Source organism: Colwellia sp. MB3u-45 (assembly GCF_014077005.1).
GTDB lineage: Bacteria > Pseudomonadota > Gammaproteobacteria > Enterobacterales > Alteromonadaceae > Cognaticolwellia.
In genome coordinates, this window is the sequence record NZ_JACGVC010000052.1 from 1 (window position 1) to 57,671 (window position 57,671).

Here is a 57,671-nt window from a genome sequence, read left to right on the forward strand (position 1 = left end):
CCCATTAGTTTCTTTTGCTATAAGAGATTTAAAATCAATGGATTCAAGTGTGATCATAACGACTGATATCAATGTATGAAAAATGAAACCAATTAGATCACAAATTTAATCAAAATGGTATAATAAGGGTCTAGATAGCTATTTAAAATAATTATTAAAGCTTTTGCGGTATGTTGAGCTGATAAACTTCATTTATATTTCAAAAAATTATTAGCTATATTTTAATCCTACCTTTACTAAAAATAATGAAATAGTTTTACAATTTATCGGGTCAAATTATGCAGTTCCTGTGATGTCGAATTAAAGCTGTAGAACCAATTAATTATTTTGGTGATGAACGTGTAATGTAAAATAAAATTAAACGTTACGCTTAAAAAAATAGGAATAAAGCATGGTTAAAGCAATGTTAGAAAAAAGTTATGACATATTAAATTCAACAAAAAAATTGGATTTTCTTGCGCCATTATTATTACGTTTGTATTTGGTGCCTATTTTTTGGATGGCGGGTACCACTAAAATAGAGGGTTTTGATAATATCGTGCAATGGTTTGGTAATGACGATTGGGGCTTAGGTTTACCCTTTCCTTATATTCTGGCCATTTTAGCCGTAGGTGCTGAAGTTATTGGCGCTATTGCCTTATTACTTGGCTTAGGCGTGCGCCTAATGGCTGTGCCTTTGATGTTTACTATGTTGATAGCCATGACATCTGTGCACGGACAATATGGCTGGCAAGCGATTGCAGATGCTAATGCACCATTTGCTAACGAGCGAGTAGAGGCAAGCGTTGAGAAAAAAGAAATGATTGTTGCTATTTTGCAAGAACACGGTAACTACGAGTGGCTTACCAGCAGCGGTAATATTAGTATTTTAAATAATGGCATTGAGTTCGCAGCGACTTATTTTATTATGCTATTGGCACTGTTTTTTATCGGTGGCGGGCGCTATGTCAGCCTTGATTACTGGTTTAAACGAAAAGTATTACCAAACGCATAAATATCTTACAAAGGTAACAATATAAAAATACAACAATAATCTGTTTATTATACAGGTGTAAAAATTATTTAATGAATAAGAGTAAAATAGCGAGAGCGAACTTTCACTATAATCTCTGTAGCAGTAAATGATGCAATTTAACCGATGACAAACCCGCGAGCTCAGTACGCTGTTGAGCTACCGCGGGTATTAGCCGTGAGGCCTGTTTAACCTATACAAAAATACCTATTAAATGCGCTTAAAAGAAACCATTGATAATGATCATCAAATACTGGGTATGTATTTAGGTGGTGACTTATTCGATAAATGGTCATTTGTTAGATTAAAGCTTAGCCATCAAACAACACTTGATTAGGATGTTTTCCGATTTATTACCGCAGTTTCTGGTTAATCAGGCCCCCTTTAAAATCACCCCTTGATTAGTGAATTAGCGTATTTTTAACGTTTGTTTATGATGGTATTTGACGCTAAAGATACTGAGCGTTTTACTCGAGGTAACTTATTAACTATAACTCTTTTTACAATTTAACAACAAAGTAAGTATTGCTACCATGCTCAAATAAGACTACTTTTACTTGCAACTAAAGTAGTTAATAACCTTCATAAACTCGTTCATATATAATGAGATAAATATATAGTGAGACAAATACCCGTAGTAAGTAAATGTTATGGAAATAAATTAACTCTTATGATCAATTTCCTCCCTAAGCGCATGGTTGTCAGTAGTGTTGTCAGCATTATTATCACAACTTTATCTGGTTGTGCATCATTTGAGCTCACTGATCTTTTTCAAGGCTATAACAGCCAAATGAAACCCGTGAAAGCGGCCCAACGCCAAGGTGAATTTGTTAAAGCGCAAAACCTACTAGGTGAACGTGCTCAAAGTAATAACAGTTACGTTTTAAATTTACTTGAAAGAGGGCGCTTAGAATTTTTAGCCGCCGATTGGCAAGCTAGCCAAAAAAGCTTTGCTCAAGCCTATGTTGAGATTGAAGCACAAGATAACAAGGCAAAAATTCAAATCAGTAAAGGTTTTGAAAATTTAAGCGCAGTTGTCAGTAACGACAATGCGACCTCTTATCAAGTGCCTTATTATGAACAAAGTATGCTGCACAGTTATCAGGCGCTAAATTACTTATTTCAACATGATTTAGTTGGCGCGTTAGTTGAAGTACGTCGTGCAAATTTAGTGCAAGAGAAGGCACTTAAAGCTTATAAAAACGAAGTCTATCAAGCGCAAAAGGAGCTTAACAACTCAGGCATGACCACAGATAGCCTATATAGTGGTTATCCAAGTATGGCAAGTGCGATTGGTAAAGTGAAAAATGGTTTTCAAAATGCCTTTACCTTTTATCTTTCTGGCATCTTGTATGAAGCCAGTGGCGAGCTAAATGACGCTTACATAGATTATAAGCGTGCAATAGAAATATACCCAGAGAACCCTTATTTGCAACAAGATGTTTTACGCTTAGCCGCTAAATTAGGTATGCAAGACGACTTAGCGAGCTTGCAACAACGCTTTGGAAAATATCAAGCACAAACGTCAAAAGAGCAAGGGCAAGTCGTTGTGTTTATTGAGCAAGACATTGTCAATAGTAAGCAAGATATTGGCTTAAATCTGCCAGTAGGTCGAAGCAACAGCGGCTTAAAGTTTTTCAGTTTTTCTTTACCTGTGTATGAAGGAACTTTACCAAAGCACAGTAAACTTACCTTTAAAAATCAAGAGCAAAGCTATTTATCAAATGAAATTGTGCGTATTCAATCGTTAGCCGCGAAAGACTTACAAGATCAATTACCCGCACTGCTGACCCGACAAGTCGTTCGCGTTGTCGCGAAAGAACAAATGCGACAAAAACTGAGTCGAGAGGCGGGTGATGTTGGTAATATTTTAGCCAGTATTTACAATATTGCCTCAGAAAGAGCCGATACTCGAAGTTGGTCAACCTTGCCCGATCAAGTGGATATTGTGCGGATGAATTTACCCGCTGGTAAGCAAGTATTACAAGTGCAGCTAAACGGACAACAAAAAAACATTGAAGTTGACGTGCAGCCAAATAGAATCACCTTAATTAATTTTTCTGCTATCGGTAGCTATACTGGTTATCAAGCGATAAATTTATGAATAACTAATGCATTAGGAGGGAGTATGTTCAATAGCAAAAATATGGCTAGCATGGGCCAAAATATCACCGGCTGTTTAGCAGTGATATTAGTGAGCGTTTTTATTACCGCCGGCTGTGTGAATAATAAGCCTCCTGTGACCTCTGGCACAGGCACCAGTGCCATGACCCAAGGTGATGACTTTAGTAAACACCTTGAAGTACAAAACGCTGATTTAGCGAAAAAACTCGTGATTAGCGACGTTAAATCGCGCAAAAATAATGGCTTATTACAAGTCAACTTAACCTTGACCAGCCGTTATGAAAAATCACAAAAATTACAATATCATTTCAATTGGTTTGACGAAGCAGGCTTTGTTATTGAAGCCGGAAAAACACCCTGGATACCATTGGAATTACACGGAAAACAATCCACCACTTTACCCGGATTAGCGCCGAATATTAATGTCAGTACATTTAATGTTTATGTGCGTGCAATCCCTGAAAAAGCATATAAATATTAATCGTTAAGGAATAGCATTATGAATAAATTAGCACTGGTAACAACACTCGGCTTAACCCTAGTATTCGCCGCGGGTTGTGCTAATAAAGCAGTGGTTCGCTATGGCGATGCCACCGCGGTAGAAACTACCGATATTAACTTTGGTTCAACCGACTTACAAAAGGTTGCTGCCCAAATGACCGACTCGTTATTATTGTCACCAGTAGTGGGCACATTAACGCAAAATACCCGTCCAGTAATGTTTGTTGAACGCTTAAAAAATAAAACCAGTGAGCATATTGATACCGAGTCAATCACCGACTCTATTTCTACTAAGCTTTTACGCTCTGGCAAATTCCGTTTTGTAGATATGGGTCGAGTAGAAGCGGCACGTGAGCAATTAAACTTTCAACATGACGGCGGCATGGTTGACCCAAACACAGCGTCACAGTTTGGCCGTCAAATTGGCGCGCAATACATGTTATACGGTAACTTATCGAGTATCGTTAAAAGCAACCAAGATAAGTCTGATGTTTACTATAAATTCACTTTACGTTTAATGGATCTTGAAAGTGGTTTAGTTGAATGGGCCGATGAAACCGAAATTCGTAAAACGAAAGCTAAAGAATCAGTGGGTTGGTAAGCGCTAAAGTGAGATAGTTTTAGAGACCTTGAGCGTGCTGCTTAAAAAATAGATAGTGTGGTAATAAGCAGCAGGTTCAAAGACGCTATACTTCAAGTGCTATTTATTACACGCTATTTATTACCTTATATTTAATAAATAAAGGAGAGCAAAATGAAAACAATCACTCTAGCGTTAATTTTCTGGTTGGCATTGATCCCTTTCGCTAATGCTGATTATGAGCGCAATAAAGCTGTGCCGGTTGAAAAAGTTTTATTTGGTCAGGTATTATCGGTACGAAATATTACCGAGCAGGAGTTGATTCAAGATAAAAACCAAGGCTGGAAAACTTTTGGTGGTGCGTTAATTGGTGGTGCAATAGGCAATCAATTTGGTAGCGGTAGTGGCCGCGGCGTAGCAACCATATTAGGCGCTATTATTGGTGGTTCAATCAGTCATGATAGAAACCCTAAATATCAAGAAAAAACCCTACTTTTAGTCGAGCTAATGATCAAAGTTAATAACGGTGATGAATACATGGTGATACAAGACCTAGACCATCGTATGCTATTTCAGCCAAAAGACGCGGTTCGCATGATTTATCTCGCTAATGGTACAGTACGTATTGATAAACAAATGTAAGCTGGCTGGTTAAGCGGGTACTAAGCTCTAAAATCAAGACCTAGATGTAATGATAAGCTTCGGCTTATTAGTGCGAATGTGAGGTAAATACTTACAGCACTACAACTGCTGTAAAGTAATCGAGATAAATACATTTATATATCAATAAGTGAGCTAGGAAAGGCTAGTTGACTTAATATCAGGGACTAAAATGAGTGAGGAATGAGCATTTGCCAGTAGCATTAATTTTTTAACTCATTTAGCTGCGCTTCAAACCCAGAGATCATTTTTAGCCGTAAGGTCACCACCCGTATCGCCGGTATTAACAATACCCTTGGGTTCCACAATCATAATTTTACACTCGCTGCTAGCAGAGGGTTTATGCTCTACACCTTTTGGAATGACAAACATTTCACCAGACTCTAGTGAAACTATACCATCACGAAATTCAATAGTAAGGCAGCCATCAATAACAATAAACACTTCGTCAGTTTCCGGGTGATCGTGCCAAACAAATTCACCTGCTACTTTAACTAATTTAAATTGGTATTCATTCATTTCAGCAATGACACGAGGTGACCAATGCTCAGAGAATTTTGTGAATTTTTCGTTGAAATTAATAGGTGAAAATTTCATATTGACTCCATGGTTGCTCTTGCAGCTAACCATATATTATGTTGTAAACGTTTGACTAACTTTTATTTATTTATTTATTTATTTGAATGGTTAACAACTGACCTGAAATTTATTTTATGCTACATCTTTCGTTTTTATATTTAATTTTTACCCGTACCACATTATTTCGACCTTATTAGAGCTGTCTCTTTGCATAAAGTAAACACTGCTAATATACACTTATGCCATATTTGAGACATTTGCTTTTAAAGACACTTAACACCTCGGGTTAGGTTTTGTATCGGTAACGCCGCAACATTCTTTGTTAAGTGATTTCAGTGCCCTGAACCTTCTGTAGTGATGCTGACGTATATATATCCATCATTTGGTGACTCTGCATTCCCTACAATTGTTGTTGCTCGCCACTGTGTAATCAGGAATATAAATACTGCCAAAGGCTTAAGGGATGGTAGCGGATTAATGTTTTTCTTAATCCATTCTCTCTGGTCGATATCAGGTTCTTGACCCGTGTATTTCTCAAACTGGCTTACAGCGTGAACAAGCTCTCTATTTTCCTCAATGTTTAACTCAAACAAAATATTTCCGTGCTTGAGAAATAAACTTTTATAATCGGCATTAACTACTTTGATGTCAGAGTGCTTTATTATCAGTGGATCGACCATATTATTTACTTAACGCCCAATTAACGTGCAATAAAATAGTTGGCTAAAATTAGCGACAAAGGAGCAAAACCCAACTGTTTTTTGTCCCTGTTGAATGGCTGTTAAGTGCACATTACACCAAACTCTTCTCGACTAATATCACCTATTGTAAAGTTAGGTTCAATATTTCTTGTACCCGGTATAGCACGCGTTTCAGGTGGGAAGTGCCAAATATTAAAGTGGTCGTTTGGATAAGTATCATATTGCAACTTATCCCACCCTAGAATTTTCGCCATCCTAGCAATTGTAATTTGCTTGGCTGTTTGAATTTTAGCGTTTTCATCAAAGAATAAATGATAACCACTATTGATGGCACCAGTTATCACATCGACTGGCTGTAAGCCCCAATGCAATTTTGAGTTTTCCATTGATACATGCTCGATTGTCGATGAAGTTGGAAGTTTAGCTAACATATGATTAGTTATAATTTGCATCACCTCATCTTGTTTACTGTATGAAGTACTTTTTTGATCTATGTAAACTTTAAATTTTGAATTTAATCCTTGGCTACTTTGACGTAGCAAGAAATCGTATGTTGTGAAAAAAGCGGCTTCTTCGCTAGAGTGCCATTTTCTATAAGGTTCTTTTGATACAGCAATAGAATGAAATGTGCATGGACTCTGAAGTAAAAATTTTAGAATAGAAGTGCAGAGATTAACTTGCCCTGAGCTTTTTCGAATTTTTTCCCATTTGATTTCGCCTTGGAGACCACTAGCATTATATATTTGTTCAATGGTTTGATTAAATACCGGCAAAAAATCTTCAGGTATATTGAGAATGCCAATTGTATAGCAAGGGCAACCTTTATGTGTTCCACTTTCATCGGCAAATGATGCGATAAACGTCATAACTACTCCATGTTTGACTGTGCATTTAACGCCTCGTTAAGAGGTAAATAATATGTTGGCTAAAATAAGCGACGTAGGAGCAAAAGCCAACTGTTATTTGTCCTGCTTTAACGACTTATAGTTTCGCTTTCATCTTCCAGAGGATAACGGGAAAAAAATATCATTTCTGCAATGACAAACCCGATAATGATAAAAGGAGTTGCGATCATATATATATACCATAGCTCGGCACCCTGTACCTTTACAAAATATTTCGGAATAAGTGATAACAATTAATGCCCCACTAGTTAGGAATATTACACAAATGCAGAATATACCAAAAGAATGAATAACCTTACTTACTTTGAATCGTTTTTTATAAACATATATCAGCTGAATGAACTGATGTCATTTTCCAATAAGGGCTCATAGCTTGCTCTTTAGAATAAGTCGCTATTTTTAAATATATTTTTAGAGCGCTTGCAATGGTCTTTAGTTTTATCGATTTCCCTCATGAAAAAGTAGATCACTTACTTAATCAAATGGGTATAAAAATAATTTTTGATATGTTTTATTAAAAAAGTGTAATTAATAAAAACTTAAATGGGTTTTCAAACGTATAATAGTTAACACCTCATTAAATAATAAGTTTTTATGTTTTCAATATTTAAGTCAGACCCATTAAAAAAATTAAACAAACGTTATGAAGCTAAACTTGAAGAAGCCATGCATTTACAGAGAAAAGGTGATATCAAAGGCTACTCAATGGTTACTGCTGAAGCTGAAAAAATAGCGGTTGAAATAAAAACGTTAGAAAGTGAAACAAAATCCTAACCAGACGGCAATGAAATGATATATTTTTTCTATGAGGAAAAATAGATAAATACCAGACATAAAATTTTGTCAGTCGTTATGCTACTTATAAACTCTATTCTGTTGGTGGCATTGTCAATTTGAAAGAAACACTTTAATTGACATAGGTAACGATTAATTGACTGATTACTGGCTTATTTACGGTTGTTTATTGCATGATGGTTATAAGGTTTTTTTTTACTGTAAAGGTATTATTTGTGTCAACAACGGTTCTTCTCTTCTTTTTTCATGAAAAACCTTTGTTGCTCGTGAATCATAATTTGTATTCATTACACCACCTAGCATTAGATGATGTAAACGAAGCTACAATTTGCCTATTTTTACCCGCTAAAATACAGAAAATGGCGATTTGCTAGCTACTTAAATACATCATTAATAAAGCTTATTTTCAGTGTTGTTAAAGCTAAATAGTACTATTGAAGTACTATTTTTCAACAAAAGCTCTTTCAACAACGTAGTCGCCTTGCACGCCTTTTTTACGACTTTCCTGAAAACCACTTTCATCTAACATGGCACAGGTGTCTTTTAGCATAGCAGGACTACCACATAGCATCACGCGGTCAAACTCAGGATCAAGGTCAGGTATGCCAATATCAAGACAGAGCTTGCCTGTTTTTATTAAATCAGTAATGCGTCCTTCATTTTTATAGCTCTCACGAGTCACACTGGGATAGTAGATTAGCTGTTCAGTAATCATCTCACCAAGATATTCATGATGAGGCAGACCTGTGGTTATTATTTTGTGGTAAGCCAATTCATTCACGTACCTTACGCCATGAAATAAAATCACTTTGTCAAAACGCTGATAAGTTTCTGGATCTTTGATAATACTTAAAAAGGGCGCCAAGCCCGTTCCTGTGCCTACCAATAGTAGGTTTCGACCATCTCGTAAATCATCTATAACCAACGTTCCGGTTGGTTTACTGCCAATAATGACTTCATCGCCAATAGCTAAATGTTGTAATTTGGAGGTAAAAGCGCCTCCTTCAACTTTAATGCTGAAAAATTCCAAATAATCTTCATGGTTTGCACTGGCGAGACTGTAGGCGCGTAAAATGGGTCGAGTATTTTCTTGTGCTAAGCCAATGATGATATATTCACCATTCCTAAAGCGGAGTCCTTGACTACGGGTGGTTTTAAAAGAAAAAAGACTATCGTTCCAATGAACAACATCGATGACTTTTTCGGGATTAAATTTTTTTTGCATGTTTATCCTGTAAGGAATTTTTGACTAAATAAAAAATAAGCTTTATTGACCAAGTATGAAAAAAAGATGATTGATAACAGTGCTATCTATGTTGACATCAATTAAAGACCCGCTAAATATCTGGATAAAACTTAGCGGGTCTTTGCTAAAGTCGCAGGCTTAACTTAAGGTTACATAGGCATAAAGTCTGTGAGTTTTTTTAAGGAAACAATGATTAAAGAAGCAATACGTTTGGATAATAAATCGACTTAGCATACCAAAATAACTTTTTTAGTGTGTCTAGTTGACATTTTATACGATATTTAAACCGTTACAGATCATTCGCTGCCACCAACATTCGTGTAAGGGTAGGCTGTTTTATTCAATAACTGTTTTAGCTTAATAGAACTATTTTACGCTATAAAATACCATCAAGCGTTTTAATCATCAGGTTAAAATAGTTGCTTACGTAGATGGGAATTATCTACTACTGAAAGAAAATATTAACTAAAAATACTGAGCCAGATAGTGATGTAGAGCGAGAGGTACTGAAGTCGTTAAGCTTTAAGCTTTGCTGGCTTTTCTAATGCTTGTATTTTTTTTCTAATGTTTAGCGCTTCTTCAGTAAACATCGAAAAATCATTAATGTTGCCATTTTTTTGCGCACAAATAGCGCTTTCAAGTTTGTCTTCATAACTTTTGTTTAACTTTTTAGTTGGGTCTTGCTTAAACAATGAAAACATAAAGTTCAACCTTGGTTAAGTTAGTTGTTTTTATATACGGATGTAAAAGGGTTTTGGTTTTGTCTATGCGAAATTAAAAGATAAAAAATTAGAGTTGGCCTGAGTAATACGCTATTTGTAACGTTACTTTTTACTATAAAATAATTTATCTTCAATGCGTTAGATAAAGGTGATTTAGAAAAATACACATTAAATTTGTTAAGTTCATTAGACGTTTTTTTTACCACTTAAATTTAAACATAATGCATCCTTGTTTTGTGTAGCTGATGTGTAGCGCAGTAAATTATGAGATAATTTCGTTAACGTCATAGTATTAAATCAATTCAGGTTAATCCAATGGGTATTAACCGACAAAGGAAGCGTTTGTGTTAGCTAACTCAATAGTTGTGCTCGATTTTGAAACCACGGGTTTATCGCCAGCTCAAGGAGAACGTGCCATTGAAATCGGCGCCGTTAAACTTGAAAGCGGCATAGTGACCGACCGGTTTCAAGCTTTGATGAATCCAGGTCGACGCATTAATAGTTTTATTGAAAACTATACCGGTATTAGTAATAGAATGCTGGCTGTTGCATCGCCTTGTGCAAAAGTGATGACTGATTTTGCTAGCTTTATCGGTGAGAGTAATTTATTAGCGCACAACGCCTCTTTTGATGCTCGCTTTCTTGAGGCTGAATTTGCTCGTTTGGGTCGTCAGGTTTTAGGCGAGTTTACTTGTTCGTTATTAATATCACGCCGTATTTATCAAGATGCGCCAAATCATAAATTGGGCACCTTAATTAATTATAAAAATATTGCCGCCGATGGTAGTTTTCACCGGGCGTTATTTGACGCAGAAATGACCGCAGAACTCTGGTTGATTATGTTAAATGATATTAGCGAACGCTACGGATTAGAAAATATTCCCTTTAGTTTAATCAAGCAATTAGCTAAAACGCCTAAAGCGCAAATCAACAAGTTACTGACTAATTACGCCAGTAAAATAACTAAAGCCGTTTAGGCTTAATATACCTAGCCATACTTACCGGTAAACAGCTTTAATCTTAATCGGTTTGGCCAAATAACGGTGTTAATCTCTATTACTAAGATTAAGGTTTGTTGTTTATCTTAGATAAATGTTGAAAATGACCCCGCTTAACGCGAACGCCAAAGTATAAATTAAGCTTATTTAGTATTAACTTATTCTAAGGTATGCTGTTTATATATTGAAATCATAATGTACATAATTTAACCATAAAAAAAATTAGGGATTTACTTTGGCTGAAAATATAATAAAAGCGGTAAAAGGTTTTGCTTTAGTACTGAGTGATGATGAAAAATTAACACCTTCACAAAGAATAACAGGCATTGAAAAAACACTACCAGCACTCAAACCTGGGCAAGTATTAGTTAAAATGTTGGCTACACCGGTTAATCCCTCTGATTTAATGTACTTATTGGGTAAATACGGTTTAACCGCGCAAGAGGGTGACTTTGTTGGCTTTGAAGGTTGTGGCATTGTAGAAGCCGCCAATGCCGGACTTTACGGTAAGTGGTTAACGGGCAGGCGCGTTGCTTTATCAGCACAACCCGGTATTGACGGCGTGTGGGCTGAATATGCCATTACACAAGCAAATTTATGTTTGCCGGTTCGAAAAGCATTAAGCGACGAGCAAGCGGCAACGATTATAGTTAACCCTTGTACTTCTGTTTGCCTAGTAGAGCGAGCTATAGCACTGGGCAGTAAAGCCATTGTGATTAATGCCGGGGCAAGCCAAGTGGGTAAGGGCGCTATTCGTTATGCAAAACTTAAGGGTATTAAAACCATAGCGACAGTGCGCAGTGCAGCGAATGTTGAGGTTTTGCAAGCGTTAGGGGCCGATTGCGTGTTATTAACGTCAGACGATAATTTTGATCAATCACTAAAGCATTGGGCGAAAAAACTCAAGGCAAAAGTATTGTTGGATTCTGTTGCCGACGATGATACCCCTAGAGTTTTACACGCCATGCCTAATAGTTCTACGGCCTTGGTTTATGGTCGACTAACCGAAACTCAAGATGTGCTGGGTGGCTTATTTAGTGTGGCTGATGTGATCTTTCGCGATATGCGAATAGAGGGTTTTTGGTTGGCAAAATACATTGGTGACGCTTCACCGTTACAGGTATTAGCCTTAAGTTCGAAAGTACAAAAATTGTTTGCTCAAGGGATTTTTAAGACTGATATTTATGCCCGAGTTGGTTTTGATGATTTTTCCCAAGCATTAGACCATTACGCAGAACATAAAAGTGATGGCAAGGTGATATTATTACCTAATAATTAAAAATTATATTTTTCTATCAGTTTTTGATAATCAACAGTCATTTTATATTTTTTCATGGCTTGATTAAATGCATGCACATCATCAGCATTTTTAAAGGCCATGCTATAAGAGTTTATTGGAAAAATATGGTGAACTTTAATATCACTTTCTCTTTCATTTATATTGAGTTTATTTAAGTAGTATAAAAATATTTTCAAATCCATTACGACTACTTCTACACGGCCTAAAAATAGTAACTCTAGCTGTTTTTCTTGATCTACCACTTGAATGAAAATTGGACTATCAGTAACCGCCTCAGCAAATTCTACTCCTAATATTTTGTGGGCTATTTGAAATGACGCAATCGAGTAATGGCTTATATCTGCAATGCGATTAAGTGACACGGCATTCTCTTTTAACGAAATGGCCACGTTTTGATAATCGATGTAGTTTTTACTTAAGGTCTCTATATTAGGGAATATGTGTTTATTCGCTGTCATTACCGCATCAATATCGGGTAACGCGAGCATTTTTTCTGAACGGCCATAGGGGATGAAAATAAACTCTGGTGCTTTGCCTATCATGGTTAATATTTGTTGAATTAACTCTAACTCGAAACCCGAATGATTTTCTTCAATAACATAAGGCGGCTTAGAAAGTCCAAGCACCACTTTAAAGGGTTGATTTGCCAAACAGTTAATAGAAATTAGGCTGAAAAAGATAAAGATAATAATATTTTTTGACATACAAAATTCTACCACGGGATTTTCTAAGCTTAAGCTTAAGCTTTATACTTCGCTAGTAATATCAGCGTAACTAGCTTGCAACGAGAGGATAATATTTTCTGGTGATAATTCTATCTCTAAACCACGCTTACCACCACTAATAAAAATAGTGTTTAACCTTTCAGCGCTGTGGTCAAGCAGGGTGACTAATGGTTTTTTTTGCCCTAATGGACTAACGCCTCCAAGGACATAGCCGGTAGAGTTTTGTACTTTATTGGCATCAGCCATTTTAATTTTTTTAGCCTTAAGGGTTTTTGCCAGCTTTTTTAAACTGAGTTGCTTAACCACAGGAATAATAGCAACGGCTAAATAAGCATTATCTACATCAACCACTAGTGTTTTAAAAACCACTTCAGCGCTAACCTTGAGTTTATCAACTGCTTCAAGGCCGAATGATTTACAATTAGCATCATGCTGATAGTGATGTAATTGATAAGCGAGTGTTAATTTATTCAGTTGCTTAACAGCAGGTGTCATTTTAGTTAACTCTTCTTTAAAGTTTTGAATCGAATCTAACTTAAGCAATTCAAAGCCTAATTTATTTCACATAAGGCACTTTATTCAACCACTAAGCTATGGGTTATTTGCTGCGCCAATGAGGTGATCACTTTTCGCATTTGCTCGACAGCGTGCTCATAGCCATTTTCATTAAGCGCTACGGTTAGGGTAAAGTTATGCTCTTCTTCTGGATTTCCCCCGCTTTTACCTTGTAGCCAATAAGTGCCTGAAAGTAGGGCTTGTGATTGATGAGTGGCATGAAATGCCGTGATGTTAATAACAACTGTTATTGCCGCGGTAGCTTGGTTTTTTGCTGGCGTGACAATATAATGAAAATGACTATCAATATTATTCAGGTCTTGCGCTAAGGCTTGTGTAAAGCTGTTCTGTAATGGCTCTGCCCACATATGAAAGTGCGAGTAGTGCAACTGGTGACTGGAAAGCTGTAAAACCAAACTAGGTTGTCTTAAATAATCAGGCAATGCTAACAAGGTAATACCAAAGTACGGACTATTGTTATTATGCTTGTTATCAGTGTTAACTGCGCTGGTTGTCGTTGGACTATTAAGTAAATAATATTGTGTTTTGTTAGCGGGAGCCGAGCTACAAGCGCCAAGCAAAATAATTGACACAAGAGCGACGATTAAAGTCTTTTTCATGGTTGTGCTCCATTAAGTTTTGTCGGTATTGGCTCAGAGACTTCACCATTATTAAAGAGTAAGCTATTAGGTTTATGCTTGAGTTGATTCAGCAAAGGTTTTAATTCGTTCATTGTTGCAGTGAGCGTATGTAACGTTGTGCGCAGTTCTTCATAGCCCTGAGAGCCAGATGACAAGTCTTTAGTTAAGGTATTGATACCTTGTAAGGCTTTACTGAGTTCAGTACTAACTTGTTGCTGCTCAACTTTACTCAATAAGCTATCAAAGCTATGACTTACCCCTTGAAATTCTTGCGCGGTTTGCGTCATTTCTAACATCATTTTATTGGCATTTTCACTCATATTATTGAGCGGCATATTATTGAGGTTATCCATAAACTGTTCCGCTTTTGCGGTAATTTGCGAAAAGTCATCACTACTGGTTGGAATAATTAGGAAGTCTTCATATTTTTCTATTTCGCTGATGGGTTGATCTTTATTGTGTTGTAAATCAACATATAGGCTGCCAGTTAAAATATTTCCTGTGCGCAGAACGGCTTTTAAACCATGCTCAATCCAGTAAATGTTTTGTTTGGTCATAAGCGCTTTACCTTCATCATTATCGGGCAGGCCTATTCGACCTGGCTGTAAACTGATTAGCACGGGAATTTTAAAGTCTGCCTTGGTAAATTTATTTTCACTTCGGCTTAATGCCATGTTGACTGATTTAACTTTACCTATTTGTATTCCTCGATACTCAACGGGTGCGCCAACAGACAGGCCTCTAATAGAGTCGCTGACCAGTACTACAAATTCGATAGATCGGCGATATCGCTCATCGTCAGCAGCTTCATAACTCTCATAGATGTCAAAATATGAGCGCTCACCAATTTTTTCGCCAATGCTCATGCCTTTAGGAATACCGAAGGTGGCACCGTTGGTTAACATAGTTTCAAAATTGCCAGTTTTAACTGATATGCCATCGGCATTTAAATCAAGTTGCAAGCCACTAACATCCCAAAATTTAGTATTACTGGTGATAAGTTGATGATAAGGCGCTTTGATAAAAGCATTGTAATAAACAACACGTTCTTCAAAATTAAAATAGATATCCTCAAACTGACCAACGGTTAAGCCTTTATAAATAATGGGATCACCTTTTTTGTAAGCAAACTGGTCGTTACTATTAAGGGTTATATGCAAGCCAGGAGTGCCTGAAGGCGTTAAGGGGGGCGAGTTTAAGGCATCAAAAACATAGCGTTCTTCGTTGCTTTTACCGGGCGATATTTCAATATATACGCCGGATATTAAGGTGCTGAGACCCGATACGCCGGTATGCGATATTTGTGGCGACACAACCCAAAACGTGCTATCGGCCAGTAAAAATTGTTCTGCTGATTTTTTTATCTTTGCCGTAACAATTACGCCATTACCGTTTTGATTCAGCTCAATGGCACTTACTTCTCCAATATCAACATTGCGAGATTTTATTTTGGTTTTTTCAGCCTCCATGCCTTCAGCGGTAAGGAAATGTATGGTGACTTCTGTGCCTTCATTACTCCATTGATAATAAATCATCCAGCAGCCAATAAAGATTGCAATGGCAGGAATAAACCAGATAGTTGATACGGTTTTAACTGGCTTTATTGTTGCGTCTGGTATTTGAGCATCATTCATCATTTTTTATATTTTTCCAAATTAATTGCGGTTCAAAACTCATTGCGGCGAGCATAGTGACAATAACTAAACCGGAAAACGCTAAGGTAGCAGCTCCCGGTGTTATGCTCATGGCCGGGCCAAGCTGAATTAAGCTAGCCAGAATAATAACGACAAAAACATCTACCATTGACCAACGACCGACAAATTCAGCCATACGATACCATTTTATTCTTTCTAAGCTTAATCTATCACTTTGTTTTTGAACACTATAATTTAACCAAGCCAGTACTAATATTTTAGCGACAGGTATAACAACACTGGCAATAAAAATAATGGCAGCGATAGGGTAGGAGCCTAAGTTCCACAGTAAAATAACCCCACCAATAATTGTGCTGGGATTGTCTTGGCCCCAAAAGTGCGTAGTCATGATCGGGAGTGTATTAGCCGGTATGTACAATACCACCGCGGTGAGCAGTAGCGCCCAAGTTTTTTGCACACTTAGTGCCTGTTTTATTGGGTCTTCTTGGGCTACTTTAGTGTGACTTTGGTGTATTTCGATATTATGCGCTTTTTCAACTTTAGCTAGTAATTGGTATAACTCGCGCTTATCGATATGTAAAACTACCAGTGTCATCGACAATGTAAATAAAATAAAAGCATAAAAAGACAAGCCTAATGTAATATCAGCCATAGAAATAATTTTGATTAAACTAACCAAAGTGCCAATCAGGAATATTTCCACCATACTCCAAGGCAATAACTTAAAAACCAAGGCCAATACTCGACCGCCATACTTAGGATATAAGCCCTTATTTAGTGGGATAAGCAAATAAATAAGTGACAACAAAACGACAGTTGGGATGGCAAATATAGTGAGAAACTCAATGAGTGCTAAAAGTTGATAATTATTATCGATTAAGACTATAAGACTTGTAATGGCGTTAAAGTGGTTTTCTAAGCCATTGGTACTAAAGGACAAGAATGTAAAAGGTAATGAAGCTAATAAAAATATTAATGCGGTAATAGCAAAAGCAATAATTCTTTCATTAGCATTGCGATGAATGGCGCTTAATTTATAGCCACAACGCGGGCATTGTGCTTTTTGACTTTCTTTTAATACAGGTAATTTGACGGTCAGCGCGCACTCATAGCACTGAATTTCAACTGGATGTATTTCGCTGTTTTGCAAAGTTTTTGGCATTATAAATGCCGTCCTCAAGGTCAATTTTTTACATGAGCTTAAATTAGCATATATTATAGCAATCGAACTAAATAATTTTGATGAATATTATTGAGATACGGCTAATGTTTTCCACCTTTAACCTGCTATTTTAGTTAGATTGGTTTCATCACTACAAATGAGTAAGGCTTGTACTTATAGAGATTGTTTTTTATTTGTCGAGAAAGTTATCAATTAGTGCCGACTTTAAAGCGATATTTATTGGCTGCAATGGTGACCGCTTCAGCGTAAAGCTGATGGCAAGAACGTAATAAGATGAGTGATAATATTTTGATATAAAGTGTGTAACTATTAATCGACACCAGCCTTGGTTTATTTCTATCATTGCTATGATGAAAAAATGATACAGTTGCATTTTCATTAAACGCGCAGTGTCTTGCTATTGAAAGATTGATTTCAAGTGGCAATAATACCGAATATATTAGCCTGATGAGGATAAGACAATTAAATTTTTTAGCTATATTTGATTGTTAACATACCAAGGGTTAATACAATTTATAACTGTGAAAAACTTATTAGGTAACAATATGAATATAGAAGCAGCATACCCTATTGGTGAGCTTGGCAAAAAGTGGACCGAAGGCGATAAGGAAATATGGTTTCAACAGCAGCAGAAAAAGCGCAGCTACTTTGAAGAGGTTGTTACTAAATTAGAGGGGTTAAGCGAGAGCTATACTATCGAGCAGTATGGGAACTTACTCTATGATGAAGAAATTTATCCATTATATGCTTTAAAATCGTCAAATTGGTTAGCAGATAAACCGGCTATTTTAATCACGGGTGGCGTACATGGTTATGAAACCAGTGGTGTTCAGGGTGCTATTCGTTTTCTACAAACCGCTGCACAGCCATTTCAAGACGCGTTTAACTTTGTGGTTTTACCTTGTATTAGTCCGTGGGGTTATGAAACCATTAATCGTTGGAACCCTTTAACAGTTGATCCTAATCGCTCATTTTACGAGAATAGCCAGGCACAAGAGTCATCAGCAGTGATGCAGTATATGAAAACCCTAGGTATTGAGTTTTTGGCGCATATAGATCTGCATGAAACCACAGATACTGATAACAGTGAATTTAGGCCAGCACTTTCTGCAAGAGATGCTATTGAACAGAAAAATTGGAATATACCCGACGGTTTTTATTTAGTTGGCGATAGCGGTAAACCCCAAGCGAATTTTCAAAAAGCTATTATTGCGTCGGTAGAGAAAGTCACCCATATTGCTCCTGCGGATAGCGAAGATAAATTAATCGGTGTACCTTTAGCGCAAGCTGGCGTGATTAACTATGCTGCTCGAGACTTAGGTTTATGTATGGGCTTAACTGACGCGCCCTATGTTACTACCACTGAAGCTTATCCTGATAGTCCACTGGTTGATGATGAAAATTGCATTATTGCTCAGGTGGCGGTAATTAGTGGCGCATTAAATTATTTAATGACGCTATAAAGCTGTTCATGCTCGTTAAGTTGGCAATTCATTAGTTCAATGGCTATTATTGGTGCTTTAACATATATATGACTAGCAATTAACCAATATTTTCTTGCATAATAAGCTATACATGCTATTTTCTTGCATAAATTTAATGAGGATGGTTTTTCATGCCAAAAGCTAGTGATATAAAAAAGAATGCCGCGATAGAATATAACGGTAAAGTAATGATTGTTAGAGATATTGAGCGTTCAGTACCTCAAGGTCGTGCCGGTGGTAGTTTATACAGAATGCGCATGTACGATGTGGTAACAGGCGGTAAAGTTGATGAAACCTTTAAAGCTGACGACACACTTAATTTTGCCGATTTAACGCGTCGTCCAGCGATTTTTTCTTATATCGATGGTGAAGAGTATGTCTTTATGGATAACGAAGACTACACACCTTATAACTTAAGCAAAGCGTCAATCGCAGATGAAGCTTTATTCATTAATGAAGATACGCAAGGTTTATTAGTGATTATTGTTGATGGTGTACCTGTTGCTATTGATTTACCAGCAAGTGTTGAATTAGTGATTACAGAAACTGATCCGTCAATTAAAGGTGGTTCTGCCACGGCTCGTACTAAGCCGGCAATTTTATCAACGGGCTTAACGGTGCAAGTGCCAGAGCATGTGTCAACGGGTGATAAAATTAAAATTAATACCGAAGATCGTAAGTTTATGGGCCGCGCTGATAAATAATATCTTCACATTTAAGCCAACGATTAAGATCGTTGGCTTTTTATTTTCTAGTATTTATTGATAGCTTTTATTTATGGTAATGAAACCATTTTTTAAATAAGAAACCTTGTACGTAATCAGCTTTTATTTTTCGCGCAAAAATAATATCACTTTCAGTTTCTATCCCTTCAAGTATGATTTTTTTCCCCGCACTATGGGCATAGTTAATTAGCGCTTCAACTAACAACATAAAGTGCTTATTGTGCTTTTCTGCGACCACATGTTTATCAAGCTTAATATAGTCGACCATTTGAATTACCGATGTTGATACCATCGAAAGTGGGTTGAAAACATCATCAATCGCGGTATTTATCCCGTTCTTTGCTAAGATATCTATCATGGCTAAACTTTTAATGCTGTCGTTAACTTCTGAATTATCTATCAATTCAACAACGATATTAGCATGGTTAAAACTTTTAAATAATTTCAAAAAAGGGTTGTTTTCGTTACCTTCACCAATAGAAAAATAAGAGTCTTGATCTAAATTAACAAATATATCGCTGTTCATTGGTGCGTAATTTAATTGCAGAAGTTTTTGTTGGTATTCCACTTGGAAGAGAGATAATGAACTGTCATGCAACGCCGCATAAATAATGTCTGGTGGGATATTGTTATTGTCTATATCGGTAAACCTAGCTAAACACTCATAAGCCATAATTTCTTTAGATTTTAAATCAACAATAGGTTGATATTCTACGCCATAGCGCTGGGATTCCATTAGTTCTATTAAACTCAGAGGAGATATTTGTCTATTATTCATTCACTATTACAAACAAACTACTTATTTGCGTATACCCTAGCTGATACAGGCACTTATTTTAAATGAGAATTATTTACATGTAAATGGTTGGGCTTAATGAATGATTGATATTCAGTACTAATCTAGAGCGGATATTAGTTGCTATGTAAAGTATGTGAAACACTGAAAGCTGTTGTTGGTTTTATTTATGGTGAAATGTTAAGCCATTAGTACCTTGCTACCTTAATCAAGTCGACTTAATGTGAGACGAATTTTTTAGTCAGTCCTTATTGATGGTGTTGTAATCAGTCATCATGCTTTGCATTAATACCCAGTTATAAAAAATACTCAGTTATAAAAAAAAACCAGTTATAAAAAATCCTTTCATAACTGGGTGTTAATAAAACACTAGCGGTTGGGTGTTTGAGCCCCGAAGAGCTTGCCTTTATATTTTTATATTTTGCTGTTATTGCTCAATAACAATTGATTTACCTCGACCACCAGACTCTGCTGCCGCATCTAATTGTTGCTCGTTGGCAATGATCAGCTGTACCGCGCCAAATCGACGTTCACTCAGGGTATAGCCCATTTTTTTAAGTGCTGATTTTTCTTGTTCAGCAATACCAGGGTAATGTTGAATAACATCCTTTGGTAATAATTGATGATGGAATCTTGGGGCATTTGCCGCTTGTTCAGCATTCATGTCAAATTCAATCACATTAAGCATAGACTGATAAACCGAACTAATGATGGTGGTACCGCCGGGAGAGCCGGTCACTAATTTAACTTTGTTGTCTTTTAACAAGATAGTGGGGGTCATAGACGACAGCATACGCTTATTAGCTTGAATTTCATTTGCTTCGCCACCGACGGCGCCATAAATATTTGCCACACCGGCTTTAACGCTAAAGTCATCCATTTCATCATTTAAAATAAAACCAGCGCCTTCAACAATAACACCACTACCAAAGGTATAATTAATGGTTGTTGTATTTGATACGGCATTACCCCATTTATCGATAATGGAAAAATGTGTGGTGTCTGGGCTCTCTTTTAAGCCAGGTTTAATGGTGTTAGTAACCGAAATAGTATCAGCTGAAATACCCGCGATACGTGTTTTTAAGTAACTATCAGCCAGTAATTTTTCTTGCGGGACATCAAAGAAATCAGGATCGCCTAAGTATTCTGCGCGGTCAGCAAAAACACGCTTCCCGATTTCTGCTAAGCGATGCATATAAGCTGCTGAATTATGTGCTAATGGCGTTTTATTATTTGAGAGTAAATCATACATATTTAGCCACTGTAAAATAGCAATACCGCCAGAACTTGGTGGTGGGGCCGTTAGCACTTGGTGACCACGCCACGTTTTTTCTAGTGGTTTACGCCATGTTGCACGATAATTATCTAAATCATCATAACCAATGATGCCACCGTTTTTTGTCATGAAATCAGTAATTATTTTTGCGGTTTCACCTTGATAAAAACCATTACGGCCATCATCTGCAATGCGCTCTAGTGTTTTTGCTAAATTAGCTTGTTTAAACAAAGTACCGGTTTTAGCGCTGGCAAAGTGCTCAGCAAAATTAACCTTTATACCTTCTTGTTTGAAGCTGTTAATACGCCATACAATGTTTTTTGCTAGGTTTTCATGAACAATAAACCCTTGTTCAGCTAAGGCTACCGCGGGCATGACTAAAGACTTCCAAGGGAGTGAGCCATATTTTTTATGGGCTTGCCACATGCCATCTACCGTGCCAGGTACACCAGAAGATAAAACACCGTATAAAGACTGATAAGGAATAACATCGCCATGCTCATCTAAATACATATCACGATGGGCTTTTAAGGGGGCAACTTCACGATAATCTAAAAAGTCTGCTTTATTATCCTTATAAATCACCATGAAACCGCCACCACCGACATTACCGGCTTCGGGCTGGGTTACCGCTAAAACAAATTGTGCAGCAATAGCCGCGTCAATGGCATTACCTCCTTGTGAAAGTATTTTTGCTGAAACCTCGGCACTAAAACTATCAGGCATTGCCACTGCAGCTTGTTGTGTTGCTTGGATCTCAAAGGCTGAGGAAGATAATGAATAAATTAATAAGGCGATTGAGAGCGTTAATGGTTTTATCATGAAAATTAGCACTGTTGCATTTATATTTGCTGATAGATTAACGCGTTAACAAGAAATGTACAGTGGCAAGTATCACTTAATCGATTATCAGCTAAAATCTCAGGTTGAGCTCATGTTTATCTAAGGTTAAGTTAAGGTTATGGATAAGTTGAGTGAGAACAATGACCGTTTTTATTGTTATTAACAAAAACTAAGGTGTTGTTAATGAATGAGGTAAACGGGTATTTGAGGATTAATTATTTGCTGTTTCTAAGCAAAAAATGAGTTCAACTATGCAACGTAAGCTAAGCGACGCAGCGAAAAAAAACTTAGCTTTAGGTAAGTAGTAGTGAAGCTTAACTATCATAGCTTGAGAAAACAGCAAGAAATAAACCGTATTGTCACCGCAGTGGTCAAAAGTATCAGCGTTGCTCTGGCCAAGTAAAATAGCCATCCGGGGTGCTAAAGTAATTCAGCAACAATACGTTTTAATAAAAAGGTTTCTCGTTCGATGGATAAGCCTTTTTTTTCACTATTTTTTATCACCATTTCATTGTGTAAAATAGCGGTGTGGATGTTCATCCAAAGGGGTTGCATACCATTTTGCAATTCATGAGGCTCAAATTCTGGCGCTAGTAGCTCTTGATCTATTTCGCAGGTATAGCAATAAGACAGCATATGAATCACATCATAATCATTTTTATGCCAATTACGATACTCTTCATAATACCCAAATGCTTGAATATTATTGACATTTTGTGCCCCAGTTTCTTCACGTAATTCACGAATAAGGCCAGAAATATTATCTTCCCCTTCATCAATGCCGCCTCCTGGTAAAGTGTAATCGTGATAACGCTTGGTATATAGCAGTAAAATATTCTCACCGTTCAAGACAATGGCGCGAGTCGCTTTACGGGTGAAACGATGTGCAATATTTGGATGTAAATCTAATACTTGAGTTGATTTTAATAAGCGCATGATAAATATTTTTGTTAAATGTTTATCATTTATGGGGATAGATAGCGCTTAAATCAATAGTAAGTTGAATACAGCTTACAGAATTTTCATGTAAGGCTGCTTATGTAATCTTGAGTGAAAGTTTAGATGAAAGCTTTCTAAATAAGGTTCTTTAATACTTTAGGGGTTTTTTTATATTTATTCAGGCTTTGCTATGCTTAATTAGGTTTCGTTCTTATGTTATTTTGTTTCGTTTTGATTGGAAAAAGCATGCTTAGCTTTCGATGTGAAATTTAATTTACGTTTAATACGGGAAAAATGAAACTTGTTGTGTAATAATACAAGCGTGGTAACGTTAATTAGGAGAGCCTCATGGTTCATGAAGAAGCAGTCAATGTAATAGAGCTTAGCGTCAACGCTATGGTAATGCCAAAAACTATTGAGCAGCAGTTAACTGACGCCAATGATGAAATTGCAGATCTAAAAATGCAAATTGTTTGGTTAGAGCGCTCTTACGAATAAAACAGTCATTATTCTATCAAGGCCAGTGTGATATTTCACACTGGCCTTTTTTATATCCTAAAGTAATGCTCAAGTATGCTGTTGGAATGATATTAAGCTGTTTTGTGGCGTTCAGTTATAAAAAGAACCATGGGTTAAAAGTTAAAAAATAGCGCTCAGTACTCAGTGACTTATTGGCATTTGAGCTATCGCTGGCTATCTAAATACTATAAATATCGCTTTACTGATAATATAACACTGACTTACTGATCCAAATACATAGTGACGAAAGTATAATAACTTATCGCTTCTGCTCAGTATTTTATAGCAAGTTTATAGCAAGTAATCGTGGGCAAACCCTGACAAATGGCTTAGCATTTATTTGTCATCAGCAACGGCGTTAAAAGGAACGAGTTTGTCTTTAAAAATAACAGCATTAAGTCATGAAGTTACCGATGGTGACAACCATCGTTATTTGTTTACTGATTTATCATTATCCGTTGCTCCCGGTGAATGTGTGGCACTAATGGGCGAGAGTGGCAGCGGCAAAACCACGTTACTAAATTTAATTGCTGGATTAGAGCCTATTCAGCAAGGGGAAATAGCGATTGCCAATTTACCCTTATCTAACGCCTCAGATAAACAGTTAAGTCGTTTAAGAAAACAGTACCTAGGTATTATTTTTCAGCAGTTTAATTTATTAAGCAGTTTGTCAGTACAAGACAACATTGAATTTAGCGCCAAATTATCAGGTCGTTTTGATGAAAATCATGGCTTAACTTTAGCTAAAGAACTTGGCATATCGTCACTTCTTGCTAAATTTCCTGCGACACTTTCCGGTGGTGAAATGCAACGCGTAGCGATTGCGCGGGCATTAAATGCAAAACCTCAGCTGTTATTAGCCGATGAGCCAACAGGTAATCTTGACAAAACCAACAGTGAACATGTCGTTGAGCAATTAGTCAATTTGGCTAAATCTAAAAATACAGCCTTACTCATGGTAACCCATAGCCTTGATGTAGCCCGCAGTATGGATAAAATTTATCGTCTTGTTGACGGCACATTAACCTTGTTTGAAGGCTAATGTGATGGTTAGTTCTAACGTAAAAAAAGTACACTCTGAATTTCTTTTAGTGCTAAAAGCCCACATTGGCGAATATATTAATAAGCCTTTACTCAACCTTGGTTTTATCTTTAGCTTAGCAATAGCGACCAGCACCTTATTGAGTATTTTGGTGCTAAATGACGCAAGTGAGCAGCAGTATCAATCTGCCAATAGTCGTTTAAAGTCGCCTGTTGCTTTTCATATTGTACCGGCGTCGGGGGAAACTATTTCAATAAGTGATTATGCTCAGTTAAGAGCACAAGGCTTTTATCAACTCAATGCGACCCATGTTTTCAGTAAAGTTTTAGCTAATGGTGAGAAAATAGCTTTTCGAGCGATAGATATTTTGCCGTTAGTGCTTACCATGCCAGCAAGCTACACCAGTAAAGCTGTGAATATTGAACAAGGCTATGCAGACTTGCTCGGTTTAACTATTAAAAATAGTGTGCCAGTGTCATTAACGGTCAGCAACCATGACGCGGTAGCAGTGAATATCAATAATGTTGCCGATTGGGGCAATGTTGCTTTGCTTGATATTGCACTCGCGTGGCAGCTATTTCCAGACATTAAAGGCTTTAGCCATTTGATGGTAAGTGAGATGTCAGTCAGCGAAATTTCACGACTTAAAGCGGCGTTACCTCCTTACCTGTCTATTCAAGAAACCTGGTCCATTACAGAACGTGAAGGTTTTGCCGACGCCTTACATCTTAATTTATCGGCCTTAGCCATTTTGGGTTTTATTGTTAGCCTTTTTATTGCTTTTCAGGCAGCGAATCAGGCTTGGACCAAAAGGCGTGAGCTTGCCACGCAATTGCGTTTGCTGGGTATTGAATTAAACACCATTATGAAAGTTATGCTGTGTGAGGCCTTATCGTTAACCTTGTTGGCGAGTGTGCTCGGTATGGTTATTGCCTTTGTTTTAGTGTCTTTTATATTGCCATTATTGGGCTTGACGCTAGAGCAACTTTATCAATTACAAGTCAGTGGGCAATTTCAATGGCAGTGGCAATACAGTTTATGGGCCTTTGCGATATCGTCAATTGCTGTTATGGCGGCGTTACTGAAACAATTTAGACTTATTGGTTCAGCAAAAATTGCCTTCTCTGCACGACTATCCCAACAATATTTTAGTTTTAAAACCACAGCCATAGTTGCTGCTATTCTCTTAGTTTTATTTGTTTTTTGGCCCGATAATAACTGGCATCATTTGATGTTTAAATACGGCTTGCTGTTACTCGCCAGTGTCGCGATATTGCCTAATTTGTTGAAGTTTTTTCTGCAAACATTGGCATTAATCAGCCGGTCTTTTCGCTTAAAGTTTATTTTTCAAGATGCCAGTCAGCAAGTGGGTAGACGTTATCTGCCCATTGCCGCTTTTTATTTAGCCTTAACCGCCAGTATTGCCGCCGCTTTAATGGTGAATAGTTTTCAAAGTGCCTTTGTGTCTTATTTAAATCAGTTACTTAATGCCGACTTGTTCGTGCGTTACAACGCAGAGCAAAAACAGCCATTAAGCCAATGGTTGCAACAAAAAAACGGTGTTGAAGAATATGTTTTATTTACTAGCACGGTGGCAAAGTACCAAGCAGACACTGTTGAGGTCCATCGCCTGAGCTCGAAAAAGCAGCAACAAAGCTTATCGCTGAAATCAGGTAAGCTGGCTACCCTTAATAGCACAGAAAGAAGCTGTTATATTAATGAACAACTAGCCTACAAACGTTTGATTACAGTACAGCAAGTCATTGAAATAAAACAAGGTCAACACAGTCTATCTTGCCGTGTTCAAGCTATTTATTACGATTATGGCAATCAAGCTTTTGCCATCAAAATACCATCAAAACTCAACATTGATGAGCTATCAGCGTGGCAAGAAACTGGCTTTGGACTGTTTTTAACCTTAGATGCCAATGTTATTAAACAAGCGCTTATTGATGATGTCGGCATAGACAGCAGCCAAATGTACCAACCAGAGCAAATCAAAAAACTGGCGTTAGCTGTGTTTGAGCAAAGCTTTGCTTTAACACAAGCTATTGCTTTTGTATTACTCTCTATTGCTTGTTTAGGTTTGTTTTTATCAGCGAATAGTTTGGAGTTAGCCCGCAAACCCGACTTACATATTTTAAGCAGTTTAGGCTACAGCCAGTTTGAGCTGTTTAGCCATATGCTATGGCAATGGTTGCTGTTAGCTTTTGGTGCTATTTTATTAAGTTGGCCTGTTGCTACCGCCTTGGCAAATGCGTTGGTGAGTTTAATTTTACCAGCCTCTTTTGGTTGGTCAATGCCCTTGGTTTTTGAAATAGGGCCATTTGTGGTGAGTAGTGTGCTCGGTATCTTGATGCTGATCCCTGCATTAGCCCTGCCATTATATAAACTTAACGTTAGAGCTAGTTTGTCATGATAAACCGTCCGGTATTGAGTAAATTTTTTCTGCTAACACTGCTTAGTTTTTTTCTGCTTGCGGCCTGTAGTGATGAAAAGCCAGCAAAACGCTCAGCTTTGAAAGGGCTTAGTGATACGCTTGGCGATTTTGAGCAACCGACTAAAGACCATGTTATTACATTCGAGCAAGCACATGCTCCACATAAAAATTTCCAACAAGAATGGTGGTATTTAACGGCTAATTTAACCACGGAAAATGGTGAGGAATTGGCCGCGCAGTGGACCTTATTTCGTCGAGCAGTAGAAGACAAGCATTGGTACTTTGCTCATGCTGCATTAGCTGATGCAAACCAGCATCAATCGGCTTTTCGCAGCGGGCGCGAAGAGTTGGGTAACGTGGAAATTACCACACAACCTTTTAAGGCGGCAATTGATAATTGGCATTGGCAATCAACACAAGGGTTATTACCGGCTAATTTGCGCTATGGTAATGTTATTAGTGCTGATACTACTCAACCGTTAGCCAGTTCATCAAAGCCACAGCCACTTGCGAATAAATTAACGGTTCAGCAGCCAATGAGTGATAAGGCAATTGTTGTCGAGCCAACTGTCGAGCCAACTGTTGTAGCGACAGCTGAGCAAGCACAAGGCTGGCAGGTAAATTTGAATTTAAGCCTGGATGAAGCACTAATAGGAAAAACACCGTATTTCCTACAAGGCGAAAACGGCTTTAGCCAAAAACATCATAGCTTAGCGATCGCCAGTTATTATTATTCACAACCTTTTATTAACGTGAGTGGCGAAGTGTTTTGGCAAAATAAATGGCAAAAAGTAACAGGTAATGCCTGGTTTGATCGTGAGTGGGGGTCACAAATGTTGGCAGAAGATCAACAAGGTTGGGACTGGTTTTCACTACGCTTAAATGACAATACGGCGCTAATGGTTTACCGAATTCGTTCAGACATTAAAGATTACCTTTATGGCAGTATTATGCGGCGCGATGGCACAATTAAAACATTATCATCAAGCGATATCAGCTTGACTAGGATCAAAGCGAATACCAAGTTGCAATCATCAGGTGACAGTTCGCGCTATCCTGAGCAGTTTTCAATTGTCATTACCCAGGACGATATCGATATTGAGGTTAGCGTGATTAACAATAAACAAATTATGCGCTTTGGTATCGAGTATTTTGAAGGTATGGTGACATTTTCTGGCAGTCATCAAGGCAGTGGCTTTTTAGAAATGACTGGTTATGTAAATTAAGTTGGTTTTAAGTTAATGATAGATATGTTATTTATTGTACGAATATGTTATTTATTGTATATATGTCAAAATAGAAACAATTCAAAGTAATAGCGATAATTTTTAATTTTACTTATGGATTAAGTATAATGTTTAAGATTATAAATTAACGGGTGAAGTTGAATTCCAAAATAGGATCACTAATGCAACCCAATGACCTGTTTGATGAAACGAAATAACTGCACCTATGCTTTTGTTAATTATATCTATTAAATTAAAAATTTTTTAATTTAATAGATATTTAGGTATCTTATTTACTCAGCTTTTAGTTGGTTTTCAGTCAGTTTTTTGTAAAAGCTAGTATAAATAAACACCTGTGCGAAAAAATTTCAGCCTAATATCTATGACTACGGTCGTCGGTTTGCTTAAAATTAACCTTTAAAGCGGCTGACGAGTAGTTTGAAAACTCGCTCTATATAATAGACTTTTAATTTATATATTAAGCATTAAAGGAATAACGGATTTTGAATATCTTTAAGATAGCAGTTAATAAATTTTTTATATTTCCTGTGATATATTATTGTTTTTTATCTGTAATTAATTCGGCATTCGCCAATGATTTGAACCTTACCTTGAATAGTATTCAACCATCACATCATTATGCTTGTCCAGTGGACAAGGTGATAAGTGATAAAGTTGAATGGTTTTTAACAAACTCACCTGATTTATCGAATCAAGCACGTTCAAAATTACTCTGGCAAAAATCGACTGTTATTTTCTGTAAGTATGGGGTTAGTGACGATTATTTAAGATACTTAAAAAAAATAACACTTTTGCCCAGTAGCGAAGTAAATAAGAATATTCTATCCATTGCTATTTATGATTTAACAAACTTTTATCATCGATATTCACCAACAAAAGCCTGCGATTTTTTGCATGAAAATAGGTTGTTGGTGACCAGTGCGTCACCAGGGTTTTTAAAGTACTTAGATATGGCTGAGCTTCAGTCTTGCGCTGAAATGACCGCAGTTGAGAAAATAAAAGCCTTTGTTAGGCTGCGGGAGGTAAATAAAGGCGATAACCCTTTTATAGCTAATATATACATGAGCATAGCTCAAATATATTCATCTCTGGGTCAGTTTACGCTTGCCGCGAATGAATTTAAAAAACAGTTGTCTTATATTAAGGATGATTTCGAGATACATTGGTCTTATTATTCTATTGCGACTGAATTATTAGATGCAGGGGAAATTGAAGAAGGTAAGCATTATTTTAGAAAATTTGAATCAGCAGCCGACCTTTTCATAGACACTGAAGATTACAACGTTTTATTATTGATTTTGAAAATAAAAATTGCCTACATGGAAAAAAAGTTTGCTCTAATGTTAGTGCTTATTGATGAATTTGAGCCCTATCAAAGTAGGATTGGAAAGTCGCAATCCAATAATAAAATGCTCTTGTATAAAGCGATAGCCTGTGTAGAAAATAATCGAACTCAATGCATTAATAGCTTTATATCAAAGAAAGCAGAATTAATTAAGCAAACAAAAGCATCAAATCTGCGTTATCTGTATGAGTTTTTGACCAAATATTATATTGCTCAAAATCAGGTGGAAGCATCACAAAAATACTTTGAAAGTTACATTAATATTAATCAGCAAGCTTTGATTGATCAACAAAACTCGGTTTCTGTTCTAGATATTGCCGAATTGCAACAAGATATAGTGACACTGGAACTTAGTTTAGTTTCAGCAAAAGTAGAGCAATCAAAAATCACTTTAGTTCTATCCGGTTTATTAATATTTGTTTTACTCGCTATCGGCTTATTTATATGGCGTGAAAAAAACAAACAAAAAATATTGTTAGAAACTGATGAATTAACCCGTATTTACAATAGACGCGCTATTTTTGAACAAATAGCGAACCTAAAAAACACCAAGAACAATGATATACACGCTATTATCCTTTTTGACCTAGATAATTTTAAAGCCATTAATGATAAATATTCACATGTTATTGGTGATAAAGCACTGAGACATATCGTCAAATTAACTAAAGATAATATTCGACAGCAAGATTTATTTGGCAGAATTAGTGGCGAGGAATTTGTCGTTTGTTTAAAGGATTTAGAAAAAGTATCTGCGCAAATTATTGTTGAACGTATCCTCAGTAGTTTTGAAAACAATCCTATGTCATTAAATGATGCAAAAGAGATAAGGGTTACAGCAAGTTTTTCCATTACCTACATTGAAAAATCTATTACTGATTTTGAATCCATTTATCATAGCTTAGATAGTGCGCTTTCTAAAACAAAAGACCTAGGTCGAAATAGAGTCGTCGAAGTTTAATTGCTTAAGTATAGTCAACTAAAGGCTCTAATAATCGGCTCTAATAATTTACACTTGGCTTTTTACGAATGGACCTAGATGTTCAATGTTGTTTCTGAGCATAATCACCTTGCTTGATAATCAGACTCTCTGCTTAATTGAAATTTACTGGCTAAACTTGTGAGTTAAGGCAATTTCACTCAGAGAAAAACTTTACGGTTGAAGCCTGTCAGCAATTAACTTACACTGCCAGTTCGTTTTTAAGAGAGCTTTGCCTGTGTTCAATCGCTTGTTAATTATAATGTTTGCACTATTGTTTGCCGGTCAAACAATTGCTGCTGCCTTTGATTCACACCGTAGTCATCAGGAAACAGACGGCGCTCAAAACATTTCCCATCGCAGCGTAGACTCGTCACATCAGTCACATCAAGAAGGTGCATTAACAGCGACTAATAATGCTGCTGATAATGCCGAGCAGGACCCATTCGATTGTCATCATTGCTGCCATTGTCATGCACCGACAGGTGTTTACATTGCTAGTGATTCAGCATCAAGCGTAATCCATAAATCTAATGATAATATTTTGACCAGAAAAATAGCATTATTATCGTTTTGGATCACACCAGAACACCGCCCTCCAATAGTTTAAAACTTACCTTAAATTTATAAGCACTTAAACGAGCATTTTTTGCGGGTTTAAGTATCTGGTTTATAAATCGGCATAGTGTTTTTTTTCAGCGAATTCAACAGGATTTCTTGTCTTTACGCTATTAATATCTGCGGCTATTGTTGAATGATAAGTTCAGCTAACTGCTTGGATAGTTTCGATTTATTAATCTTAAAAAGAAAATTAAGAGTATCAACATGCATAAGTTTTATATCAGCAGCCTCACTATGGCAGCACTATTTTTTCGATCTTCAAATATCAGCTTTTTAGCAAATATCGCTATTTCTCCACGAGTATTAATGGGCTTGTTTAATGCGAAGCTACTATTGGTTTTAGTCTTGCTTGTGGTGTTTAGTGCTTCAGCGTTAGCCGTTAACATTGCACCCACAGCAATACCAAGCTCGAAATCAATAACAACCTCGCAATCAATAACAAGACACCATACAGAAGATGAACAGCAAGTCAGTCACCCCCTCAAGCAAAAAGAGCATGCTGCAGATGAAGTCAGCTCAAGACATGAAGATAAGGCTGAAAAACATTCACACCAACATGGCAATGAAGCACAAACGCTTATAGGTTCTGTACAAAGCGCTAAATCAAACTCTAGCCAAGATCTGATAGAAAACGCTTTAAAAGGTAATGAATCTGCAGCAGCATCCCATAAAGAAGGTGTCAGCTTAAGCCCTGAAAAAATGGCGATTGCGGGTATTGAAGTTGCCGAGGTCTCTGCAAAGGTGTTTACCAATCATGTCTATGCGCCGGGTGAGATTAAAGCTAATGGCTATAAAAGCTATATTGTTTCACCGCGCACTGAATCTGTGGTGGTTTCTCGCCACGCCACGTTAGGGCAGCATGTGGAAAAAGGCGATGCGCTAGTCACATTATTTAGTGAGTCTGTTGTAGAAGCACAAGCGAAATACCGTGTTGCTTATAATGATTGGCAAAGAAATAAAAAACTGGGTAAAGCGAGCGTTAGTGAGAGCCAATTATTAGCGGCCGAAACTGATTATATTTCGGCGTACAGTCGTTTGAAAGCCTTTGGTTTAACAGAGCAGGCTATTGCCTATGTGGTTAAAAACAACTCGTCAAATAATCATTTAGAAGAACTTGGCGAATACACCTTGATTGCACAGCGGGCTGGTGCGGTATTAAGTGATGATTTTTATCAGGGGCAACGGGTGTCTGCAGGCGACGCCATTATGGTGTTAGCAGACGAAAGTGAGCTCTGGGTTGAAGCACGGGTTTCGCCCAATAAGCAATTAAACTTACCCAAAGGTACGCAAGCTGTGATTGAAATGGCCAAGCAATTTTTTGTCGCCACTGTTATTCAAGAAGCGCACACCATAGACCCAAAAACCCGCACCCGCATCGTACGTTTAGTGGTTAAAAATGACCAGGATCGTCTTCATCCAGGTATGTTTGTTAATGTAAATTTTAGTTTTAAAACTGACACAAAAGTGATGGCCGTACCTGAGTCGGCATTGATGCGCTCAAGCGATGGTGATTGGACGGTATTTGTTGAAGATCACCCCGGAGAGTTTACCGCAGTAGAAATAACCTTAGGTCGTTCGTTAGGCGAATATCGAGAAATAATTGGCCTTGCGCCAAACACACGCATTGTTACTCAAGGCGCGTTTTTTGTTGCCTCTGAAATCGCCAAAGGCGGCTTTGACCCGCATAACCATTAAAGCCTAGCATGAGCGAAGAACCAAGGAATAGAAACTATGTTTAATAAAATAATTGATTTTTCTGTCAACAATCGCCTATGGGTGATTTTGATGTTAGTAGCAACCCTGATTGGCTCAGTGTTTATTATTCCGCAGTTAAATTTGGATGCTTTTCCGGATGTAACTAACGTACAAGTGGCGGTAAATACCGAAGCGCCGGGCCTAGCCGCAGAGGAAGTTGAACAACTCATTACTTATCCTATTGAAGCGGTAATGTACGCCATGCCTGATGTTGAGCAAGTGCGGTCAATTTCTAAAACCGGTTTATCAGGAGTGACGGTAGTTTTTAAAGCAGGTACCGATATTTACTTTGCCCGTCAATTGGTTTTTGAGCGCTTACAAGCAGCGAAAGAACTGATCCCCAAAGGTGTGGGTACGCCAGAAATGGGCCCCAATACTTCAGGGTTAGGGCAAGTATTTCAATACTTACTTATTGCCGACAAAGACGCTGGTTATGACGCAATGGCGCTGCGCAGCTTAAATGACTGGGTAGTTAAATTATTACTGATGCCGGTTGATGGTGTTACTGATGTTTTGTCATTTGGCGGCAATGTTCGTCAATACCAAGTTAATATTGAACCTAGTAAATTACTTTCTTACGAACTTAGCCAAAGCGATATTGTTAGCGCCTTAGGCAATAACAATAGCAATGTTGGCGGTTGGTACATGAACCGAGGCCAAGAGCAGTTAGTGGTTCGTGGCACGGGTTGGTTTAGTGGTGGCGCAGCGGGTATAACTGATATTGAGCAAGTGCCGGTTAAAATCGTTGATGGTACGGTTATTACCGTGGCTGATGTTGCTAGCGTTGAACTGGGTAGCGAAATTCGCCAAGGCGCGGCCACTATGACACGCCGAGCAGAAAATGGCGATATTGAAGTGTTAGGCGAAGTGGTTTCGGGCATTGTGCTTAAGCGTATGGGGGCTAATACAAAATCAACCATTGATGGCATTAATGCCCGGTTACCCTTAATTGAGCAAGCACTGCCAAAAGGGGTGCGCTTTGAAGCTTTTTACGATCAATCTGACTTAATTGTAAAAGCGGTTAATACTGTGGTTGACTCACTTATTTTGGCGTTTATTTTTATTGCGCTTGTGCTGGCCTTATTTTTGATGAATTTAAGGGCAACCTTCTTAGTATTAATCTCTATTCCTATTTCAATCGCAATGACCTTAATGATCATGTCATATTTAGGTTTATCGGCGAACTTAATGTCACTGGGGGGCATAGTCGTAGCGATGGGCATGTTGGTTGATGGCTCAGTAGTGATGGTTGAAAACATGTTTAGACATCTTAACCGAGCAGATGAAGCACAGCTAAGTGCCGCCACTCTTGGTAATGAAAAGGGTGCCTTGTCTATAAATAATGCCTTTATAAATGGTGGGTCTATTGATACAGCAGACAATGACAGAAAAATAACTGACAGCGGCCCAGGTGCTTTGGCAGATAAACGCAATGCTATCCCTTTGAGATTAAAACAAGCCGGCAAAGAGGTTGCTCGGCCGATATTTTTTGCCGCCACCATAATTCTAGTGGTATTTATGCCGTTATTTAGCTTTGAAGGTGTAGAAGCTAAGTTATTTCAACCTATGGCCATTAGTATTATTTTAGCCGTGGTTTCTGCTATTTTTGTTGCTTTAATCGTCGTGCCTGCCCTAGCTACTTATCTGTTTAAAAAAGACGTTAAAGTACGTGAAAGTATTATTTTACGACCACTAGAGCGTTGGTATCGTCAAGCTTTAGCGCTTGCCATGAAACACACCAAAGTTGTTATTAGCTCATCAGTGCTCTTATTACTCAGTGCTATCGCCTTAGTGCCACAAATAGGCACAGAGTTTGTGCCTGAGTTAGAAGAGGGCACGATTAATTTAAGAGTGACCTTAGCACCGTCTTCAAGCCTAACTACCGCGTTGCAAGTTGCCCCAATATTAGAAAAAATGCTACTGACTTTCCCTGAAGTTGAATACGCGTTAAGTCGCATGGGACGTGCTGAAATTGGCGGCGATCCAGAGCCGGTAAATAACATTGAAATTTATATTGGCTTAAAGCCGGTTAATGAATGGACCAGCGCTACCAATCGTGATGAATTACAGCGCCTAATGGCCCTTAAGTTAGAACAATTTCCGGGTTTGTTACTGAATTTCTCTCAGCCTATCGCGACCCGTGTTGATGAATTACTGTCTGGCGTAAAAGCACAATTGGCCGTTAAGCTCTTTGGGCCTGATTTAGATGTTCTCGCCTCGAAAGGGCAAGAGATAGAAACGGCTATTAAAGCGGTAGAGGGTGCGCGCGATGTGGCTATGGAGCAAATTGTTGGTGAAGCGCAATTAGTCATTAAACCCAATAGGCAGCAACTTTCTCGTTTTGGCTTTTCTGTTGCTGATGTGATGGACTTAGTTAAAAATGGTATTGGCGGCACTACCGCAGGGCAGGTCATTAATGGCAATGAACGTTATGACATTTATGTCCGCTTACAGGAAAAAAGTCGTAACAACCGTGATGTTATCGCTGATTTACGTTTACAGTCACCTACTGGCGCTTGGGTGCGCTTAGGTGATATTGCTGATATTTCGCTAGCATCAGGCCCGCCGCAAGTGCGTCGTGATGATGTACAACGCCGCGTTGTTATTCAAGCCAATGTACAGGGTCGAGATATGGGCAGTGTAGTGACAGATATTCGTGCGGCTATTGCCGCTAGTGTTGATTTACCTGCGGGTTACTCTGTCGTTATTGGTGGTCAATTTGAAAACCAACAACGGGCACAAGCTAGGCTCGCTATCGTTTTACCTGTGTCGTTAGGTTTAATCGCACTATTACTCTATTTTGCTTTTGGCTCAAGCGGCCAAGCTCTACTGATTTTAGTGACTGTGCCCTTAGCGGTTATTGGTGGTGTGTTCTCACTGTATTTTTCAGGACAATATTTATCAGTACCCAGCTCTGTCGGCTTTATTACCTTGTTTGGTGTCGCTGTGCTCAATGGTGTGGTGATGGTAGAAAGTATCAATCAACGTATTAAAGCAGGCTTGGTGGTATCAAAAGCGGTATTTGAAGGCGCTACCTCACGGTTACGCCCAGTGTTGATGACCGCGATAACTTCAGCTTTAGGGTTAATTCCTATGCTAATGTCAAACGGCGTAGGCGCTGAAATACAGCGACCTTTAGCGAGTGTTATTGTTGGCGGGCTAGTGACCGCAACATTGCTGACATTATTTGTTTTACCTGTGCTGTTTTCCTGGTTTTCAAAGGAAAAAATAGCGCAGTTAACGCACTAGTTTTATCGGGTTTAATCGCTATGGTATAAAATGTTTGTTTTTTATAGCGTGATAATCCTCTTTATCACGCTATTATTTTATTGTTACAGATAAATATTTAAGAGGTAAAAATGTCTCACTCACACTCACATTCACATTCTCAATCACATAAGGACAACGGTAAATTGACCTTTGCCGTATTGATTAATGTTTTATTAACCATAGTGCAGATCATGGGTGGTGTACTCTCGGGCAGCTTATCGTTAATTGCCGACGCCTTGCATAATTTAAGTGATGCAGGCGCGATTGTTATTGCGATTTTTGCGCGTAAAGTATCGGCTAAGAAAGCGGATGAAAATATGACTTTTGGTTATCAAAGAGCCGAAATTATTGGTACTTTGATCAATAGTATTACGCTGATTATTGTTGGCCTTTATCTTATTTATGAAGCGGTCAGTAAATATTTTAATCCAACAGAAATTAATGGCTGGATAGTGATTTATATCGCAGGTATTGCTTTGGTTATCGATATTGCCACCGCGGTATTAACTTATATGTCAGGGGCAAAAAGTAGCATGAATTTACGCGCAGCTTTTATTCATAATGTGTCTGATGCCTTGGCGTCGGTTGCGGTCATTATTGCCGGGGTTTTGATCATATTTTATCAGTGGTATTTTGTTGATGTGATAGCGACTGTTTTAATTTCAATATACGTACTTTATCACGGCGGATTACTTGCACTTCAAAGCATAAAGATATTAATGCAAGCGGTGCCTGAAGCGTTTGACATAAGTGAACTTAAAGCAGATATTGAGTTAAACGTAGCGGTGAATGCCGCGCTAGATATTCATGTTTGGCAACTCGATGAACATAAGTTGTTTTTAGAATGTAAATTACAACCTGCAACGAATATTGACCATATAGATTTAACTGAAATTAAAACCATGTTATTAGATAAATATGGCATTAAACACTCAACAATCGAAGTTAACCCATCTGGCCAAACGTTAGTGCCTAGTTGTTATTGAAGGGTATTTTATCTTAGTGGTAATTATTCCCTTTAAAACTTCATAACATACTAATAATTAACTTTAAAATTTGCTAAAGTAAGATTTATTATCCAGTTACAACAACTCACTGCAATGTCAACAAGGATCAGCAACAATGAATTTCGAACAAATTGTCTCGAGCATAAATAATGTTTTATGGGGTGAAGGGCAAGTTCTCATTTATGTTTTGTTATTCGCAGGTTTTTGGTTCTCTTATAAGCTAAAATTTGTTCAAATTCTCAATTTTCGTCATATGTTTTCTGTTTTAAAAAACAGTGCTAAAAATGATAAAAACTCGACAGACAGTTCAGGCATAAGTTCGCTACAAGCGTTATTTATTGGTTTGTCGGCACGAGTAGGTACCGGTAATTTGGCTGGCGTGGCGGTCGCTATATCACTTGGGGGGAGTGGCGCAATATTTTGGATGTGGGTTATTGCCTTATTGGGTATGGCAACAGGTTTTGCCGAAAGCATTTTAGGCCAGCTCTATAAAGTCAAAGACGACCATAAAGAATATCGAGGAGGCCCCGCTTATTACATCCAAAAAGGTCTTAACCAACGTTGGTTGGCCATTTTGTTCTCACTATGTTTGTTTTTAGGTTACGGCTTTAGTTTCAGTGCGATGCAAGCTAATACCATTGCCGACTCGTTAAATCATGCTTTTAATATTCCTACAATGTACTCGGGGGCATTAATTACGCTACTTGCCGGTGCGATTGTACTAGGTGGCTTAAAGCGTATTGCACGCTTTGCCGAGTTAATTGTGCCTTTTATGGGCATTGCTTTTATTTTGGTGGCGCTAACCATCACCTTAATGAACCTGAGTGCCGTACCAGCGATGCTATACGATATTATTACTTCCGCTTTTGGCTTACAAGAAGCTGGCGCTGGCATGTTAGGTGCTGCGATTAAAAATGGTATTCAGCGTGGATTATATTCCAACGAAGCCGGTGCAGGTAGTGTGCCGCATGCCGCCGCGAGCGCAAGACCTGTGCCTAATCATCCTGTTACCCAAGGCTACGTGCAAATGTTAGGGGTGTTTTTAGACACTATGGTGTTGTGTACCTGCACCGCGTTTATTATTTTACTTGCCGATATTAACATTAGTGGTGAAATGGAAGGCATTCGTTTAACCCAAAGTGCTATTACCCATCATTTAGGCGCTAACGGGGTTTATTTTGTTTCGGCAGCGATTAGCTTATTTGCTTTTACCTCGGTGGTCGCAAATTATGCCTATGCCGAAAGTAATTTACATTTTTTCAAACTGGATAATAAAGTGGGACGCACAATCTACACGGCAATGTATTTGGCGATGGTTTTTTGGGGTTCAAGTGCCAGTTTAATTCAGGTGTGGAGTATGGCTGATGTCGCGTTAGGCTTAATGACTTTAGTTAACGTTATCGCTATTGTACAACTTACGCCGACGATAGTAGCCCTAACAAAAGACTATAATGCTAAACGTCAGCTTGAAAACGTTAGCGATGCTGATATGGAATTTAAACAAGCCGATATTGAATTTCAAGGTAAAGTTGAGCCAGGTATTTGGCATAAATAGCTTGAAGTTATAGCCATATTTTTCTAAAATCCTAATGCTAAGTATTTATAAAGCTTTTATTATGCCAAGAAAATACACCAAAATAAATTATGGTGTTATTAATACTTAAGTGAGTACCTTAAATTTTAGTAAAATATCAGCTGTAAACTTGTAACCCCCCTACAGGTAAGCTGATAAAGTGTTTTTTACTGCGTTGTGGATTTTGATGATATAGCCATATTGAACGGTGTTATTAGGGCAACTGCGTCATAGTTTGCTCTAGCTTCACTATCTAAGATGTTGTCTTAAATCCATACTCTGTCTACACGGATGTATTTACTTAGGCTCAGTCTGGAACGATGAATCTGTTTAGCTAAGCCTTTCTCAACTCGCACCAATTTGCAGCTTGAAGTAGAGCGGGTATTTAGCTAAGAAAATTAACGATTAGATTGTTAGCCTAACTTTGCTTTTTTAATTACTCTTATCAAAGGATAAGTAATGACGTTTTCTGATATTTCATTTAAAAATAAAATCTTTATAGTATTGGCCTTACCACTTATTGGCTTTTTGTGGTTGAGTATTTTAACGATTAAACAAAGTTATATTGTTAATAACGAGATGAAAAACCTCACTGAATTGACTCAATTATCGATTAGTTATAGTGAATTAGTTCATGAGTTACAAAAAGAGCGTGGCACTACTGCTGGCTTTTTAGGCTCTAAAGGAAAAACCTTTGTCACTAGGTTGAATAAACAACGCATCGCCACCGATGAGAAATTAACTTCGCGTGATGACTTTTTAAAGCTTAATGACTTTAAGCAAGTGTCAATTGTGAAGTTAAATCAAGAGATTGCTGCTGAGTTAGAAAAATTAAACCTTATACGCTCGCAAGTGAGTGACTTAGCTATAGACAGTAGTAAAGCGATTGCTTACTACACAAGACTTAATGCCAAGTTACTCTCTGTTTCTTACATCATTACCGATCTCAGCACCAATGCAAAATTAACAGAGCAAAGCATTGCCTATTACAACTTTCTTCAGGGTAAAGAGCGTGCTGGAATTGAGCGTGCTGTCCTCAGTAGCACCTTTGCTCGTGATGAATTTAGCGAGGGTACCTTTGTTAAGTTTGTTACTTTAGAGACGGAACAAAAAGTTTTTATGGCTAATTTTTTAGCTTTCACTAGCGCTGAAAATATCCGCTATTACCAAGAGCAGATGGCTCACCCAGCGATAAAAGAAGTGATGAAACTGCGTACCATAGCTGAAAGTAAAACATCAGGTTTTGGTGTCGACCCGCTGTATTGGTTTCAACAAGCGACATTAAAAATCGGTCAGTATCAAAAAAGTGGTCAGAAAATCGCTGACAACTTACTGTTATTTGTTAAAAATGCACAGGCCACCGCGTTTAATACTTTAGCTCTAAGCATTGCTGTAACCATAGTTTTACTGATGTTAGTTATTGTGATCACCCGTGTGTCAATTAAGGATTTAACTTCACGGGTCAATGAATTGACTCAAGTCATGAGACTGGTTAGAAACGAAAGTGATTTAACGGTACGAACAAAATTACAAGGTAAAAGTGAGCTAGGGCAAATTTCAATAGCATTAAACCTTACTTTGGAGCAATTCTCGAATACCATTAATGAAATTTCTAGCGCTAGCTTAACGCTATCTGCCGCAGCGGAAGAAACCTCAGTCACTTGTGAACATAATGCGATTACATTAGCGGAACAACAAGAGGGCATTGTTGCTATTGCTACTGCCGTAGAAGAATTGTCAGCAACGGTAAAAGAGGTTGCTGGTAATACCCAAGCTACCGCAGATTCAGCCAGAGAGGCTGATAGCCAAGCAAAAAGTGGCCTTGATGTTGTGCAGCTTTCCTATCACTCAATTGAAGAGCTTTCGCAAGAAATTGACAGATTAGCGCAAAGAATTAACAGCTTACATGCAAGTAGTGGCAATATAACTAAGGTGGTTGACGTAATTAAATCAGTTGCTGACCAGACTAATTTATTAGCACTTAATGCTGCTATTGAGGCCGCCAGGGCCGGAGAGCAAGGGCGAGGATTTGCTGTGGTTGCTGATGAAGTGCGAACGCTAGCTAAACGTACACATCAATCCACCTTAGAAATTGAGAGCTTTATTGGTTCACTACAAGCTGATGTAAATGCTGCCCATCAAGTTATCGAAAATAGCCAACAAAAGGCGAGTGTTGCGGTAGAGAATTCAAAAAATGTCGAGCATAGCTTGCAAGAAATAACCTCTACGATTAGTCATATTTTTGCTATGACAGAACAAGTGGCTACTGCGATTGAAGAGCAATCAGTTGTGACACAAGATGTTGCGCAAAATATTATTAATATAGAACTGAAATCGTCAGAAACTTCTGCAGGAGCGACACAAATAGCGACAACAGCAAAAGAACAAGCTTACTTAGCCACCAGAATGCAAGATTTAGCTAATCGTTTTCATATTTAAATTTATCGCTGTCAATATGAAAAAATTTATCTAACGGCTTGTTGAAAATAAAAAGATAGCTTGAGAATGAGGTTGGTAATAGGCAGGTACTGTTGTGGGCAGCAGTAAAGAAAATAAACTCATGGTAGTTTTTCGCCCTGTTAGTGTTGCCAGTCACTGTCTATTGATAAGTTAGAATTTTTTATAAGTAAAAAGCTGCTGAAAAGCTTTATTTAAAATAAATTTATATAAAAACATCAGTCTGTGACACGTTTTATTTACTAACATTTGAACCGACATTTGAACCGACATTTGAACTGAAATTTTAAATGTCGGGGGTTACTTAGTGCGCTTGGTTGCCTTTTAAAAGTAAAGTGGCATGATTATCTAAACTCATCAAACTCATCAAACTCACTTCACAGTATTTATAGTGAGTTTATTATATGTAGATTATTATGTTTGCCAACTCGCATCAGGCTGCCAATTATTGATCCAGGCAGGAATGTCGCTAGCTGGCATAGGTTTGGCAATGCCATAACCTTGTGCTAAGTCGCAACCTAGTTGCAGTAACGCAGTGCCATGTTCAATTGTTTCAACACCCTCGGCAATTACCTGACGTTTGAATGATTTAGCTAACGCTATTACGCCTTCAACAATGGCCAAATCATCAAGGTCAATTAACATGTCTCGGATAAAACTCTGATCTATCTTGATCAAGTCTGCGGGCAATCGTCTCAGGTAAGTTAAAGACGAGTAGCCGGTGCCAAAATCATCTAAGGCAAAGCTTACACCTAACGCGATACATTTATTCATGGTGGCTGAGACGTGATATACGTCATCTAGAGCAATGGTTTCCAGCACTTCTAGCTCTAAATAATGGGGTGCTATATTGGGGTGGGCGGCCAGTAGTTTTTTTAGTTTATGGGTGAAATCAGGCTGCTGCAATTGTACGGCAGCAATATTTACGCTAGTTTTTAGTGGGCGATTAAGGCCCATTTTTTGCCATGCGCTAATTTGTGTCAGTGCGGTATCAATAACCCATTCACCCATCTCAATACTCATGGGGTTATTCTCAATAAACGGCAAAAAATCAATAGGATTTAATAAGCCTAGTGTTGGGTGCTGCCAGCGAATAAGTGCTTCAACACCGGTCACTAAACCTGTTCTCATATTAACTTTAGGCTGATAATGGAGCACAAATTGATGGTGGTCTAATGCGTGGCGAATGGCTTCAAGATTGTCTTGTTGTAATTTAATGGCGTCATCTTGAGCGGTATCAAATAAGTGATAACGATTCTTACCTGATTCTTTAGCGACATACATGGCTTGGTCGGCATGGCGCATCAGTTGGTCGGTGTCAGCACTGTCTTGTGGGTAGATGGTAACGCCAATACTGGCTGAGACTTTTAATACAATGTTATTAATGGTAATCGGCTTAGACGCAGCCAATAACAGCCGTTGTAATACCGGATCACAGTCTGCAACTTTGGATAAATCAGCTAATACCGCAACAAACTCATCACCGCCAAACCGAGCTAAAGTATCACCTTCACGTAACGCCTCTTTCATGCGAAGTGAGAGGGCAATTAGTAGTTCATCACCCACTTTATGACCATGGGCATCATTGACACTCTTAAAGCCATCTAAATCTATAAATACCACCGCGAGTGACTGTTGATGACGGCTGCACTGTAACATGGCTTGAGATAATCGGTCGGCAAGTAAAACTCGATTGGGTAAATTAGTCAGTATGTCGTAATGAGCAATATGCTCTAGTTGATTTTGGTGTTCTTTTATTGGGGTAATATCCGTGAATAAGGCCACGTAGTTATTTGTTTGGCCATGAGCATTTTTGACTGAACTCATGTTGAGAATTTCACTGTACACTTGACCATTTTTACGGCGGCTCAATACTTCACCAGACCAAAAACCTTTTTCCAATAACACTCGCCATATATTGTCATAAAACTCAGGCGCTTGTTGATCCGACTGAAGCATACGTGGGTGTTGTCCAATAACTTCGTCACGGCTATAGCCGGTTATCGTCGTAAAGGTATCATTAACGTCAATAATCAATCCGGCAGCATCTGTAATGAAAATACCTTCACTGGCGTTGGTAAAAACACTGGCGGCTAATTGCAGGCGAGCGTCAGCCTCTCTCTTACGTGCGGTATTATCGCTAGCAATTAATAGGTAGCCAATAATAATGTTTTGGGCATCACGCAATACCGTTACCGACACTTCTGCTGGGAACCGGCTGCCATCTTTGCGGATATAGGTCAGTTCATAAATATCTTCAATGCTATGATTCGCTTTGTAAACCAAAGCTTCAAAGCCGGCACTAATGTTAGTATTAAATTCGATACTAAGGCCTTCAGCGCGCACAATCAGCTCTTGTGGATCAGAAATATCGGCTGGTGTAAGTTTATTCATCACCTCCGCAGCGCTATAGCCCAGCATATGCTCTGCACCGGCATTAAATAGCTGAATAATTCCTTTGGCATCGGTGGCGATACTGGAGAAATTTTTACTTTTAAACATAGCGTTCTGTAACACTTTGGCCTCCATGAGCGCTAATTCAGCTTTTTTACGCAAGGTATTATCAGTAGCAATTAATAGATAGCCAATAATCACAGCATGAGGGCTGTGCAATGGTGTTACCGAGACCATTGCCGGCAAGTAGCTGCCATCTTTGCAAATATAGGTCAGTTCATAAATATCTTCAATACCGTGTCTAGCTTTGTAAACCATGGCCTCAAAGCCTGCGCTAATGGGCGTGTTAAGTTCGACGCTGAGGGCTTGGGCCCGAGTGATTAGTTCTTTTTTATTAGAGAAATCGGCGGGTGTGAGTTTATTAATTACCTCTTTAGCCGTGTAGCCCAACATATGTTCGGCGCCAATATTAAATATTTGAATAACACCTTTGGCATCGGTGACGACACTGGAGAAATTAATGCTGTTGAAAAGAGCAAGCTGTAATGCTCCGGCTCTGACCAGGGTACGTGCGGTATTATCGGTACCAATTAACAGGTAGCCAATAATATTTTTTTTAGCATCACGCAAGGCAGTCACGGATACTATCGCTGGAAACCGGCTGCCATCTTTGCGGATATAGGTCAGTTCATAAATATCTTCAATACTACGTGCAGCCTTGTAAACCAAAGCTTCAAAGCCGGCACTAATGTCAGTATTAAATTCAATACTGAGGCCTTCAGCGCGAACAATAATCTCTTGTTTATCAGAAATATCGGCTGGGGTGAGTTTATTCATCACCTCCGCAGCGCTATAGCCCAACATATGCTCGGCGCCAACATTAAATAGCTGAATAACGCCTTTAGCATCGGTGGCGATACTGGAGAAGTTGGCACTGTTGAAAATAGCGTTTTGTAAAGCCTCTATACTAACGAGCGCTGCTTTAGCCTGCTTGTTGTTATAATCATTTGATTGCATGATTTGACTCTTTAAGGATCAGTAATAAAAGGATCAGTAATAAAGATTTTTATAGGTTCACGTTGTTACTATTAATAATAGCAAATACTAAATTATTGACGGTTATACTTTAGTGTTAATGACAAGGTTGTTATCAACTGTATGTTAATAAAGTGATTTTTAAAACCGCCAAAAGGTATTGAGAAAAAGGGTGTCATAAAGTAGTGGTTGATTATGATGGTAGGCTTGTTGGTAAAGTTGGCATTAACGTTATTGGCGTTAATGCCAACTCTGCGCTCAGAGCAGTTTAAAAATGGCATGGTTTTATAATTGTAGCGTACAAACCGTTACCTTAAAGTTTCACTGCTGTAAGTTCGAGCCTAAGCTAGTGGCTGACACTGTGATTGATAGTGCTTTTAGTGTTTGTAACTTAGTGAACTTTTCAGGACAGTATTGACTTATGTTTGCTGCAACTGACTAAATTATTTTTGTGCTCGCTCGATTAAACGACGTTTCTCTATAGCTTTGGGGATGATGTTATTGGCCAATTTTTTCTCCCAGCCTAGCATAAAGTAAACTTCGGCCATCAAAAACAAAGGGCCAATAGCTAAACCCATCATATCATCTAAGAAAGCCGGTTTAGCTTTTTCAAAGATATGGCCAATAAATTGAATAATCCAACCAACAACAAACACTATAATGGCTAGCCATAATACGTTTTCCATATCGGTGACTAAACTAGCAAGGTATAGGTTTACAGCGACATATATCAACATGCCAATGGCTAATTTTATATGTAATGTAAAGTAGTAAAGCATAGCAATAGTGAACAATATTATTGCGGGTGTGTAGGTAACTGTTTGTTCTGCTAGCACTAGGGTAAAAGTATTTAAACTTAACAAAACGGTAATCGCCCAAACAATCAGCGGCACGCCAATAAAGTGAGTGTGGATATTACGTTTATTCAAGTGCACACTTTTGTAATTTGATAATTGTTCTTCGACTGTTTTCATGACAGTTCCGCGTTATTATTTTATAAAATATCATGGCAAGTTATCGCTTAAAAGTAAAGCGAGCAGGCTAGGGGAGTGTGGCAAGATTTATTGTTTTTAACCAGGTATTTGATAAATAAGATAAGCATATAACGCGCTTGATTAATGTATTCTAATTGCCTTATTGCAGTTATGTTGCCTTACTCATACAATAAAGATATTTTTTACTGAAAAGTTAATATTATGTCCTCAGATACATTAGGCTCTAGCCTTAATTATAAACGGGAAGAGCAAGGTTATCGCGACCGAGCATTGAAATTATACCCTTGGGTTTGTGGACGCTGTGCGCGCGCGTTTGAATATTCAAATCTCAGAGAGTTAACGGTGCACCATGTCGACCATGATCACACGAACAACCCCAATGACGGTACTAATTGGGAGTTACTGTGTATTTACTGCCATGACAATGAGCATGCAAAATATACCGATCATGCAAAGTATCAGACAGAAATTAAAGCGGGCGATACCAATCAAGACACCGCAACCTATAACCCGTTTGCAAATTTAAAGTCGATGTTAAAAAAATAACTGATTAACTAACGTGTAATAGCAATTTAATAGCGAGTTAATAGCTTTGGTATAACGCTATTTATAAAAGGAGTTAAAGGTGGCAGGTTCGAGTTTATTAACCTTACTTGATGATATTGCAACGGTACTCGATGACGTGGCTATTTTATCAAAAGTAGCGGTAAAAAAAACCGCAGGTGTTCTCGGCGATGACTTAGCACTGAATGCCGAACAAGTTTCGGGTGTTAAGGCCGATAGAGAGTTACCTGTGGTTTGGGCTGTTGCCAAAGGCTCGTTTCTCAATAAATTGATTTTAGTGCCTTCTGCTTTGTTTATTAGTGCTTTTGTACCACCACTGATCACTGTGTTATTAGTGATTGGGGGCTTATTTCTTTGCTTTGAAGGTTTTGAAAAGGTTTCCCATAAATTTCTTCATAGTAAAAAAGCCTTGGCAGATGAACAGCAAGCACTACTTAACGCCGTTAACGATGAAAATATTGACATTGCGGCTTTTGAAAAAGAAAAAATAAAAGGCGCTATTCGTACTGATTTTATTCTTTCTGCAGAAATTGTGGTTATTGCTTTAGGCACAGTACAAGAAGCGGCGTTTCAAACACAAGTGCTGGTTGTTTCAACATTAGCTATAGCGATTACTGTTGGGGTTTATGGGCTGGTTGCTGGTATTGTCAAATTAGATGACTTAGGTCTTTATCTGCTGAAAAACTCGGTGTCAGGGCACTTTAAGGCTTTGCAAAGCACTATGGGTCGCGGTTTATTGATGTTTGCGCCATTTTTAATGAAGCTATTAACTGTGGTAGGTACCATTGCGATGTTTTTGGTTGGTGGCGGTATTATTGTTCATAGTTTTTCATGGCTTGGTCGTCAATTTCATTACCTTGAACTTTGGGTAGGGCAATATTTTGGTAGTTTATCTGAAAGTATTTTATCGATTTTACTTAATGGCATCACAGGGATTATTGCCGGTGGTATAGTATTGGCAGTGGTTAGCTTAATCTCACGGTTGAAAAATAGGCGATTAACCATAGAGTAGACCTAAGTTTATCTTAATTTAATACAGGCTTTTCAATTGCATAGCGTAAATGCGACAAAATATTTCATTTTAGCTATTGTATTTTGTCGCTTTCGCCCTGAATATATAATTGAAGACAACCAATAAGGTAGCAATATGAAAATAATTATTTCCGGACATCACGTTGAAATTACCGACGGTATTAACCAAGCAGTTGAAAGCAAATTTGCTAAAATTGCTAAACATTTCCCAAGCTTAATGACCCTAGACGTCATTATCACCGTAGAGCCCAATCAACAAAAACTAGAAGTTTCTACCACTTATGAAGGCGCTACTGTCTCAGTTAACGCTGTCGACAAAGAATTGTATGCCGCGATAGCAAGTGCAGCGAGTAAGCTTGAAGCGGCTTTAGCACATCGTAAAGGTGTATTATCGGCTAAGCAAAAAAAGAAGTTTGAAGTAGAGCAGTCAAACGCTTTTGAAAGTCCTTAAATCATGTCAGTTAATCTTAACTAACAGTTAAAACTAACACTAAAAATAAAAGTTAAAAACCAAAGGCCGTTATTAAACGGTCTTTTTTATATTCAGGCCTATTTCAAACCTATTTTCTTTTTAAGCATGTGTGCGCTGATTACATTGCTAAATACATAGCTCAATACATGGCTCAATACATGCCCCTAGTGAGTTAAAGCCAGTTACTTATATCTACATCAGATGAAATAATGCCAAGACACTATCCCTAGTTTATCCCGCTTGTGAATGTTGCGAAAAAGCGCACTTGAATCCACTAAGATATAAAATTTAGCTACCCTTGAGGTTATTTACTTAACAATTAGATGAAGTATGGCTATTACTTAAATGTTTACGTAAAATAGCCCTATTGGCTTTATATGACAAAACTTACTATAAAGCGTACTTTTATCTCCTCCAAGGAATTCCATGAAAAAAACATTCGAGTTAACTCACCCTAAAATTAAAGTCGCTAGAATGGTTGAGTCAGCGAAACACGAAGTTAAAAAATATTTAAAACGTGAGCGCAATAAAAAGCTACCTGAAGATGCGGATTATTGGGATTTTGATTGTAAAATTGGAAAGTCAGAGCAAACAGCTGACGTTATTCATGTGACAGCGATTAGCCAAGAAATTGATACGCTTGTAGCGGCAGAGTTAAACGCATTTTATCTTGAAATATTGGTTAAACCAGCAGTTCGTACTTTTGAAGAAAAATAGCGACTAGCAGCATTGATAGGGCTTTAAAGGTCAATATTTACCCTGCTATGACCTAAAGCAAATGCTTTAGGTCAAGTTTACTTAAGCCAAAGGCTAGTGGTGATTATATTTCAACTAATAGCCAATTAAGCCATTAATATGTGCGACCGCACTTCTGCCTAAAGCGTTCAGAGCATATCCTCCTTCAAGCACTGAGACAATACGCCCTTGAGCATATTTATCAGCAAGCGTTTTAAGTTGGTCAGTTACCCAACGATAATCTTCATCCACTAAACTCACTTGTGACATGTCATCTTCGATATGCGCGTCAAACCCGGCAGAAATAAATATTATTTCTGGTTTAAACTTGTTCAATGCCGGCAGCCAAGTATCAAGAATAGCTTGTCGAAAATCAGCACTTTTTGCTGTCGCAGCTAATGGTGTGTTAATGATGGGGGGCGTAGTACTTTCTTTAATTTCAAAGGGATAGAATGGGTATTGATAAGTAGAACAGAATAAATAACCTTTTTTATTTTTTATAATATCTTCTGTACCATTGCCATGATGAACGTCAAAATCAACAATAGCCACACGCTTTAATTTATAGTGCTCTTTGGCGTAGGCGGCGGCAATAGCGACATTGTTAAAAAAACAAAAACCCATACCTTTATTATATTCAGCATGATGGCCGGGTGGTCTAGTCGCGCAAAATGCCGATGAAATTTCTTTTGACATCACTAAGTCTACTGCGTCTTTGGCAGCACCGGCAGAAAGTAAGGCGGCATTAAGGGTATCTGGGGTCATAATGGTATCGTCATCAACATTATAAGTGCCTTCACTCGGGGCATTGGCAAAAATTGATTCGATATAGTTTTTGTCATGTGCTAAATAAAGTAGTTCCTTATCAATAGGTTTAGCGTTAAATTGTCGAATAACATAATCCAAACCGCTACGAATAAGCTGATCCTGAATAGCCGCCATACGTTCTGGCGCCTCAGGGTGATGCTTTCCCATATCGTGGGTCAAGCAATGGTGGTGACTAATTACGCCGACTGTCATATTTACATTCCTTTATCTCTGAGCTATTAAGTTATTTATAAATTACTTATCACTTAATAGTAGTTTAGTTGCTTAAATTTTCTTTTGTGTGCTTATACCCAATTGATTAATTATAGTGTGTAAGCCAAGCTTACTTCGTCATAATCTTGAGAAGGTGCTCTTAAAAAACCTGCATTTTCAAATACTTTTAACATAGGAGCATTGTCTCGTCGTACACTAGCAACCAATTGCGTTAAACCACGAATTTTAGCGATAGCGATTAATTCACTCAGTAGTGCTTTTGCCATACCTTTGCCGCGTTTACTCTCTTTAATAACAAAAGCCACTTCAGCACTATTACTTGCTTCAAGGTAATAATAACGAGCAACACCTTGTATAGATTCACCTAAATCATCTCGTTCAGTTAAACACAAGGCTAAGTCAACCTGCTGGTTGACACTGACGAGATCACAGGACTTCTCTCGGGTCATTTGTGTCATATGATGGTTGTATCGCATCATTAATGTTTCTTGGTTATGAGAATAAAAAAACTCTTGTAGTTTACGTTCGTCTGAAGGCGATAAGGGTCTAAGGAAGTATTCAGAATCAGCAAAAGTAAAACGTTTGATCTCAACTTTACCCAGTTCAGGTACTGATGTTGGCGTGTTTTCTTGGTATTCAGGCACCCAATAATGTTTTCGCACATCTTTAAGTAGTTGAGCGCGAAATTTAGGGTGGGCAATACGTATTAATTCTAATGCGCGTTCACGAATACTTTTACCTTGCAGCGAAGCGATACCATATTCAGTGACTACATAAGCCACATGACCCCGTGAGGTAACTACACCGCCACCCTCGGTAATGTGCGCGACGATACGAGATATTTTGCCATCTTTGGTTGTCGATGGCAGGGCAATAATGGGTTTACCGCCTTTACTTAATGAGGCGCCACGAATAAAGTCAACTTGGCCACCAATACCACTATAAAAATAATAGCCGATGGAGTCAGAAACCACTTGCCCGGTTAAGTCAACTTCGATGGCGCTATTGATAGAAACCATGTTGTCGTTACGGGCAATGTTCACTGGCGAATTAATGTGTTCGCTCGGGTAGAACTCTACATGGGGATTACCATCAACAAACTTATATAAGCGACGAGTGCCGATACAATAACTGATGACGGTTTTTCCTTTATGAAAGGTTTTTTTGCGATTGTTGATAACACCGGAAAGCATTAAGTCGATAATGCCGTCAGATATTAATTCACTGTGTACACCTAAATCTTTATGGTTAGCTAAGTAACGCAAGATAGCAGATGGAATTTTACCAATACCAATTTGGATAGTAGAACCGTCTTCTACTAACATAGCCACGTATTGACCTACTTGTTCTGTGACCTGATCAATTTCAGGCTCGGGCAATTCGGGTAAATATTGTTCAACGGTGATGTGAGCGTGAATTTGACTCATATGGACAAAACTATGACCATTAGTGCGTGGCATTTTAGGGTTAATTTGTGCGATAACCACCTTAGCTTTTTTAATGGCTGCGGGTACAATATCAACCGTGACCCCAAGCGAACAATAACCGTATTCATCGGGTGGGCCAACCATGATTAAGGCTACGTCTAAGGGTAAAATATTTTCATTAAATAGCCTTGGGATTTCAGATAAAAATGTCGGGGTATAATCAGCGCGCCCTTCATTAATTGCCGTACGAATTTTTTCGCCACCAATAAAAAATGCGTTGACCTTAAATAGGTCTTGGTGCTTTTTATCAGCCCAAACGTTGTCTGAAAGCGTTAAAATATGAACAACTTCAATATCATGTAAACCATCGCTATTGGCAATAAGGTTATCAATTAAGGCATTGGGTACTGCGGCATTAGAGCCAATAAAAACTCGATTGCCAGATTTGAGGTATTTAGACCAGTCTATAGAAGATTGGCGCTGTTTGCGTATCTGCATAATTGTCTCTGAATTCTCTTGGTTTGGGCAAGGTTACAATTAAATTTATCACAGAATGTAAACTGTATCTGTTTAATAGCAGATTTATGAATTAGCGAGTCTACTTTATACCTAGGTAAAACCGCTAAATACATAGTATTTATTCAATAATTACTTGTTCTACTGATTAAGTAAAAGCTACATGAAAGTTACATAAACAACGAAAAAGTTGGTTTTTTAGCCAGTAGAAATGATCAAATAATGAGTGAGTATCGTATCAGTATGCACTAAGGGTTAAGTTATTAGTTGATCCGAGTCAAAGCCTCTGCATTATTAGACTAAATAACTAGCCAAATAGCAGGAGATAATATCTAACTTTTACAAATTAAGTATTAAGTATTAAGTAGTCATTATTTATTGTGTACCTTGACCAAGAGGGGCTATAGACACTGAAATAACGCTTGTGAACGATTTTAAGCTTCAACACCATAGAATATAGTTGTTAGCGTTAGGCTATTCTTGCAGAAACGAGTAATGTCGATAATGTGTGGAGAGCTTTTTATTGAAAAGTTTTTAATGACGCTCTTGCTTTTGAGCAAAGCAGACGTTGTTTGAGCTAGTAAACTGAGTTTGTCTTAGCGGGGATTTATGTCGGTATTAGTACAAGTACGTTTAATTAAGTTTTTTATTTCGATAGGTATTACGCTCCTTATTTTAGGATATTACTTACTTTTATATGTAGACCTACCAACAAAAATGGGTGTTACGGGTATTATTATTTGTGCCTGCTGTATTGCATTTGGTTTGCTTTTTTCATTACCGACAAAACTGTATTTAACTCTGTTATTAATGGCCCGTGAACGGGGTCAACAGCAAAACTTAACGGTAAATAAAAAAGCAGAGAAGTAGCTGATATTTTAACCATAAAAAAAGCCCAATGCTATTGGGCTTATAATAATTTAATTTCAATAAGCTGAGCTTAAAGTAAACACTAACCAAAAATGTTACGCATTAAGGTTATCGCTTGATCAACGGTTTTACCATCTTTAACGCTGTTCACTATGGTGCTGCGCATATTGAGAATAAAGTCAGGAATATCATCTGATTCAAAAGCTTTATCTACAATAGCTTCGGCTGACGCTTTACTACGTTTTACCGCTTTAGCGACACCAATTTTTATTTTTTTAGGCTTATCACGCATACGAATATAGTTAGAGTTTTGTGCCAATGAATTGTCAGCAAACAAAAACAAATCAATTAATATGGCTCGATTTTGCCAAAGCTGAAGTTCAGCTTCATCGCTAGGCATTTCACTGCGCCACCATTGTGTGTTTCTAATGGCTTCTATCATCTCATGCCAATAATCATCAAAGCTTTGGTTGTTGAGTTTTACTAAACCTAAGCCTTGCGAAAGGGTATCTATTTTACCACTGTTTAGAGCAATAAATTGGTCTGGGCGGCGCATAGCCAATAAACGAGTTGCTGCACTTAAGGGCGCTTTTTCTTCATTAGTATGGTTGGCAAATATTGCTTTGTAGGCATTAACAAAGTTTTGATAGTCTGCCAAGGTAACGTCACCGTCTAATGGAATATGATCAAGCGCTTGATCAAAATCTTTTGGGTGAGACTTTAATAACTGGTGAAAGGTTTTTGCGCCGCGTGTGCCGGCAAACCATTCAACATCAAAGTCATAAACACTAATATCATGCTGGGCGCTATGCTTGCCTGCAAAAGCTAATCTGTCTTCATCAATCATTTCAGCTAATTTATTATGGCGTAGCGTCGCAATATAATTTAAGAGTTTAAGTCTTTCTGGTAAGGCTTGTAATTTTGAGTGTTCTTGTACAAAACTAGTAAATATTGGCCATGGGATAATACGAGCCATTTTTAATTGGCAAGCACTAACACCGTTTGACATGGTGTCTTGTAGTTTTTTTAAGGGTTTTTGTTGACTAGGTTCTAATAAATCTTGGTTGATGTCGTGTAAGCAAATTCGGTATAACTCTCTGCACCAGTTAAGAAAACTATCTGGATGACTCTCTACTTTTACTGCCATTAAATTAAGGCTGAGATCGGCAACTAACGACAAGGCATTTTGGTAAATTGTTTGTTCGGTAGCGCTAAGCGACATGGCATTTGGCGAGGTAAGTAATTTTCTCATGAAACAGGGGTTTTCCGATGATAAAAACAAAAATAGGTCGGCATGATACGTGTAAAATAACCTATTACAAGTGCTAAGACTTAAATTAGGGGATAAACTCTACGCTGGCGCATAAAAAAACAATATGTGGAGGGTTAATAAACGAAAACCTTTGCCGATTCAATTTTTAAAACTTAGCAGACAAAGGCTGACTGTTGCGAAAAGTAACCGTTAGTCGGTGGTTACTGTTTCTGGTGACCTGGTATAATACTTAACTAAACCAATCACCGAGGCGGCAATCCAAAATAGTTCAATAACAAAACTCGCCAAATTAAAGTTATAGCACAGGCTAATTAACAGTAATATTGCGCCAAAAAGGTTCGTTAGGTTATAAGCCAAACTTTTAGGATTTAATTTTTCTAGTTGTAACATTATAAATGCGGCAACGATGAGAAAGGTTCCTGACATGCCAATGATATTAAATAATAAATCAATCATAAGAAACTCCAAGCTATAGAGGGTGATCCAAAATGCTGGCCCTATCCGTGGGTTGGATCGTTTTCGTTCCATGAAACAGCTTGTCGCTTTACCGATAGTAAGACTATAAGCGTTACTAGGATAATTTCGCCGTTATTGTAGGCAGTTTTTTGCATAAGGTAAAGCAACAAACGCTGACCAAGTGACAGAAATAGCAAGGTAGACATTTTCTTAAGTGCCGCAATATTGTCATTTATACTCAGTTTGAGTAGATTATAAAAATTGAACACCACATAATTTTTTGCATGCTTGTGCTTTACTTTAAAATACCTAGCCTAATATCCTAGTTTGACCATCAGCTTGTCGCTATTAATCGTCGTCATCTATTTTCATTGCTTCAATGTTAATAATAGTTGAGCGATTTAGTGTTATCTTAAATCGTTGTATTTGTTGCAGTTCTTGTTTATCTGTTTGCATTAATACGACATTAATTTGGTAGCGGCGTTCAACCGCTTGCTTGGTTATTTTACTGCCATCAAGTGAATATAAACGGCCTTCTCCTTTTTTCAGGAAGCGAATAAAGGGGGTTAAATTAAAATAGATACGTTGCTGAATTTCATCATAGCCAGGCAAAAAACTTTTAGCATTAACTTTAGTGTCACTGCGAAAATGTAGCAATTGTGCCGCTTGTTTGTTTTGATGACGCCGAGTTTGAAATAACTTATCAACTTGCTGAGGTAGATCTTTATTGCGAATATATTCTAGCCAAATGGTTTGACTAGCGATACGGGTTTTATTAACATTATTTGTGTAAATATTTCTCCATTTAGGTAAGCCTTTTTGAATGCTACGCCAAATAACACGGGTTATATCGTCTTTAAATATCTCCCTTAAACCATAAACAACGCCTAACATGCCTACTAAGGCAATCGTGACTTCAGTAAAGTTTGCCCGTGCATTTAGCACTAACAACATCACAAACGCCATAATAATCGCTGTAACTGTGCCACGCACAATGCGTTTTAAATTACGATTGAGGCTTTTCATTTCTTTTTGCAGTACGACGCCGTATTCGATTAATCGTTGCAGTAAACGCATTTTATTGGTGATGCGGTTAGGGTCAGCTAAGGTAACTTCTGAATTATATTTATGGGTTGTACGGTATTCATTTTCACTGCGACATAGCGCAAACAAGAAGTTTCTTTCAGTGGAAAATTCACTACTTTTTGGTCCTCGAGATAGCAACTTTAAAAATGACTGCTCTACTTGCCAACTAAGGTAGTTGTCAGCATTTTGAAAAAATGGACTGAGCTTTTTATCTGATGGCGTATATCGTCTTAATTTTTTCAGTAAACCAGAAATCAACTCTGCTAGTACAATGGCTTGTGGGTAAAAATCTTTACTTTCTTTAAGCTTAATCGTTTGTTTTATATCAGTGTCGAGAGCAATTAAAATTTGATAAGAAAATAAATTAAGGTTAAGTCGATAGTCACTTAGTTCACCTTTTTTTTGGCTAATAAAGCGGCTTCTTACTAATGGCAAGTGCAGTTGGTCTGAGTAATAAGCACTATGATTTTCTATACTGCTATGAAAGTAATGCTCCTCGTCTAGGGTTTTAGGGCCGATACCCATTTCAACCGGTAATGAAAAGTATAAATCGAGTCTTTGGTGGTCAGTAGGCAACAACTGGTAACTGACCTTGATGGAAAGGTTTTCGTCTTGGGTGAGTTTAGCGTTATTCACTTCTATCCTCTACTTCTTGTCGGTTTTATTGCCAAGCCTGAATCAAATCACTATCTATGACTTTGATGAGTAATCTCATCATAAAGTGAGTTAATTGCTGATCGTTTTTACTATAGGTTATTTTAAGGACAATTTTTAGCTTTAAGATGAATACTATATTGGTAACTTCGCTAAATGTAATGAAAAAATCAGCGATTAATTAGTGCTTAATATATATTAAACTTGCATTAACTTAGTTATAGCTTGAAAATTTTGAGTTTATACTGCCCACTAGTAATATATGGCATTGGTTACTTTTTTGATACTCTTTTGATGGTCTTTTAACAGTCATTGCCCGATCACTTAGTACACTTTAAATAGTAAACTTTAAATAGTACAAATTAAAAGTTGATATTTACTGTTTGGTAGCCAAAATAAATTATTTTTCTGGGGCGTTTTTAGAGAAATAGGTCCGAAGTGGAGTTACTTTGAGTTATACCCTTAGATAACGCTTTCAAATGAAAGTACAAATTTTATACTTTTATGGCAGTATAAGCTAAGCTGTTGTTCAAACATTGGATTTTTGTGAAGAAGGGAATTTATAACATGACCTTAACTAGAAGGATTACTCTACTTAACCTCACTATTATTATTACCTTACTTTTAGCGGCTTTTTTAGTGACAAAAGTATATGCCAAAACACCGACAGAAAATCATGCTGAATTGAAAAAATCACAGCATTTAACGAGTGATAACAATCGTCTTTTTGTTGAGCATTTGTTAAGCCAAGTTGACGCGCAAACATACTTTAGCTTGCCAGCACCCACTTATGCTTATATCGCTAAGTTAAAAACCAATTAATAATGATGGCAGCTTCCCTGACTTGAAAGCTATTTCATTAAAATCTCTGCTTACAACAAGACCAAAAACTTAATCAAAGTGCTATTATATAAAGTGTATTCATCGAAGATAAAGTTTAAAGGTAATGTTAATAAATAATGCGTAAATCAGATAAGAAAATAGACAATCAAATCATAAAGTCGTTAACCGAAGTATGCCAATCAGCGCTAGAAGAAATTGACGGCTTTGAATGGTTAACCCATACGGTTAATTTCGATAACTTTCCCGACAGTCTAAAAGTTGTTTGTGTTTTTGATAGCAATAAAAAATTAGCGAGCTATCTCAAGTCATCTGATAGTAAGCACTTAGCGTTATTAATAGCCGATAGCTTGGCAGATATTGGCATAAAGCTAAACAGTGTTAAAAACCAAATAGAATTAGACAGCGAAGAAAATTGCACCCTGTATCACGCTGGAAATTGGCATAAAAGATTATCTTAACTTGCTAGGCTATTAAATAATGACCATGCGATGGCGCACATGATTAGTCCAACAAGCATATCAATAACTCTTCTCACCTTAGCTTGGTTAAGCCAAGGTGACATTTTTGCTGCCGCCCCAGCTAAGCTATAAAACCACAGCATAGATGCCAACATAGTGCCGAGTGCAAAGGCGATTTTTTCATTACCTTGAAATTGTCCGCCAACACTGCCCAATACTAGTACTGTATCAAGATAAACATGCGGGTTTAACAGGGTTACCGCTAACGTTGAAACAATCACCAAACCAGGCTTCTTGTGTGCTTTATCGGTTGAACTTTGCTCACTGGTGCTGCTATTAAGCCATGCTTGGCGAAATGACAAGCTAGCATAAGCCAGTAAAAAAATAATACCTGCCCAAGAAATTACTGTTACCAAGGTTGGCGATGTCGCAATAAGCTGTGCGCCACCAAACACCCCTAATGCAATAAGGACAACATCACAAACCATGCAAATTGAAGCGGCTAAAAAGTGATGATTTTTTTTAATACCGTGATTGAGGATATGAGAGTTTTGCGCGCCAATAGGTATAATCATGCTGGCCCCTAAAAAAAGGCCTTGTAGTAGGGGGGAAAACATTTT

At 37.8% G+C, this 57,671-nt stretch carries 50 protein-coding genes; 29 read left to right on the forward strand and 21 right to left on the reverse strand.

All coding sequences use genetic code 11. The features are described from left to right. Positions 1-391 precede the first annotated feature (391 nt). From H4J41_RS14870 to H4J41_RS14890, 6 genes are all read left to right on the forward strand, one after another. Positions 392-994 (forward strand): DoxX family protein, encoded by a 603-nt coding sequence (locus tag H4J41_RS14870; RefSeq protein WP_182137520.1) that lies wholly within the window; start codon positions 392-394, stop codon positions 992-994. Positions 995-1,226: 232 nt separating this feature from the next. After that, the gene (locus H4J41_RS17650) at positions 1,227-1,349 is read left to right on the forward strand and encodes a hypothetical protein (RefSeq protein WP_259364442.1); all 123 of its coding nucleotides are present in this window, start codon (positions 1,227-1,229) and stop codon (positions 1,347-1,349) included. A gap of 333 nt (positions 1,350-1,682) precedes the next feature. Next, positions 1,683-3,116, forward strand: coding sequence for a COG3014 family protein (locus H4J41_RS14875; RefSeq protein WP_182137521.1), 1,434 nt, complete (start codon positions 1,683-1,685; stop codon positions 3,114-3,116). Positions 3,117-3,140: 24 nt separating this feature from the next. Next, the gene (locus H4J41_RS14880; protein ID WP_259364443.1) at positions 3,141-3,617 is read left to right on the forward strand and encodes a YcfL family protein; all 477 of its coding nucleotides are present in this window, start codon (positions 3,141-3,143) and stop codon (positions 3,615-3,617) included. An 18-nt stretch (positions 3,618-3,635) separates the two neighbouring features. Next, the gene (gene lpoB / locus H4J41_RS14885) at positions 3,636-4,238 is read left to right on the forward strand and encodes a penicillin-binding protein activator LpoB (RefSeq protein ID WP_182137522.1); all 603 of its coding nucleotides are present in this window, start codon (positions 3,636-3,638) and stop codon (positions 4,236-4,238) included. Positions 4,239-4,391: 153 nt separating this feature from the next. Next, complete coding sequence (locus tag H4J41_RS14890) at positions 4,392-4,859, forward strand: glycine zipper 2TM domain-containing protein (RefSeq protein WP_182137523.1); 468 nt, start codon at positions 4,392-4,394, stop codon at positions 4,857-4,859. 249 nt (positions 4,860-5,108) lie between these two features. On the opposite strand, the gene H4J41_RS14895 is transcribed toward H4J41_RS14890, so the two are convergent. From H4J41_RS14895 to H4J41_RS14905, 3 genes are all read right to left on the reverse strand, one after another. Next, on the reverse strand, positions 5,109-5,474 hold the full coding sequence (locus tag H4J41_RS14895) for a cupin domain-containing protein (protein WP_182137524.1): 366 nt from the start codon (positions 5,472-5,474) through the stop codon (positions 5,109-5,111). 314 nt (positions 5,475-5,788) lie between these two features. Then, positions 5,789-6,136 carry a hypothetical protein gene (locus H4J41_RS14900; RefSeq protein ID WP_182137525.1) on the reverse strand — a complete coding sequence of 116 codons (348 nt, stop codon included), beginning with the start codon at positions 6,134-6,136 and terminating at the stop codon, positions 5,789-5,791. A 101-nt stretch (positions 6,137-6,237) separates the two neighbouring features. Then, entirely contained in the window at positions 6,238-7,023 is a 786-nt protein-coding gene (locus tag H4J41_RS14905; protein ID WP_182137526.1) for a DUF3800 domain-containing protein, read from the reverse strand. A gap of 633 nt (positions 7,024-7,656) precedes the next feature. Here H4J41_RS14905 and H4J41_RS14910 point away from each other — a divergent pair. Next, positions 7,657-7,836, forward strand: a complete 180-nt coding sequence (locus tag H4J41_RS14910) for a DUF6435 family protein (RefSeq protein ID WP_182137527.1) — start codon at positions 7,657-7,659, stop codon at positions 7,834-7,836. 463 nt (positions 7,837-8,299) lie between these two features. Here the strand turns inward: H4J41_RS14910 and H4J41_RS14915 are convergent, their stop codons facing one another. Together H4J41_RS14915 and H4J41_RS14920 are read right to left on the reverse strand one after the other, a co-directional pair. Then, positions 8,300-9,082 carry a ferredoxin--NADP reductase gene (locus H4J41_RS14915; RefSeq protein ID WP_182137528.1) on the reverse strand — a complete coding sequence of 261 codons (783 nt, stop codon included), beginning with the start codon at positions 9,080-9,082 and terminating at the stop codon, positions 8,300-8,302. Positions 9,083-9,618: 536 nt separating this feature from the next. Further along, entirely contained in the window at positions 9,619-9,804 is a 186-nt protein-coding gene (locus H4J41_RS14920; protein WP_182137529.1) for a DUF6435 family protein, read from the reverse strand. Positions 9,805-10,169: 365 nt separating this feature from the next. Between H4J41_RS14920 and H4J41_RS14925 the strand changes: the two genes are divergently transcribed. Further along, complete coding sequence (locus H4J41_RS14925; RefSeq protein WP_182137530.1) at positions 10,170-10,802, forward strand: PolC-type DNA polymerase III; 633 nt, start codon at positions 10,170-10,172, stop codon at positions 10,800-10,802. 256 nt (positions 10,803-11,058) lie between these two features. Next, the gene (locus H4J41_RS14930; RefSeq protein ID WP_182137531.1) at positions 11,059-12,102 is read left to right on the forward strand and encodes a zinc-binding dehydrogenase; all 1,044 of its coding nucleotides are present in this window, start codon (positions 11,059-11,061) and stop codon (positions 12,100-12,102) included. Here H4J41_RS14930 and H4J41_RS14935 read toward each other — a convergent pair. Genes H4J41_RS14935 through H4J41_RS14955 form a run of 5 tightly spaced genes read right to left on the reverse strand, consistent with a single transcriptional unit; the run spans position 12,099 to position 16,861 of the window. Further along, a complete protein-coding gene (locus tag H4J41_RS14935) occupies positions 12,099-12,827 on the reverse strand; it encodes an ABC transporter substrate-binding protein (protein ID WP_182137532.1) in 729 nt (242 codons plus the stop codon). The genes H4J41_RS14930 and H4J41_RS14935 overlap by 4 nt on opposite strands. A 42-nt stretch (positions 12,828-12,869) precedes the next feature. Then, entirely contained in the window at positions 12,870-13,391 is a 522-nt protein-coding gene (gene ybaK / locus H4J41_RS14940) for a Cys-tRNA(Pro) deacylase (protein ID WP_310649824.1), read from the reverse strand. A 32-nt stretch (positions 13,392-13,423) separates the two neighbouring features. Continuing rightward, positions 13,424-14,023: a membrane integrity-associated transporter subunit PqiC gene (locus H4J41_RS14945; RefSeq protein WP_182137533.1), complete on the reverse strand. Its 600-nt coding sequence runs from the start codon at positions 14,021-14,023 to the stop codon at positions 13,424-13,426. Further along, on the reverse strand, positions 14,020-15,681 hold the full coding sequence (gene pqiB, locus H4J41_RS14950) for an intermembrane transport protein PqiB (RefSeq protein ID WP_182137534.1): 1,662 nt from the start codon (positions 15,679-15,681) through the stop codon (positions 14,020-14,022). Before pqiB ends, H4J41_RS14945 begins: the two co-directional genes overlap by 4 nt. Next, positions 15,671-16,861, reverse strand: coding sequence for a paraquat-inducible protein A (locus H4J41_RS14955; protein ID WP_182137535.1), 1,191 nt, complete (start codon positions 16,859-16,861; stop codon positions 15,671-15,673). The genes pqiB and H4J41_RS14955 overlap by 11 nt, the downstream gene beginning before the upstream one ends. Before the next feature lie 566 nt (positions 16,862-17,427). On the opposite strand from H4J41_RS14955, the gene H4J41_RS14960 reads away from it, so the two are divergent. Beyond that, positions 17,428-18,345, forward strand: a complete 918-nt coding sequence (locus tag H4J41_RS14960; RefSeq protein ID WP_182137536.1) for a M14 family metallocarboxypeptidase — start codon at positions 17,428-17,430, stop codon at positions 18,343-18,345. Positions 18,346-18,497: 152 nt separating this feature from the next. After that, on the forward strand, positions 18,498-19,070 hold the full coding sequence (gene yeiP / locus H4J41_RS14965; RefSeq protein WP_182137537.1) for an elongation factor P-like protein YeiP: 573 nt from the start codon (positions 18,498-18,500) through the stop codon (positions 19,068-19,070). Positions 19,071-19,137: 67 nt separating this feature from the next. On the opposite strand, the gene H4J41_RS14970 is transcribed toward yeiP, so the two are convergent. From H4J41_RS14970 to H4J41_RS14980, 3 genes are all read right to left on the reverse strand, one after another. After that, positions 19,138-19,869, reverse strand: a complete 732-nt coding sequence (locus H4J41_RS14970) for an EAL domain-containing protein (RefSeq protein ID WP_182137538.1) — start codon at positions 19,867-19,869, stop codon at positions 19,138-19,140. 445 nt (positions 19,870-20,314) lie between these two features. After that, complete coding sequence (ggt, locus tag H4J41_RS14975; RefSeq protein ID WP_182137539.1) at positions 20,315-21,985, reverse strand: gamma-glutamyltransferase; 1,671 nt, start codon at positions 21,983-21,985, stop codon at positions 20,315-20,317. A 441-nt stretch (positions 21,986-22,426) separates the two neighbouring features. After that, positions 22,427-22,942: an NUDIX hydrolase gene (locus H4J41_RS14980; protein ID WP_182137540.1), complete on the reverse strand. Its 516-nt coding sequence runs from the start codon at positions 22,940-22,942 to the stop codon at positions 22,427-22,429. Positions 22,943-23,293: 351 nt separating this feature from the next. Here H4J41_RS14980 and H4J41_RS14985 point away from each other — a divergent pair, with 351 nt between their 5' ends. The 11 genes from H4J41_RS14985 to H4J41_RS15035 all read left to right on the forward strand — a co-directional run bounded on the left by H4J41_RS14985 (position 23,294) and on the right by H4J41_RS15035 (position 41,182). Further along, complete coding sequence (locus H4J41_RS14985; protein WP_182138021.1) at positions 23,294-23,443, forward strand: hypothetical protein; 150 nt, start codon at positions 23,294-23,296, stop codon at positions 23,441-23,443. Positions 23,444-23,837: 394 nt separating this feature from the next. Then, positions 23,838-24,506, forward strand: coding sequence for an ABC transporter ATP-binding protein (locus H4J41_RS14990; protein ID WP_182137541.1), 669 nt, complete (start codon positions 23,838-23,840; stop codon positions 24,504-24,506). Positions 24,507-24,510: 4 nt separating this feature from the next. Continuing rightward, a complete protein-coding gene (locus H4J41_RS14995) occupies positions 24,511-26,925 on the forward strand; it encodes an FtsX-like permease family protein (protein ID WP_182137542.1) in 2,415 nt (804 codons plus the stop codon). Then, positions 26,922-28,172: a lipocalin-like domain-containing protein gene (locus tag H4J41_RS15000; RefSeq protein WP_182137543.1), complete on the forward strand. Its 1,251-nt coding sequence runs from the start codon at positions 26,922-26,924 to the stop codon at positions 28,170-28,172. Before H4J41_RS14995 ends, H4J41_RS15000 begins: the two co-directional genes overlap by 4 nt. Positions 28,173-28,675: 503 nt before the next feature. Further along, complete coding sequence (locus H4J41_RS15005; protein ID WP_182137544.1) at positions 28,676-30,499, forward strand: GGDEF domain-containing protein; 1,824 nt, start codon at positions 28,676-28,678, stop codon at positions 30,497-30,499. A 280-nt stretch (positions 30,500-30,779) separates the two neighbouring features. Continuing rightward, positions 30,780-31,127 carry a hypothetical protein gene (locus H4J41_RS15010; RefSeq protein WP_182137545.1) on the forward strand — a complete coding sequence of 116 codons (348 nt, stop codon included), beginning with the start codon at positions 30,780-30,782 and terminating at the stop codon, positions 31,125-31,127. Positions 31,128-31,444: 317 nt separating this feature from the next. Further along, positions 31,445-32,833 (forward strand): efflux RND transporter periplasmic adaptor subunit, encoded by a 1,389-nt coding sequence (locus H4J41_RS15015; protein WP_182137981.1) that lies wholly within the window; start codon positions 31,445-31,447, stop codon positions 32,831-32,833. 36 nt (positions 32,834-32,869) lie between these two features. Then, positions 32,870-36,142: an efflux RND transporter permease subunit gene (locus H4J41_RS15020; protein ID WP_182137546.1), complete on the forward strand. Its 3,273-nt coding sequence runs from the start codon at positions 32,870-32,872 to the stop codon at positions 36,140-36,142. A gap of 110 nt (positions 36,143-36,252) precedes the next feature. Continuing rightward, entirely contained in the window at positions 36,253-37,149 is an 897-nt protein-coding gene (locus H4J41_RS15025; protein WP_182137547.1) for a cation diffusion facilitator family transporter, read from the forward strand. A 136-nt stretch (positions 37,150-37,285) separates the two neighbouring features. Then, entirely contained in the window at positions 37,286-38,725 is a 1,440-nt protein-coding gene (locus tag H4J41_RS15030) for a sodium:alanine symporter family protein (protein WP_182137548.1), read from the forward strand. A 477-nt stretch (positions 38,726-39,202) separates the two neighbouring features. Further along, the gene (locus tag H4J41_RS15035; RefSeq protein ID WP_182137549.1) at positions 39,203-41,182 is read left to right on the forward strand and encodes a methyl-accepting chemotaxis protein; all 1,980 of its coding nucleotides are present in this window, start codon (positions 39,203-39,205) and stop codon (positions 41,180-41,182) included. 432 nt (positions 41,183-41,614) lie between these two features. On the opposite strand, the gene H4J41_RS15040 is transcribed toward H4J41_RS15035, so the two are convergent. Together H4J41_RS15040 and H4J41_RS15045 are read right to left on the reverse strand one after the other, a co-directional pair. Further along, complete coding sequence (locus H4J41_RS15040) at positions 41,615-44,611, reverse strand: bifunctional diguanylate cyclase/phosphodiesterase (protein ID WP_182137550.1); 2,997 nt, start codon at positions 44,609-44,611, stop codon at positions 41,615-41,617. Positions 44,612-45,072: 461 nt separating this feature from the next. Next, positions 45,073-45,603: a DUF962 domain-containing protein gene (locus H4J41_RS15045; protein ID WP_182137551.1), complete on the reverse strand. Its 531-nt coding sequence runs from the start codon at positions 45,601-45,603 to the stop codon at positions 45,073-45,075. 222 nt (positions 45,604-45,825) lie between these two features. On the opposite strand from H4J41_RS15045, the gene H4J41_RS15050 reads away from it, so the two are divergent. From H4J41_RS15050 to H4J41_RS15065, 4 genes are all read left to right on the forward strand, one after another. Continuing rightward, positions 45,826-46,170, forward strand: a complete 345-nt coding sequence (locus H4J41_RS15050; protein WP_182137552.1) for a YajD family HNH nuclease — start codon at positions 45,826-45,828, stop codon at positions 46,168-46,170. Between the two features lie 79 nt (positions 46,171-46,249). After that, positions 46,250-47,200 carry a DUF808 domain-containing protein gene (locus H4J41_RS15055; protein WP_182137553.1) on the forward strand — a complete coding sequence of 317 codons (951 nt, stop codon included), beginning with the start codon at positions 46,250-46,252 and terminating at the stop codon, positions 47,198-47,200. Positions 47,201-47,335: 135 nt separating this feature from the next. Beyond that, on the forward strand, positions 47,336-47,671 hold the full coding sequence (gene hpf / locus H4J41_RS15060; RefSeq protein ID WP_182137554.1) for a ribosome hibernation-promoting factor, HPF/YfiA family: 336 nt from the start codon (positions 47,336-47,338) through the stop codon (positions 47,669-47,671). A gap of 447 nt (positions 47,672-48,118) precedes the next feature. Next, the gene (locus tag H4J41_RS15065; protein WP_182137555.1) at positions 48,119-48,409 is read left to right on the forward strand and encodes a DUF6172 family protein; all 291 of its coding nucleotides are present in this window, start codon (positions 48,119-48,121) and stop codon (positions 48,407-48,409) included. A gap of 114 nt (positions 48,410-48,523) precedes the next feature. Here H4J41_RS15065 and H4J41_RS15070 read toward each other — a convergent pair whose 3' ends face one another. Both H4J41_RS15070 and H4J41_RS15075 read right to left on the reverse strand, forming a co-directional pair. Then, positions 48,524-49,447 (reverse strand): histone deacetylase family protein, encoded by a 924-nt coding sequence (locus tag H4J41_RS15070; protein WP_182137556.1) that lies wholly within the window; start codon positions 49,445-49,447, stop codon positions 48,524-48,526. A gap of 110 nt (positions 49,448-49,557) precedes the next feature. After that, a complete protein-coding gene (locus H4J41_RS15075; RefSeq protein WP_182137557.1) occupies positions 49,558-51,393 on the reverse strand; it encodes a GNAT family N-acetyltransferase in 1,836 nt (611 codons plus the stop codon). Positions 51,394-52,020: 627 nt separating this feature from the next. Between H4J41_RS15075 and H4J41_RS15080 the strand changes: the two genes are divergently transcribed. After that, on the forward strand, positions 52,021-52,281 hold the full coding sequence (locus H4J41_RS15080; protein ID WP_182137558.1) for a hypothetical protein: 261 nt from the start codon (positions 52,021-52,023) through the stop codon (positions 52,279-52,281). A gap of 82 nt (positions 52,282-52,363) precedes the next feature. Here H4J41_RS15080 and H4J41_RS15085 read toward each other — a convergent pair whose 3' ends face one another. The 3 genes from H4J41_RS15085 to H4J41_RS15095 all read right to left on the reverse strand — a co-directional run bounded on the left by H4J41_RS15085 (position 52,364) and on the right by H4J41_RS15095 (position 55,732). Then, positions 52,364-53,533 carry a hypothetical protein gene (locus H4J41_RS15085; RefSeq protein WP_182137559.1) on the reverse strand — a complete coding sequence of 390 codons (1,170 nt, stop codon included), beginning with the start codon at positions 53,531-53,533 and terminating at the stop codon, positions 52,364-52,366. Positions 53,534-53,743: 210 nt separating this feature from the next. After that, complete coding sequence (locus H4J41_RS15090) at positions 53,744-54,010, reverse strand: hypothetical protein (protein WP_182137560.1); 267 nt, start codon at positions 54,008-54,010, stop codon at positions 53,744-53,746. A gap of 348 nt (positions 54,011-54,358) precedes the next feature. Next, the gene (locus tag H4J41_RS15095) at positions 54,359-55,732 is read right to left on the reverse strand and encodes a hypothetical protein (RefSeq protein ID WP_182137561.1); all 1,374 of its coding nucleotides are present in this window, start codon (positions 55,730-55,732) and stop codon (positions 54,359-54,361) included. 585 nt (positions 55,733-56,317) lie between these two features. Between H4J41_RS15095 and H4J41_RS15100 the strand changes: the two genes are divergently transcribed. Both H4J41_RS15100 and H4J41_RS15105 read left to right on the forward strand, forming a co-directional pair. Continuing rightward, positions 56,318-56,572 (forward strand): hypothetical protein, encoded by a 255-nt coding sequence (locus H4J41_RS15100; protein ID WP_182137562.1) that lies wholly within the window; start codon positions 56,318-56,320, stop codon positions 56,570-56,572. Between the two features lie 137 nt (positions 56,573-56,709). After that, entirely contained in the window at positions 56,710-57,051 is a 342-nt protein-coding gene (locus H4J41_RS15105; RefSeq protein ID WP_182137563.1) for a Fis family transcriptional regulator, read from the forward strand. Here H4J41_RS15105 and H4J41_RS15110 read toward each other — a convergent pair. Beyond that, entirely contained in the window at positions 57,048-57,668 is a 621-nt protein-coding gene (locus H4J41_RS15110; RefSeq protein WP_182137564.1) for a LysE/ArgO family amino acid transporter, read from the reverse strand. The genes H4J41_RS15105 and H4J41_RS15110 overlap by 4 nt on opposite strands. Between the last annotated feature and the right edge of the window lie 3 nt (positions 57,669-57,671).

Bases quoted from the DNA above. Each gene is read 5' to 3' on its own strand.
- H4J41_RS15035 (WP_182137549.1), top strand. From the start codon at position 39,203: ATGACGTTTTCTGATATTTCATTTAAAAATAAAATCTTTATAGTATTG.
- H4J41_RS14875 (WP_182137521.1), top strand. From the start codon at position 1,683: ATGATCAATTTCCTCCCTAAGCGCATGGTTGTCAGTAGTGTTGTCAGC.
- H4J41_RS14955 (WP_182137535.1), bottom strand. From the start codon at position 16,861: ATGCCAAAAACTTTGCAAAACAGCGAAATACATCCAGTTGAAATTCAG.
- H4J41_RS14915 (WP_182137528.1), bottom strand. From the start codon at position 9,082: ATGCAAAAAAAATTTAATCCCGAAAAAGTCATCGATGTTGTTCATTGG.
- H4J41_RS14870 (WP_182137520.1), top strand. From the start codon at position 392: ATGGTTAAAGCAATGTTAGAAAAAAGTTATGACATATTAAATTCAACA.
- H4J41_RS14890 (WP_182137523.1), top strand. From the start codon at position 4,392: ATGAAAACAATCACTCTAGCGTTAATTTTCTGGTTGGCATTGATCCCT.
- H4J41_RS17650 (WP_259364442.1), top strand. From the start codon at position 1,227: ATGCGCTTAAAAGAAACCATTGATAATGATCATCAAATACTGGGTATG.
- H4J41_RS14900 (WP_182137525.1), bottom strand. From the start codon at position 6,136: ATGGTCGATCCACTGATAATAAAGCACTCTGACATCAAAGTAGTTAAT.
- H4J41_RS15090 (WP_182137560.1), bottom strand. From the start codon at position 54,010: ATGATTGATTTATTATTTAATATCATTGGCATGTCAGGAACCTTTCTC.
- H4J41_RS14985 (WP_182138021.1), top strand. From the start codon at position 23,294: ATGGTTCATGAAGAAGCAGTCAATGTAATAGAGCTTAGCGTCAACGCT.
- H4J41_RS15070 (WP_182137556.1), bottom strand. From the start codon at position 49,447: ATGACAGTCGGCGTAATTAGTCACCACCATTGCTTGACCCACGATATG.
- H4J41_RS15045 (WP_182137551.1), bottom strand. From the start codon at position 45,603: ATGAAAACAGTCGAAGAACAATTATCAAATTACAAAAGTGTGCACTTG.
- H4J41_RS15020 (WP_182137546.1), top strand. From the start codon at position 32,870: ATGTTTAATAAAATAATTGATTTTTCTGTCAACAATCGCCTATGGGTG.
- H4J41_RS15110 (WP_182137564.1), bottom strand. From the start codon at position 57,668: ATGTTTTCCCCCCTACTACAAGGCCTTTTTTTAGGGGCCAGCATGATT.
- H4J41_RS15000 (WP_182137543.1), top strand. From the start codon at position 26,922: ATGATAAACCGTCCGGTATTGAGTAAATTTTTTCTGCTAACACTGCTT.
- H4J41_RS15015 (WP_182137981.1), top strand. From the start codon at position 31,445: ATGGGCTTGTTTAATGCGAAGCTACTATTGGTTTTAGTCTTGCTTGTG.
- H4J41_RS15025 (WP_182137547.1), top strand. From the start codon at position 36,253: ATGTCTCACTCACACTCACATTCACATTCTCAATCACATAAGGACAAC.
- H4J41_RS14910 (WP_182137527.1), top strand. From the start codon at position 7,657: ATGTTTTCAATATTTAAGTCAGACCCATTAAAAAAATTAAACAAACGT.
- H4J41_RS15040 (WP_182137550.1), bottom strand. From the start codon at position 44,611: ATGCAATCAAATGATTATAACAACAAGCAGGCTAAAGCAGCGCTCGTT.
- H4J41_RS14945 (WP_182137533.1), bottom strand. From the start codon at position 14,023: ATGAAAAAGACTTTAATCGTCGCTCTTGTGTCAATTATTTTGCTTGGC.
- H4J41_RS15030 (WP_182137548.1), top strand. From the start codon at position 37,286: ATGAATTTCGAACAAATTGTCTCGAGCATAAATAATGTTTTATGGGGT.
- H4J41_RS15080 (WP_182137558.1), top strand. From the start codon at position 52,021: ATGTCGGTATTAGTACAAGTACGTTTAATTAAGTTTTTTATTTCGATA.
- H4J41_RS15050 (WP_182137552.1), top strand. From the start codon at position 45,826: ATGTCCTCAGATACATTAGGCTCTAGCCTTAATTATAAACGGGAAGAG.
- H4J41_RS14980 (WP_182137540.1), bottom strand. From the start codon at position 22,942: ATGCGCTTATTAAAATCAACTCAAGTATTAGATTTACATCCAAATATT.
- H4J41_RS14905 (WP_182137526.1), bottom strand. From the start codon at position 7,023: ATGACGTTTATCGCATCATTTGCCGATGAAAGTGGAACACATAAAGGT.
- H4J41_RS14895 (WP_182137524.1), bottom strand. From the start codon at position 5,474: ATGAAATTTTCACCTATTAATTTCAACGAAAAATTCACAAAATTCTCT.
- hpf (WP_182137554.1), top strand. From the start codon at position 47,336: ATGAAAATAATTATTTCCGGACATCACGTTGAAATTACCGACGGTATT.
- H4J41_RS14920 (WP_182137529.1), bottom strand. From the start codon at position 9,804: ATGTTTTCATTGTTTAAGCAAGACCCAACTAAAAAGTTAAACAAAAGT.
- H4J41_RS15085 (WP_182137559.1), bottom strand. From the start codon at position 53,533: ATGAGAAAATTACTTACCTCGCCAAATGCCATGTCGCTTAGCGCTACC.
- lpoB (WP_182137522.1), top strand. From the start codon at position 3,636: ATGAATAAATTAGCACTGGTAACAACACTCGGCTTAACCCTAGTATTC.
- H4J41_RS15010 (WP_182137545.1), top strand. From the start codon at position 30,780: ATGTTTGCACTATTGTTTGCCGGTCAAACAATTGCTGCTGCCTTTGAT.
- yeiP (WP_182137537.1), top strand. From the start codon at position 18,498: ATGCCAAAAGCTAGTGATATAAAAAAGAATGCCGCGATAGAATATAAC.
- H4J41_RS14995 (WP_182137542.1), top strand. From the start codon at position 24,511: ATGGTTAGTTCTAACGTAAAAAAAGTACACTCTGAATTTCTTTTAGTG.
- H4J41_RS14935 (WP_182137532.1), bottom strand. From the start codon at position 12,827: ATGTCAAAAAATATTATTATCTTTATCTTTTTCAGCCTAATTTCTATT.
- H4J41_RS14960 (WP_182137536.1), top strand. From the start codon at position 17,428: ATGAATATAGAAGCAGCATACCCTATTGGTGAGCTTGGCAAAAAGTGG.
- H4J41_RS15105 (WP_182137563.1), top strand. From the start codon at position 56,710: ATGCGTAAATCAGATAAGAAAATAGACAATCAAATCATAAAGTCGTTA.
- H4J41_RS15075 (WP_182137557.1), bottom strand. From the start codon at position 51,393: ATGCAGATACGCAAACAGCGCCAATCTTCTATAGACTGGTCTAAATAC.
- H4J41_RS15100 (WP_182137562.1), top strand. From the start codon at position 56,318: ATGACCTTAACTAGAAGGATTACTCTACTTAACCTCACTATTATTATT.
- ggt (WP_182137539.1), bottom strand. From the start codon at position 21,985: ATGATAAAACCATTAACGCTCTCAATCGCCTTATTAATTTATTCATTA.
- pqiB (WP_182137534.1), bottom strand. From the start codon at position 15,681: ATGATGAATGATGCTCAAATACCAGACGCAACAATAAAGCCAGTTAAA.
- H4J41_RS15065 (WP_182137555.1), top strand. From the start codon at position 48,119: ATGAAAAAAACATTCGAGTTAACTCACCCTAAAATTAAAGTCGCTAGA.
- H4J41_RS14970 (WP_182137538.1), bottom strand. From the start codon at position 19,869: ATGAATAATAGACAAATATCTCCTCTGAGTTTAATAGAACTAATGGAA.
- H4J41_RS14880 (WP_259364443.1), top strand. From the start codon at position 3,141: ATGTTCAATAGCAAAAATATGGCTAGCATGGGCCAAAATATCACCGGC.